This is a genomic window from Streptomyces sp. NPDC014891, assembly GCF_043081085.1.
GTDB lineage: Bacteria > Actinomycetota > Actinomycetes > Streptomycetales > Streptomycetaceae > Streptomyces.
In genome coordinates this window covers 978931-1034885 of the sequence record NZ_JBIBWF010000001.1, presented here as the reverse complement: position 1 = coordinate 1034885, position 55955 = coordinate 978931, and the positions used below count along the sequence as shown (strand labels likewise).

Sequence of the window (55955 nt, the reverse complement as noted above, 5' to 3'; positions counted from 1 at the left end):
GGCCTCGCCGGCGGTCCGGCCGCCGCCGAGGGGAGTACGGGAAGGGGCTGCCGGGTGCCGGGCGCCGCACGCTCCGGCTCCCGCGGGGCGGGTCCGGGCCGGGTCGCCGACGGGCGGGGCGGGGGCGCCTCCTTCCGCCGCGCCTCGGGCGAGGGCGCCGGGCGTGGTGCGGCCGACGGCGGGGGAGCGGGTAACGCCGCTTCGAGGGCCTCCAGGGCCGGTCCCTGGAGGATTTGCGGGGCCGCGTCGCGACCCTGCCCCGAGGTCTCCGCGGCGGGCGCGGGGGCGGGTGGCGGCGGCGGGGCGGCGTCCACCGAGACGCAGCCCGCGAGGGCGGCCACGGCCGCCCCGACCAGGATCTTCACTGTGGTTCGGGTTCCATGCACCGCGCCACTCTGCTGTCCCGGTGGGGATCTTCGCGCCCCTACCGACGGGGAATGCCCCGCACGGGTGAGCCGGCGCGGGACCGGCCTTGACCTGCCGGCCGGGGCGCCGTGGCGCCGGGCGTGGTGCTCGCGCGTCAGAGGGATGCCGGGCGCGGTCGCTCCCCGGCAGAGGCCGCTCAGTCGCCGGTGGCCCCGTCGATCCGCTCCCGGATCAGGTCCGCGTGGCCGTTGTGGCGGGCGTACTCCTCGATCATGTGCAGATAGATCCAGCGCAGGTTGTAGCGCTTGCCCGAGTGGTGCCCGCCCTCGGCCACGTGGTCGAGGTCGTGGGCGGCGGCCAGGGTGCGCGCGTGCGCGATCTGCTCCTGCCAGGTCGCGAGGGCCTCCTCGAAGGTGTCCTCCTCGCCCGGGTGGAAGTCCCGGTCGGGGTCCTCCTCGGTCGAGTAGACCGAGCCCGCCTTCCCGGCGCCCAGGACGCGGCGGAACCAGCCGTTCTCGACCTCCGCCATGTGACGGACGAGGCCCAGGAGGCTGAGCTCCGACGGCGGGGCGGACGGGGTGCGCAGCTGGGCGTCGTCGAGCCCCTCGCACTTCTGCGCCAGGGTCGCGCGGTGGAAGTCGAGCCACTGCTCCAGGGCCTCGCGTTCGCCCGAGGTGGTGGACGGGTCGACGCGGGGGGAGGTCTCTGTGCGTTCGATGGTCATGCGCGGCATCGTCCCCCACGGCCATCGGCCGCGCCACCGCTTTCCGGCTGCCCGGGACCGGGCCCGGGGCTCAGCATCCCCCGCAGCAACTCCTCGAAACCGGTGCGCAGTTCCGCCCGGCTCGGTACGGAGGCGTGGAAGGAGCCGGCCGCGCAGGAGAACATCAGCCCCTCGCACCAGGCGATGAGCGAGAGCGCGTGACGCTCGGGATCCGTCGAGCCGGCCGCCGCCGTCATCGCGACCAGGGGGCCGTGGAAGACGGAGCCCGCGGTGTCGAAGAAGGCGCGCAGCTCGGGGCGGCGGGTGGCCTCCAGGGCCAGTTCGTAGCGGGAGACGAGCAGGGCGCGGTGGTCGGTGAGGTACCGGTGCAGGGCCAGCGAGAGCGCGTCCACGAGGGCGTCGGCATCGAAGGGCGTCCCCGCCCCCGGGCGGGCCGCCGCGGCCGCCGCGTGCGCCGTTCCGGTCCCCGCGTCCGGTCCGCCGGCCGTCCCGGTCCCCGCGTCCGGTCCGTCCGTCGGCCCCGGGCCCGCGGCGCCCGGCAGCTCCTCCGGTGTCAGGACCCGTGACTCCAGCTGCACCTGGCGCCGGACGGCCGTCTCCAGGAGGGCCTGACGGGTGCGCGCGTGATTGGAGGTCGAGCCCTGCGGCAGCCCCGCCCGCTCGTCCACGGCCCGGTGGGTCAGACCCCGCATGCCGCGCTCCACGAGGAGGTCGAGGGCGGCGTCGCCGATCCGGTCCGCGCGGGTGGCGGGGGCGTCGGCGGCCCCCTGGGAGCCCCGCGGGTCGAGGGGGGCGGCGGAGGGTGTCGCAGAGGTCATGGGGACAACCTACAGCGGCCCGCTTCCCGCCTCACTACACCTGTAGTACGGTCGGATCAGCGAGCGCACTACACCTGTAGTCACCTGATCCGGGGAGCAGCCATGGAACAGCACCGTGCCGTGATCGTCGGAGCCGGCATCGGCGGCCTCACCGCCGCCGTCGCCCTCCACCGCAACGGCTGGCAGGTCACCGTCCTGGAGCGGGCCCCCGACATCGCCCCCGTCGGCGCCGGCATCGGACTCGCCCCCAACGCCCAGCGCGCCCTCGACGTCATCGGCCTCGGCGACCGCGTCCGCGACCTCGCCGCCTGGCAGGGCGACGGCGGCATGCGCGCCCCCGGCGGCCGCTGGCTCGCCCGGACGAACGCCGCGGCGGCCGCCGCCCGCTTCGGCGGGCCGCTGGTCCTCCTCCACCGGGCCACCCTCGTCGACCTCCTCACCTCGGCCCTGCCCGACGGCACCGTCCGCACCGGCGCGGCAGCCGCCCTCATCGACCCCGGCGACGACCGGCGCCCCGCCCGGCTCGCCACCCCCGACGGCGAGATCGAGGCGCCGCTCGTGGTCGCCGCCGACGGCATCCGCTCCACCGTCCGGCACTCCCTCTTCCCCGCGCACCCCGGCCCGCGGTACGCCGGCTGCACCACCTGGCGCGTCGTCGTCCCGGCCCCCGAGCGGCCGTTCGCCCCGCACGAGACCTGGGGCGCCGGACGCCTGTGGGGGACCCAGCCGCTCAAGGACGGCCGGATCTACGCGTACGCGATGGCCGCCGCCCCGGCCGGCGGGCGGGCGCCCGACGACGAGAAGGCCGAACTCCTGCGTCTCTTCGGCGACTGGCACCACCCCGTCCCCGAGATCCTCGCCGCGGTCGATCCCGGCCAGGTCCTCCGCCACGACGTCCACCACCTGCCCGACCCGCTGCCGGCCTTCCACCGGGGCCGCGTCGCCCTCCTCGGCGACGCCGCGCACGCGATGATGCCGAGCCTCGGCCAGGGCGGGAACCAGGCGATCGAGGACGCCGTCGTCCTCGCCCACCACCTCGGCCCCGCCGACGCCGACGGCACCGGCTCCGCCCCGGACCGCGCCCTGGCCGCGTACACCGCCGACCGGCTTCCCCGTACCACCGCCATCGTGCGCAAGGCCGCCCGCACCGGGGCCGTCACCCTGCTCGCGGCCCGGCCCGCCGTCGCGCTCCGGTCCACGCTCGTCGGCGCGGTCTCCCGCTTCGGCCCCGGGCTCGTCCTGCGCGGGTTCGACGGGATCGCCGACTGGCGGCCGCCAGTGGCGCCCGGCCGGTCCGCGTAAGCTGACCGGCGCGAACGCCCCTCCCCGTGCCGGGGCGTGTGGACAAGGGAGAACCCGTGAAGGTCGGCTGCATCGGACTCGGCGACATCGCTCAGAAGGCCTACCTTCCGGTCCTCTCCACCCTCCCCGGGGTCGAGCTCCACCTCCAGACCCGCACCCCGACGACGCTCGAACGGGTCGCCGACACCCTCCACCTGCCCGCCGGGCAGCGCCACGGCGACCTCGACTCGCTGCTCGCCGCGGGACTCGACGCCGCCTTCGTCCACGCGCCGACCGCCTCGCACGCCGAGATCGTCGGCCGGCTCCTCGACGCCGGTGTCCCCACGTACGTCGACAAGCCCCTCGCCTACGAGTACGCCGCGTCCGAGGGCCTCGTGGACCTGGCCGAGAAGCGCTCGGTCGGCCTCGCCGTCGGCTTCAACCGCCGCCTCGCCCCCTCGTACGCCCAGTGCGTCGAGCACCCGCGCGAGCTGATCCTCCTGCAGAAGAACCGCGTCGGCCTCCCCGAGGACCCCCGCACCTTCGTCCTCGACGACTTCATCCACGTCGTCGACACCCTGCGGTTCCTGCTCCCCGGCGAGATCGAGCACGTCGACGTGCGCGCCCGCGTCCGCGAGGGGCTCATGCACCACGTCGTGCTCCAGCTCTCCGGCGACGGTTTCACCGCCATCGGCATGATGAACCGGTTGAACGGCTCCACGGAGGAGATCCTGGAGGTCTCCGGGCAGGACACCAAGCGCCAGGTCGTCAACCTCGCGGACGTCGTCGACCACAAGGGCCAGCCGACCCTGCGGCGGCGCGGCGACTGGGTGCCGGTCTCCCGCCAGCGCGGCATCGAGCAGGCCGTCCTGGCCTTCCTCGACGCCGTCCGCGACGGGCGGGTGCTCAGTGCCCGGGACGCCCTGCTGACCCACGAACTGTGCGAGCGCGTCGTGCGCGAGGCGCTGACCCAGGCCTCCTGAACGCGCCCGCGCCCTCGGCGGCGCACACCGCGCCCACCACGGCCAGCGCCCCGTACAGGGGCCAGTCGCCCCAGCGGACGTAGCCCGTCGTCGCGTCCGAGAGCGGAAGCTCGCGCACGGCGGCGGCACTGGCGTCCGTCCCGAGCACCGGACCGATCCTGCGCCCGTCCGGCCCGTACGCCGCGCTGACCCCGGTGAGCGTCGCGTGGGCGACCGGCCGGCCCGTCTCCGCGGCCCGCAGCGCCGCCAGGGAGGCGTGCTGGGCGGGCGCCCAGCTGTCCTGGAAGGTGCTCGTCGCCGACTGGACGACGAGCAGCCCGGCACCGTCCCGGACCAGACGGCGGCTCATGTCGGGGAAGGCGGACTCGAAGCAGACGAGCGGGCCGACCAGCGGCGGCGGGGTGCCGTCGCCTCCGGCCGGCGGGGGCAGGGTCATCACGACCGGCTCGGTGCCCCGCCGGCGGTCCTCGGTGGCGGCCTCGCCGAACGACGTCACCCAGCCCAGGACCCCGCGCGCCGGGATGTACTCGCCGAACGGCACGAGCCGCATCTTGTCGTAGCGCTGCCCCGTCGGCCCCGCCGGGCCGACCAGGACCGCGCTCTTGTAGATGCCCGGACGGTCGCTGCGGCGCGCGTCCACGTTGACCAGCAGCGGCGCGCCGACCTCCCGGGAGAGGGCGGTGAGCCGGGCGGCGAGATCGGGCCGTCCGGCCGGGTCGGCGCCGACCCCGCTCTCGCCCCACACCACCAGGTCGAGGCGCTGCCCGGCGAGCGAACGGGTGAGCTCCTCGGCGCGGTCGAACCGCCGCTCCGCTCCGTCGGCCCCGCCGAACACTCCCGGCTGTACGAGGGCCACCCGCACCGTCCCGGTCACGCGCGGAGCCCCCACCCCCCAGGCGGCCGTACCGGCCACGAGCGCGCAGCCCGCGATCCCCGCGACGCCGATGGCGCGGAGCCCCGGCGCGGCCACGAGCAGGGCCACGGCCGTGTCGGCGGCCACCACGAGCAGGGTCACCAGCCAGACCCCGCCCACCGAGGCGAGCCGCAGCGCCGCCGGCACCTGCCACTGGCTGGCCCCGAGCAGCCCCCAGGGACCTCCGAGCCCCTCCCAGGACCGCACCAGCTCGATCAGCAGCCAGCCCGACGGCACGGCGACCAGCGCGACGGCGGCCCGCAGCGCCGACGGCGTCCCCCCGAGGAGGGACCGCACGAGCCAGGCCCAGGGCAGCCACAGCAGGCCGAGAAACGCGGAGACCGGGAGGAGGAAGACGTGGAGGCTGGGCAGCAGCCAGTGGTGGACGGCGAGGACGAACCCGATTCCGCCGAGCCAGCCGTCCAGGGCGGCCCGGCGCGCTCCCGGAGCCGTCCGGATCAGCAGCAGCCAGGGGACGAGCGCCAGGTACGCCCACCACCAGAGGCCGGGGGCGGGGAAGGCGAGCGCGGGCAGCGCGCCGAAGCCGACCGCGAGCAGGGACCGGACGAGGGCGCGCCGACGGGCGGGGCGCCGCTCCGGGGCACCGGGCCGGTCCCGGTCGGCGCCGGGCTCGCGGCCGGGGTCCCGGTCCTCGCCGCCGTCCTCGGCCGGGCCGCGGTCCCGCGCCTGTCCCCGTCGTACGAACGGATTTCGCATGGCATGGCCTCCGCCCTTGCCTTCAGTGTCGGGCGTGACCCGGTTCGGCGCGGCCCGGGCGGTCCGTCGCGGTGACCCCGCGCCCGACGGCTCCCGGACCGGCGTCCGAGGGGCGGCGCCGGACGGACCGGCGCCCGGTGGTCCGGCCCGCGGCGGTCAGCCGTGCCGGCGCCACCGCTCCTCGACGACGACCGAGGTGAGGCGCCAGCCGTCGGCGGTCCGCACCGCCCCGAAGGCGTAGCGGCCCCCGCAGACGAAGTCCTCGCCGGAGGTGAAGCGCATCGGGTTGACGTAGTCGGCCCGGATCTCGGCGGTGTCCCCGCTCTCCGGATATCCGGCGGGCCCGCGGAGGAGGACGCGGCGGTTCACGATGAGGTGCTGGCGCACGGGGAAGAGCGTGAGGGTCTCGGCGAGCCAGTCGGCGACCTCGGTCGCCGGCCCCTCGATGCCGCCCGAGCCCCGGTAGTCGGCCCTGCCGTCCGGGGAGAACAGAGCACGGTAAGCGGTCCAGTCGGCGTCGTCCACGGCCGCCGCGTACCCGGTGACCAGGTCGTCGACGGCGAGTCGGTCCATCACGGTCGCGAGGTCCACGCGCTGCGTCATCGGATCAGTGTCGGGCAGGCGCGGCCAGGGGAGAAGGGGTGTGCGCGGGGGGGAGTCCCGGGGCCCGGCGCGCATGGCCGGAACGCACCGTGCCGGACCCCGCGAGCGGGGCCCGGCACGCCGGTGGTGCCGCCCGCGCGGGGCGGCCGGGTCACTGCCCCGACTCGCCCGCGTGCGGGCTCAGGACGTCCGTCCCGACCAGCACGAACAGCAGGATGCCGAGCAGGATCCGGTAGATCACGAAGGGCATGAAGCTCTTGGTGGTGATGAACTTCATGAACCACGCGATCACCGCGTAGCCGACGGCGAAGGCGATGATCGTGGCGAAGATCGTCGGGCCCCAGGAGACGTGCCCCTCGCCCGCGTCCTTGAGTTCGTAGGCGCCGGAGGCGAGCACCGCGGGGATCGCGAGGAGGAACGAGTACCGCGCGGCCGCCTCGCGGGTGTAGCCCATGAGCAGACCGCCGGAGATCGTCGCGCCGGAGCGGGAGACACCCGGGATCAGGGCCATCGCCTGGCAGAGGCCGAAGATCAGGCCGTCCTTGACGCCCAGTTCCTTGAGCGTCTTGCGCTCACGGACGACGCGGTGGCGGCCGCCGATCTCGTCGCGGGCCGCGAGCCGGTCCGCGATGCCGAGGACGACGCCCATGACGATCAGGGTGGTGGCGATCAGCCGCAGGTCGCGGAAGGGGCCCTCGATCTGGTCCTTGAGCGTGATGCCGAGGACGCCGATCGGGATCGAGCCGACGATCACCAGCCAGCCCATCTGGGCGTCGTGGTCGGAGCGCATCGACCGGTCGGTGAGGGAGCGGAACCAGGCCGAGACGATCCGGGCGATGTCCTTGCGGAAGTAGATCAGCACGGCGGTCTCCGTGCCGATCTGGGTGATGGCGGTGAAGGCCGCACCCGGGTCTTCCCAGCCCGCGAACGCCGCGGTGAGACGGAGGTGCGCGCTGGAGGAGATGGGAAGGAACTCCGTCAGCCCCTGGACGAGTCCGAGGATGAACGATTCGAACCAACTCATGGGGCTAAAGCCGTCCCGTTATGTACGTGTGCGGTCAGAAGGTCGTGCGCAGCGTACCGCCCCAAGATGACGGGACCGTGCTCAGGCCTCGCGGGGGGTCGTCGGGCCCGCGGCGGTCCAGCCGGGGGCTCGTACGTGGGCGGTGAGGCTGTCGCGGTCGGCCTCGTCCCCGCAGTGCGCGCAGACGATCCGGGGGGCGAGGACCTCGCCGCACCGGTGCTCCAGGACGACCGGGCGGTCATCGGCGTTGAGGTGGCGGTCGCCCCAGGCCATCAGGGTCATCAAGACCGGTCCGAGCTCCTCGCCGGACGCCGTGGCCCGGTACTCGAAGCGCTGGGGACGCTCGCTGTACTGCACCTTCTCCAGGACTCCGGCCTCGACGAGCCGCTTGAGGCGGATGGTGAGGATGTCGCGGGGCGCGCCGGTGTTGCGGGCGATCCGGTCGAAGCGGCGCACGCCGAGGGATACCTCGCGGAGCACCAGCAGCGAGTACTTCTCGCCGACGAGCGCCAGGGTGTCGGCGATCGAGCAGGGGCGGGGGGCGGCCTTCATGGATCAAGAGTAGGGCAGCGCCCGCCCGGTGAGTTCGGGAATCCAACTCACCGACCTCGATGGGTTCGGCCATCCAACTCAGCGGTCTGTGCGCCCTCGCTAGCGGGGGGCTCCCACCACCGCGGGCTCCGGCTCCGGCTCCGCGGCCACGGCCGGCGCCCGCAGGTGGTGCCGCTTGCGCCAGGCGACCACGGCCGCCGCCGCCATGGACAGCGCGATGAAGCCCGCCGACACGAGGAACGCCGGGGAACCGGGCTCACCCGCCTGCGCCCCCGCCACGACGTAGGCCGCGGTGTTGGGCACCGAGCCGAGCGCCGTCGCCACCAGGAACGGCACGTACCCCATGCGGGAGACGGCGGCGCAGTAGTTGGCCGCCGCGAACGGCACCCCCGGGAACAGCCGGATCGCCAGCATCGAGCGGAACCCGTGCCGGCTGAGCTGCCCGTCCGCCGCCGTCAGCCAGCGGCCCCGCAGCATCGGCCGCAGCGCGTCCTGCCCCAGGAAGCGCCCGAGGGTGAAGGAGATCCCGGCGCCGAGCACCGTCCCCGCGATCGCCGCGGTCAGCCCGAAAGCCGAGCCGAACAGCGCGCCCGCCGCCAGGTTGAGCACCGGCCGCGGGACGAACGCCGCCGTGCACACGCCGTACGCCAGACCGAAGAGCATCACCGCGCCCGTGCCCTCCGACTGCCGCGGCCAGCCCGAGGACAGCAGCCGCTGGGGTTCGTACAGCACGACGAGGGCCGCCGCGGTGAGCAGCAGCAGGGCGAGCAGCGAGAGCCGGGCGCGGGGCGCGAGCAGGGCCCGGGAGCAGCGGACGGCGAGGGAGCCCGGCGGCCGGGGCACGGGAGCGAGCATTCGGGGAGAGTAACGGACGCGTCCGTATGATCGCCGTAATGTGCGTCATGTCCGCCCGGGGGGACGGTTCTCCGCTTCCGCCGGAGCGGCGGCGCGCACTCGGCCGGCCCGTCACCCTCCGCGGTGCGGCCGGCTCCGGACGCACCCACCCCGGGAGGGCCCCCATGACCGAGACCGCGCCGGCGGACGTCCCCGACAGCGTCCTCGCCGACACCGTCCTCCAGCGGCTCACCACGGTCTACCCCGCCGCGGGAAACCCCTTCCGTGCCCAGGAGATGGTCGCCTACATGAAGGGCGTCGCGCCGTTCCTCGGGATCCGCACCCCGGAGCGCCGCGCCCTGTCGCGGACCGTCCTCGACGGCACACCCCGCCCCGACGAGCACGACTGCGCCGCCGTGGCCCTGCGCTGCTTCGCCCTGCCCGAGCGCGAGTACCACTACTTCGCCGTCGACTACCTGCGCCGCCACGTGAAGCGCTGCTCGTCGGACTTCCTGCCCCTCGCCCGCCGCCTGGTCACCACCGTCTCGTGGTGGGACACCGTCGACCACCTGGCCGCCCACGTCGTCGGCGGCCTCGTCGCCGCCGATCCGGCCCTCGGCGCGCGCATGGACGAGTGGATCGAGGACGAGGACCTGTGGGTGGCCCGGACGGCCATCCTCCACCAGCTGCGCTTCAAGGGGGCCACCGACGCGGACCGGCTCTTCGCGCACTGCCTGCGCCGCGCCGGCGACACCGACTTCTTCCTGCGCAAGGCCATCGGCTGGAGCCTGCGCGAGTACGGCAAGACGGCCCCGGCCGAGGTCCGCTCCTTCGTCGCCGCGCACACCGGCCGGCTCTCGCCCCTCTCGGTGCGCGAGGCCCTCAAGCACCTCTGACGGCCCGCCCGGACCGCCCCGGCACAATGAGGGCGTGACAGAGCAGATTCCCGTCGTCCGCGAGGTCGACCAGGGCACCGCGCGCCTCCTGCCCGACGTGGACCGGGAGCGGGCCTGGCTCCTGACGGTCGACGGCGCACCGCAGTCGTACGTCGACCTCGACGACCCGGCGTACCTGGAGTTCGAGTACGCGCGCCGGCTCGCCCACGTCGTCGACGGCGCCGCCGGGGACGGCGCGCCGCTGGACGTCCTGCACCTCGGCGGCGGCGCGCTCTCCCTGCCCCGCTACGTGGCCGCCACCCGGCCCGGCTCGCGCCAGGAGGTGGTCGAGGCCGACCGGGGACTGCTCGCGCTCGTCACCGCACACCTCCCGCTGCCCGAGGGGTCGGGGATCACCGTGCACGGCGCGGACGCCCGTACCTGGCTTGAGGCCGCGCCGGCCGACTCGGCGGACCTGGTCGTCGGCGACGTCTTCGGCGGCTCCCGCGTGCCCGCCCACCTCACCTCCGTGGAGTACGCGCGCGAGGTCCGGCGTGTGCTGCGGCCCGGCGGCCTCTACGCCGCCAACCTGGCCGACGGGGCGCCCTTCGCGTTCCTCCGGTCCCAGCTCGCCACGTTCGCCGCCGTCTTCCCCGAGCTCGCGCTGGTCGCGGAACCCGGTGTGCTGCGAGGCCGCCGGTTCGGGAACGCGGTCCTGGTGGCCTCCGGCCGCGAGATCGACACCGCCCGCCTCGCGCGCCGGGCGGCGGCGGACGCGTTCCCCGCGCGGGTGGAGCACGGGGACTCCCTGAGGCGGTTCACCGGCGCCGCGCGACCGGTCCCCGACGCCGGGGCCGTGCCCTCACCCGTCCCGCCGGACGGCGCCTTCGGCATCGGCTGACGGGGGCGCCGGCAGGAAGGCGGCCGTCGGAGGGTTCGCGGACGCCGAGCCGGCCGCCGCGGCGGCGGGCGCCGCCCCGGCCACCGGCTTCGCGTGCGGACGCCGGGTCATGTTCCGGACGTCCGGGACCAGCAGGACGAGCGCGGTGACCAGCACCATCAGCCCCGCCGCGCCCCACAGCGCCGTGCTCCGGCCGAAGGCGCCCTCGGCCGGTCCCGCGAGGGCGGTCGTCAGCGGCAGCAGGGCCGTCGAGCCGAACCAGTCGTACGCCGACACCCGGGAGAGCTTCTCCTCCGGGATCTCCTGGTGCATGGTCGTCATCCACGAGACGCCGAAGACCTCGATGGCCACGCCGCTGACGAACATCGCGGCCGTGAGCCCCACCGCGTCGAGGGGCACCGCGAGCGCCGCGGACGGCAGCGCGATCGGGAAGACGCAGAGCGTCCCGACGAACAGCATCCGGCGGGGCTTCCAGCGGGCCATCAGGACGGCTCCCGCGAGCGTTCCCACGCCGTAGGCGGCGAGCGCGACGCCCCAGGGGCGGGCGCCGCCCAGCTCGGCCTTGGCGACCAGCGGTCCGTACACCGCCTCGACCGCTCCGATGAGGCCCACCACCACGGAGAACTGGGCGACGATCGACCACAGCCAGGGCCGGCCGACGAACTCGTGCCAGCCCTCGCGGAGGTCGGCGAAGAGGCCGCCGCCCGGACCGCGGTCGGGGATGCCGCCGACGTCCAGGAACGCGCGGAGCCCGCCCGCGACCGCGAAGGCCACGGCGTCGACCAGCAGGACCCAGCCCGGTCCGACGAACGCGACGAGCGCGCCGCCGAGGGCCGCGCCGCCGATCGAGGCGCCGTGCATGGCCATGCGGTAGACGGCGAACGCCCGGCTCGCCTGCTCCCCGGTGACGCTGGCCATCAGCATGCCCTCGGCGGCCGGGTTGAAGAAGGCCTGGCCGGTGCCGCAGAGCGCGGTGAGCACCATCATCTGCCAGATCTGCGCCGTGCCCGTGAGCACGAGCGCGGCGAAGACGGCCTGGGAGACGCAGTTGAGGACGTTCGCCGCGACCATCACGCGGTGCCGGGGCACCCGGTCGGCGACCGCACCGCCGATCAGCAGGAAGAGGACGAGCGGCAGGAACCGCGCCATCGCCACGAGTCCCACGTCGCCCGCGTCGCCCCCGGACTCGAAGACCGCCCAGGTGGTGGCGATCAGCGCGCCGTGCGTGCCGAGGTTCGTCACGATCGTGGCGGCGGTCAGGAGGACGTAGTTGCGCCCGGCCCATTCGGGACGGCGGGAGGCCCGTCGGGGCGCGGTGGTGGGACTGTTCACCCCGGGACTATCCCTGTCGGGCCGCCCGGATGCCAACCCGATATCCGGACGGGGCGCTCTGGGGGCCGGACGCGGCCCGGCAGGGCGGCGGACCGGCCCGGGAGCGGCGCAGGCCGGCCCCGGCCGCGAGCGGACCCCGACGCGGAGCGGCCCCACGCGGACGGCCCCGACGCGGACCGCCCCCACGCGGACCGGCCCCGGCGCGTGGACGGGCCACGGGCCGGGGCCGGGGCGTCGGCCGCCGTCCGGTCAGGAGGCCGGCGCGAGCCGGACCGTCGACAGGATCTGCTTGATGGTGTCGTCCGGCAGCTCGTCCGCGACGCCGTCGGCCCCGTAGAGCACCCACGTCGCGAAGTCGCCCTTGGCGTTCTTGAAGGTGAAGGCGATCGACTTGCCGTCCGTCTCGCACTTGTTGCGCTTCTTGACGCCCGGGGCCGTCGCGGTCGCCATGTGGCCGGTGAGACCCGACTTCGTGGTGTACGGCACCGGCTTGGAGATCTTGATGGTGCTCTGCGGCATGTGCTGGGCGTAGCCGCCCCACACCCACGTGCCGGCCTCGCTGCGCGAGGCGTCCGAGGTGTTCTTGGCGCCCTGGCCGCCCTTGGTGCCGGCGGTGCTCAGCCCCCAGGTCTCCTTGGTGCCGTTCTTGTCGGTGTCGTAGGTGCACCACTCGCTCTTGAGGCGGGTCGGCGAGGACATGGTGACGAGCGGGCTGCCGTCGTTCTTCTTCTCGTCCTCGAAGAAGGTGATCATGCCGGGCTTGAGCACCTCCCACTCCGGCGGGACGTCGAAGAGGGTGCCGTACTTAGGGTTGTAGACGACCTTCCAGCCGGGGATCGTCGGCTGCTGGGCGGCGCCGTCCCGGGGGTTGTCGATCCCGGACGGGCTGTCGCTCGGGATCGTCGACGGGTCGGTCGTCGGGTCGGCGGGCGCGGACGACGCCGGCGGCTTCGGGTCGGCCGACGTCTTCTTGTCGTCGTCCTTGCCGAGGACGAGGAAGCCGGTGACACCGGCCGCGACGACGACGGCGGTCGCGGCGACGATCGCCACGAGCGTCGTCTTCTTCTTGCCGCCGCCGGGGCCGCCGGGCGGCACGGGGCCCGGCGCCGCGTACTGCTGCGCCACGGTGGGCTGCTGGTACGGGTTCGGCTGGCCGTAACCCTGCGGCTGGCCGTACCCCTGCTGGGGATAGCCGGGCTGGGTCGGCGGCTGCTGCGGGTAGCCGGGCTGCGTCGGCGGCTGCGGGTACCCGGGCTGGGCAGGCGGCTGCTGATACGGGTTCGGCTGCTGGTACCCCGACTGCTGGTAGGGGTTCTGACTCTGGTCCTGCGGGTTCTGCTCGCCCCCGGGCGGCTGCTGTCCTGGCCACATGGCCAGTAACCATAGAGGTGCGGAGCCTCCTCGACCACGCCCGCCCCCGCACAGCGTGCGCGTGAGGGATGGCCAAGGCTGCTACTGGTGGGTAACATCACGGGCATGAGCGCAGACCAGATGACCGTCGGCGAGATGCTCGCCGCCACGGTGCCCATGGCCGGAACCCTGAACCTGGAGTTCCTGGAGACCACCGCCGAGCGCGCCGTCGTGCGCCTGCCGGACCAGCCCGCCTACCACAACCACGTCGGCGGCCCGCACGCCGGAGCGATGTTCACGCTCGCCGAGTCCGCCAGCGGCGCCATCGTGCTCGCCGCGTTCGGCGACCAGCTGAGCCGCGCCGTCCCGCTCGCCGTCAGCGCCGAGATCGGCTACAAGAAGCTCGCGATGGGCGTCGTCACGGCCACCGCCACCCTGGGACGCCCCGCCGCCGAGGTCGTCGCCGAGCTCGACGCGGGCGAGCGCCCGGAGTTCCCCGTGCGCATCGAGATCACCCGCGCGGACGGCGCCGTGACCGGCGAGATGACCGTCGTGTGGACGCTCCGCCCGAACGCCTGACCGGCTGCGCCCGGGACCGCCCCCGCACCCCGCTCCCGGGGTGCGGGGGCGGTCCCGTTCCGGGCGGCCGGCGGGCCGGGCGCGCCGGCCCGACCCGGTAGGCTGCCCCGGCGTGCCCGCCGCCGGGCACGCCGGCGCCGCGGGCCCTCGACCAGGACCGGGCGCGGCAGGGCAGTCGAAACGGGAGGAAGCCGCGTTGCACGTCCAGGAGTGGCTGGAGACGATCCCCGCGGTCGCGGTCTACGTCCTCGTCGGAGTGGTGATCGGGCTGGAGAGCCTCGGCATCCCGCTGCCCGGCGAGATCGTGCTCGTGAGTTCGGCGCTGCTCGCCTCGCAGCACGGCGACATCAACCCGTACGTGCTCGGCGCGTGCGCCACCGCCGGCGCGATCATCGGCGACTCGATCGGCTACGCGATCGGCCGCAGGGGCGGCCGGCCACTGCTCGCCTGGCTGGGGAAGAAGTTCCCCAAGCACTTCAGCGAGGCCAACATCGGCCTCGCCGAGCGCTCCTTCCAGAAGTGGGGCATGTGGGCGGTCTTCTTCGGCCGGTTCATCGCCCTGCTCCGCATCTTCGCCGGGCCGCTCGCGGGCGTCCTGCACATGCCGTACTGGAAGTTCCTGATCGCCAACGTCTTCGGCGGCATCCTGTGGGCGGGCGGCACCACGGCCGTCATCTACTCGGTCGGCATCGTCGCCGAGGCCTGGCTCAAGCGCTTCTCGTGGCTCGGGCTCGTCCTCGCGGTGCTGATCGGCGTCGCCTCGATGCTGATCATCAAGAACCGCGCCAAGAAGGCGGCCGCGGAGCGGGCGGAGACCCCCGAGCCGGCGCCGGTCGCGGTCGCGGACTGAGGCCGGGGCAGCGCACACGCAAGAGGGAGGCACCCGCCGGCGGGTGCCTCCCTCCTCGCGTACCGGACGCCGTGCGGCTCAGTCCCGGAAGGCCTCCGCGTGGCCCTTGGCGAGGTGCAGGTACATCTCGGCGTTGAGCCGGATCCCGGCCTGCTCCTCCTCGGTCAGCGGGCGGCGGACCTTCGCGGGCACGCCCGCGACGAGCGAACCCGGCGGGACCTCCATCCCCTGGGGGACGAGGGCCTGCGCGGCGATCAGGGAACCGGCGCCGATCCGCGCGCCGTTGAGGACGGTCGCGCCCATGCCCACCAGCACGTCGTCCTCGATGACGCAGCCGTGCACCGTCGCGTTGTGGCCCACGGTCACGCGGTCGCCGATCGAGACCGGGAAGCCGGGGTCGACGTGGACCGTGCAGTTGTCCTGGACGTTGGAGTCCTCGCCGATCACGATGGGGCCGCAGTCCGCGCGCAGCACCGCGTGGTACCAGATGCCGGTGCGGGCGCCGAGCGTCACCTCGCCGAGCACCACGGAGGTCGGGGCGGTGAAGGCGGTCGGGTCGATCCGCGGCTCCTTGCCGCCCACTCCCTTGATCAACGCCTCTGTCATGGTTCGCTCCTGATCGTCTGCCGTCGTGTCACGCCCGGGGGTGCCCCCGGCCGCAGCCTATGCCGTGCTCATGACGGACATCACAGCGCACCGCGGTGATCAGGTACGACGGTGCCGACTACGGTGTCCGGGTGCCCAGGAACAGAAACACGTTCTCGTCCCTCGCCGCCTGGCGGCGCCGGATGCTCAACCGCGCCGTGCAGGGCGGCTGGCGCTGGGTGCAGGAGACCGGGTCCGTCACGGCCGAGCATCCCGGGCGGCTGAGGTTCCGCAGGCTCGGCGCGGGCACCCGGCTGGCCTTCCCGCAGGGCACCGTCTTCGGCGAGCGCTGGATCGAGATCGGCGAGTGCTGCATCGTCGCCGAACAGGTCACGCTGACCGCGGGGATGCTGCCGGGCCTCGACCTGGGGGCGGACACGGTCCTGACGCTCGGCGACGGAGTCGTCCTCGGCCGGGGCAGCCATGTGATCGCCGACGCGAAGGTGACCATCGGCTCGGACACGTACTGCGGTCCCTACGTCTACATCACCTCGACCAACCACAGTTACGACGACCCGGACGAGCCGGTCGGCCGCCAGTGGCCCCGCTCGGAGCCGGTCGTCATCGGCCCCGGCTGCTGGCTGGGCACGGGCTCCGTCATCCTGCCCGGCGCGCGCCTCGGACGGAACGTGGTCGTCGCGGCGGGCGCGGTGGTGCGCGGCGAGGTCCCCGACCACTCGGTGGTCGCGGGCGCCCCGGCCCGGGTGGTGCGCAGCTGGGACGCGGAGAAGGGCTGGCAGCCCCCGCTCAGGACCCCGGCGCCCGTCCCGATCCCGGACCACGTCACCGCCGAACAGCTCGCGGCGCTCGCGGCGTGGGAGGTCGAGCAGGCGCGCTAGGGAGTGTCTTGTCGAGCGGGCCAGACCGACCGGCGAGGCGCCCCCTTGTCCCGGAGCCGGCGGCTGAGCTCCCGGCGGGGGCGGCGGATCGGTCCGCCTGCCGGGAATCGGATCGCCGCCGGCGGGGTTGCAGTGCGGGACGACACGACAGGGGAGGGTCATGCGGGCGATTCGGATGGACGAAGTGGGCGGTCCCGAGGTGCTGCGGGAGGCCGAGGTGGACCAGCCGCGGCCGGGTCCGGGCGAGGCGGTCGTGGAGGTCGCCGCGTCGGGGGTCAACTTCCTCGACGTCTACCACCGCGAAGGCCGGTACGGCGTCCCGCTGCCCTTCACCCCGGGCAGTGAGGGCGCCGGCACGGTCGTCGAGGTAGGACCCGGTGTCGCCGACGTCGCGGTCGGGGACCGGGTCGGCTGGGTGGAGGTTCCCGGCTCCTACGCCGAGCGGGCCGTCGTGGACGCCTCCCGGCTGGTGCCGCTGCCCGACGACGTCGACTTCGAGACGGCCGCCGCCGTGCTCCTCCAGGGCATGACCGCGCACTATCTCGTCAAGGACGCCTACCCCGTCCAGGAGGGCGACACGGTGCTCCTGCACGCGGCCGCCGGTGGCATGGGGCTGCTGCTGACCCAGCTCGTCACCCATCTCGGCGGAAGGGTGATCGGCACGACCTCGACCGAGGCGAAGGCCGAGCTGGCGAGGCGTGCCGGGGCCGCCGAGGTGATCCTCCCCTCCGCGGTCGACGACCTCGCGGCCGAGGTGAGGCGGCTCAACGGCGGTCAGGGTGTGCCGGTCGTCTTCGACGGCGTCGGCGCGCACACCTTCGACGCGAGCCTCGCCGCCCTGCGGGCCCGAGGCCGTCTCGTGCTGTTCGGCGCGGCGAGCGGCGCCGTGCCGCCGTTCGATCCGATGCGGCTCGCCCACGGCGGTTCGCTGACCCTGATCCGGCCCAGCCTCGGGGACTTCATCGCCGATCGGTCCGAACTGCTCCGGCGGGCCGCCGATGTGTTCGCGTGGGTGCGCTCCAAGGCGCTCGAGGTCGCCGTGACGGGCCGCTACCCGTTGTCCGAGGCCGCCCGGGCCCACAGCGATCTGGAGGCGCGGCGCACCACCGGCAAGCTGCTCCTCGTCCCCGGCGCGGCCGCCGTCGGGCGCGAAGGGGAGCCGCGGAGCTGATCGCGGGTGCCGAGGTCGTGGATCGCCTAGCCGGGACCCGGGGGTGTCCTGCCGCTCAGGTGGTCGGGCCGGACACCCCCTAGCCGGTCGCCAGCAGCACCGTGCCGACCAGGGCGAGGCCCGCGCCCGCGGCCTGGACGGCTCGGAGGCGTTCCTTGAGGACGGCGTAGGCCGCCAGGGCTGTGACCACCGGGTAGAGGCTGGCCAGGACGGCGGCGACGGTGACCGGGCCCTGCTGGGCCGCGACGGCGTACGTGCCGTTCGCGGCGACGTCGGCGAGGCCGACGAAGGCCAGGGCGGGGAGGGCCGCGCGGACCACCCCGGCCCCGCCCTCGGGCAGGGCCCGGCCTCCGCGCCTCACCGAGGCGTTCAGGGCTCCGCCGCCCACCAGGACGTTGGTGACCCGCTGGACGAAGAGTGCCAGGAACAGGCCGGTGACCGTCGTGGAGGCCTCGGCGATGAGCGCCATCACCGAGCCGAAGCCGAAGGCGGCCACGAGGGTGAGCAGGACCGCCTGGCGCTGGACGGGCGCCCCGCGCAGTTCCGGTCCGCCGGCGAGGACCACACCGAGGACCGCCACGCCGATCCCGGCGAACTGGACGAGGCCCGGGCGGTCGCCGACGAGCAGGCCGACCGAGACGGGGACGACGACGCCGAGCGAGCCGAGCGGGGAGACCACGCCCATCGGGCCCAGGGCGAGCGCCTTGTAGAAGGCGAGCATGGCCGCCGGGCCGACGACGCCCGCCCCCACCGCGTACCAGAGCTGCGGTCCCGCCTCGGTCCAGGCGCCGGTCGCGAGGACGACGGTGCCGAGGACGGCGACGGCGAGGAGCTGGGAGACCACGACGACCGTGAGGGCGGGGATCCGGCGGGTCAGCAGCCCGCCGCCGAAGTCGGCGAGGCCCCAGAGCAGGCTGGTGGCCAGGGCGAACAGGGCGGTCATGGGTCCTCGCAGTCACGGACGGCAGTACAGTGCAGTGAACCATCGGGTGCACCTCACCGTAGTTCAGCATGATGAACTCTGTCATCCAAAATATTGGACGGGAATGTGTCGGACCTCGACCAGCTCACGCAGTCGCTCGCCCGGAACCTGAAGCGCTGGCGCAAGGAGCGGGCCCTCACCCTCGACGCGCTCGCCGCCCGTTCCGGCGTCAGCCGCGGCATGATCATCCAGATCGAGCAGGCCCGGACCAACCCCAGCGTCGGCACGACCGTCAAGCTCGCCGACGCGCTCGGCGTCTCCATCACGACCCTCCTCGACTACGAGCAGGGCCCCCAGGTCCGGATCGTCCCCCCGGACCAGGCCGTCCGCATGTGGTCCACCTCCACCGGCAGCCACACCACCCTGCTGGTCGGCACCGAGGCCCGCGGCCCCCTCGAACTGTGGTCCTGGACCCTCATGCCGGGCGACGGCAGCGCCTCCGACCCGCACCCCGACGGGACGGTCGAACTCCTCAGCGTCACCGCGGGCGTCCTCACCCTGGTCGTCGACGGCGCGGAGCACCGCCTGCCCGCCGGCACCTCCGCCGTCTTCGAGGCCAACACGGGCCACGAGTACCGCAACGACGGCGACGCGCCCGCCGAGATGACGATGGCCGTCTCCATCCCGCCCGTCCGCTGACGGCCCGCACCCCGCCCGCCCGCGGGCCGGACGGCCCGTACGGTGAGACGAAGGCCCGGGCCCGGGCCGGTCGTTGTTAGCGTCGGCGCATGCGCGCACCCATCGGAGACTTCGCCGAGGCCCGTCCCGCCCCCGACTGCCTGGACCTGCTCACCGCCCCCGTCGCCGCCGCGGTCCGGGCCTGGACCGGCCCGGTCCCCGCCGATCGTCTGCTGTACGTGGACACCGACCCGGCCATCGCCGACACCGCCGTCTTCGTCGAGCACCACGGGTCCGACCTCCTGGACGCGTCCGCGAACTGCGTCGTCGTCGCGGGCCGGCGCGGCGAGACGACGACCCTCGCCGCGTGCGTCGTGAAGTCGGCGACACGGGTCGACGTCAACGGCGTCGTGCGCAAGCACCTCGGCGCGCGCAAGGCCTCGTTCGCCCCCATGGACACCGCGACGGGGGAGACCGGCATGGAGTACGGCGGGATCACCCCGATCGGCCTCCCGGCCGACTGGCCCCTCCTCGTGGACGCCGCCGTCCTGGACACCGCATGGGTCCTGGTCGGCAGCGGACGCCGGCGCGGCAAGCTCATCCTGCCGGGCAAGGCCTTCGCCCAGCTCCCGGGCGCGGTCGTGCTGGACGGACTCGGCCTCCCCGTCGCCTGAGAGGCCCCCGCCGCGACCTCAGCCCAGGCGCGGGATCTCGATCGCGGGGCAGCGGTCCATGACCATGTCGAGGCCCGCCGCACGCGTACGGGCGAAGGCGGACTCGTCGACGACGCCCAGCTGGAACCAGACGGCCCGCGCGCCGATCTCCACCGCCTCGTCGGCGATCCCGCCCGCCTGCTCGCTGTTCACGAACACGTCCACCACGTCGACGGGGAACGGGATGTCGGAGAGCGAGGCGTACCCCCGCTCCCCGTGCACGGTCTCCGCCCGGGGGTGCACCGGCACGATCCGCTTCCCGAAGCGCTGCAGGACGGCCGCCACCCCGTAAGCGGCCCGCCGCGTGTTCGTGGAGAGGCCGACCACCGCCCAGGTGTCGCCGGTGGACGTGAGGATCCGCCGTACCGTCTCCTCCTCGGATCGACCGGTCGGACCCGCGGTCTTCGTCTCGACGCCCATCGTGCTCGCTGCCTCTCCTCGGTGTGGCCCTTCCCCCACGTCAACCGGACGTCACCTGCCGTGATTCCCGCCGGCGGACCCGGTCCTCCCAGGCGCGCCGCTCCGCCTCGCGCGGGGCCTCCACCACGGAGGGGAGGCCCGGGCCGAAGGTCATCACCGGACGGCTCCGGTCCCACCGGCGCCAGCCCGGGTCGCCCGTCGCCGCGAAGGACACCCAGGCCGCGTGCATCGCCGCCGCCAGCTCCCGGGGCGCGTCCGGCCCGGTCAGGGCGCGGGTCTCCGGCAGGTCGAGGGTGTCGAAGACGAAGCCGAGTTCCAGCGCGTGACAGGCCCCCAGGTCCAGCACGGGGGAGCGCCAGCCGAACTCGTAGAGGTACGTCCCCGCGTCCGCCCCCGCGCGCAGCCGGGCGTCGGCCAGGGCGTTCAGCGGGACCCGCAGCAGCTTGTCCGTGGCGAGGGCGCCCAGGACCTCGCCCGGCTTCTCCCGCGGACGTCCCGCGCGGTAGACCCGGGCCGTCCGGGACGGCACCTTCGCCTTGCGCAGCAGCAGCCGCTGGACCAGCGGGCCCACCCGGTCCGTGACGCCGCTCGGCACGAACCACAGCCGGTACTCCTCGGTCGTCGTGCCCATCAGCAGGTCCACCGCGGCCGAGGCCCCGTCCGCGAGCGCCTCCGCCGGGTCGCGCGGCACCACGTCGCCGTCCACGGCGATCTGGAACGCGTGCCCGCCGGTCAGCGGCGACCCCTTGCCGGTCACCTCGGTCTGCGCCGCGAGCAGCCGGTCCCGGTCCACCCCTGCGAAGGCCTCCGCCGTGGCCGGCACCCCCAGCCGGGCCGCGATCGCCCGGGTCGTCCGGCGCGCCCGGGCGAGCGGCAGGGCGACGGGCGCCCCGCTCTGCACCACCGCCCGGTGGAACAGCCCCTCCGCGAGCGGGGAGGTGAGCAGGGCCGCCGTGGAGACCGCCCCCGCCGACTCGCCGAAGACCGTCACCCGCCCCGGGTCGCCGCCGAAGGCCGCCACGCAGTCCCGCACCCAGGTCAGCGCGGCGATCTGGTCCCGCAGCCCGAGGTTGGCCGGGGCGTCGGGGAAGACGCCGAACCCCTCGATCCCCAACCGGTAGTTGACCGAGACGAGGACGACCCCGTCCCGGGCGAAGGCGGTGCCGTCGTAGACGGGGACCGCCGAGGAGCCGTGGACGAGCGAGCCGCCGTGGATCCAGACCATCACCGGGAGCCCGGCGCCCGGACCGCCGCCGTCCCAGGGCGCCCACACGTTCAGGTTGAGGCAGCCGTCGCCCGCGACCTCGGGGTCCGGGAGCAGGGCGTCGAGCGGCGGGGCGTACGCGCGCTTGGGCGCGGTCGGCCCGAAGGCCGTGGCCTCCCGTACCCCCTCCCAGGGCTCCACCGGCTCCGGCGGCCGGAACCGCAGCGCGCCGACCGGGGGCCGCGCGTACGGCACGCCCAGGAAGGCGGCCACCCCGTCCGCCGCCGCGCCGCGCAGGGCTCCGTACCGCGTCAGGACCTCGGGTCCGCGATCCGCCGTCACTGCCGCCCTCCCTCGGGTCGTCGGAGCATCAGGCCCGCGGCCCGGCCTGAGCCACCAGCGCGCGCTTCAGGACCTTGCCCGTCGGACCGAGCGGCAGCTCCTCCACGAAGCGGACGATCCGCGGGTACTTGTGCCGGCCGAGTCGCTCGCGCGACCAGTCGACCAGCTCGTCCTCGGAGAGCGCGGCCGCGCCACCGCGGCGCACCACCACCGCGCAGACCTCCTCGCCCTTCGCGTCGTCGGGGACGCCGATCACCGCGACCTCCGAGACCGCGGGGTGCCGCACGAGCACCTCCTCGACCTCGCGCGGGTAGATGTTGAAGCCGCCCCGGATGACCAGGTCCTTCTTCCGGTCCACGATCCGCAGGAAGCCGTCCTCGTCCCGTACGCCCAGGTCACCGGTGCGGAACCAGCCGTCCACCACCGCCGCCGCGGTCGCCTCCGGGTCGTCGAGGTAGCCGGCGAAGACGTTGTGGCCGCGCACCACGACCTCCCCGACCCCGCCGTCCGCGAGCAGCCGGACCGCGTCGTCCACGGCCGCGTCGGCGATGCCGACCTCCACACCCCAGACGGGGTGGCCCACCGTGCCGGGGCGGCGGCCGAGGTGCGGCTGGTTGAAGGTCGCCACCGGCGAGGTCTCCGTCAGGCCGTACCCCTCCAGGACCTGCGTGCGGAACGTCTCCTCGAAGCGCTCCAGGACGGCGACGGGCAGCGCGGCGCCGCCCGACACGGCGGCCCGCAGGCCCTCCGGCCGTACGGCGGAGCCCGCGGCCGCCTCCACCAGCGCGTGGTACATCGTCGGCACGCCCATGAAGACGGTCACGCCCTCGTCGGCCAGCACCCGCAGGGCGGCCGGGCCGCTGAACCGCGGCATCAGCACCAGCGTCGCCCCCTGCCGGAGCGTCCCGTTCATGGCGCAGGTCTGGCCGTAGCTGTGGAACAGCGGCAGACAGCCGAGGACCACGTCCCCCGCGCCCAGCCCGAGCAGGTCCTGCGAGGTCACCGCAGCGTTCATGACGATGTTGAGATGGGTGAGCAGCGCCCCCTTCGGGCGGCCCGTCGTCCCGCTCGTGTAGAGGATCACCGCGGTGTCCGAGGGGTCCGCCGGCTCGGCCGCGAGAGCCGGGCGCGAAGCCGTGGGCGCCCCCTGGAAGGCCCGCACCCCGGCCGCGCGGGCCGCCTCGTCGGCGACGGCCCACAGCGGCCCGCCGCTGACGATGCCCACCGCGCCGCTGTGCTCAAGGACGTACCGCACCTCGTCGGCGACGAGCAGCGCGTGCACCGGGACGACCGTCGCACCGGCGGCGAGCGCCCCGTAGTACACACGCAGGAACTCGATCGTGTTCGGGAGCAGGACGGCCAGCCGGTCGCCCGGCTTCACCCCGGCCTCGCGGAGCCCGGCGGCGCAGCGCAGCGCCTCCGTCCACAGCTCGTCGTAGGTCAGCCGGGTCGCACCCTCCACGACCGCGATCCGGTCGGGGAAGTGACGGGCGGACTCGCCGAGGATGCCGGCGACGCTCAGTGACATGGCACGCTCCAGATACGCGGCGTCGACCACTCCGTCGGCGCTCGGTGACACGGCACAGAATCCGCCGCGACCATGCCCCGGCGCCATGTGCAGACGCACACCATGCGGCGCGTCGAGCTGGGCAGCGGCCCCGCCGTCCCGCCCGGCCCGTGGCATTCGCCAAATCCCGGCGCTACGGTGCGAGCCATGACGCACAGCTCGGACGCCCCCGGAGGGCCCCCGGGGGCGCACTCCGGCTCGGACCGCACCTCCCCGGTGCGCGCGAACGGCGCGGGCGCGCTCCGCCGCTCGCTGGCCACGGCGATGCTCGCCGACCTCGACCGGCTCACCGACCGCGCCGTCGACGACATCCGCGCCCACTCCGGCACGTACGCCTCCGGCGCCCCCGTCACCCGGGAGGACCTCTGGGAGATCTGCCGCGACAACCTGCTGCGGGCCCTGGAGGACTTCGGCGGGCTCGCCGCGACCGGCGGCGACTTCGAGTGGGCGGCCCGCGAGACCGGCCGCCGCCGCGCCGAACAGGGCGTGCCGCTCGACACCGTGCTCCGGGCCTACCGGCGCGGCGGCCGGGTGCTGTGGCAGGTGATGGCCGAGTACCTGAGGGTCCGGGCCGGGCGGGACTCCGACAGCCGGGACGTCGAACTCGACATGGCGAGCGGCGTCTGGGAGACCATCGACCGCTACTCGGTCGCGATGGCCGACGCCTACCGGATCGCCCAGCTGGAACTCCAGAGCCGCCAGGACACCCGGCGCGTCGCCCTCTTCGAGGCGCTGCTCGACGGCCGCGCCGACGACCCCGCCGTCGCGGCCGCCGCCGCGGCCGCGCTCGGCGTCCCCCCGGTCGACCGCTACGTCGTCGTGGTCGCCGCCCAGGACCCGGCCGCCCCGCCGCACCCCACGCCGGCCCTGGAGGCCCGGGGAATGTGGTCGTACTGGCGCCCCCGCTCCGGCCGCTACGCCGGGATCGTCCGGCTGCCGCCGCGCGAGGCGCCCGCCGGCCGGGCCCCGGCGGCCACCCCGCCCGGCGGAGCCGACCCGGCCGTCCGCGCCCTCCTCGCGGCCCTGCGGGAGCGGACCGGGGCGACCGCCGGGGTCTCGCCGGAGTTCGACCGGCTCTCCCGGGCCGGGCGGGCCCTGCGCCTGGCCGAGCAGACCCTGCGCACGCTGCCCGCCGGCAGCGGCGAGGCCGGCGTCTTCGACGACCGGCTCGCCCAGGTGCTCCTCAGCGGGCGCACCGACATCGCCGAACGGATCGTCGCCGTCCACCTCGGTCCGGTGCTCGCCACCGGCGGGGAGCGCGCCGCGCTCCTCACCACCCTGCGCGCCTGGCTCGACCACGGCTGCTCGGCCTCGCGGGCCGCCGACCAGCTCTACTGCCACCGCAACACCGTCCTCAACCGCATCGGCCGCATCGCGGAGCTCACCGGCCGCTCCAGCGAATCCGGCGAGGCCCGGCTGGGCTGGGCCCTCGCCCTGCGCGCCCTGCCCTACGCGGGCCTCGCGACCCCGCCCGAACCGGCCGCCGGGGAGCGCGAGCAGGAGGCCGGCTAGCGGGCCGCCCCGACCGCCGGAGCGGGGCGGCCGGGGCGGAACGTAGGCTGGCCGGATGCAGGAGCAGTACCGCACCCCCGCCCGCGAGGGTGTGCACGAGACCGAGATCAACCGCTCGCGCTTCCTCTGCGCGCTCGCGCCCGTCGCCGACGAGCGGGAGGCGCAGGAGTTCGTCGCGCGCGTCCGCAGGGAGCACCCGGCCGCGAGCCACAACTGCTTCGCGTACGTCCTCGGCGCCGACGCCTCCGTCCAGAGGGCCAGCGACGACGGAGAGCCCGGTGGCACGGCCGGCACCCCGATGCTGCAGATGCTCCTGCGCCGGGAGATGCGGTACGTCGTCGCCGTCGTCACCCGCTACTACGGCGGGGTGAAGCTCGGCGCGGGCGGCCTCATCCGCGCCTACGGCGGTGTGGTCGGCGAGGCCCTCGACGCGCTCGGCACGGTGACCCGGCAGCGCTTCCGGATCGTCACGGTCACCGTCGACCACCAGCGGGCGGGAAAGCTGGAGAACGACCTGCGGGCCACCGGCAGGGCCGTCCGTGACGTGCGCTACAGCGACGCCGTCACGATCGAGATCGGCCTCCCCGACGCGGACGTCCCCGGCTTCCGCGCCTGGCTCGCCGACGCCACCGCGGGCACGGCCTCGTTCGCACTCGGCGGCGAGGCGTACGGCGACGCCTGACCACCGGCCCCCCGCCCGCGGCCTCCCGGCGCCCCGGCCGTACGGCCCCGACCACACCCCCCGGCGGGATAGCGTGGAGGGCGCACAGGTACGGAACAGCGGTGAGGAGCGGGGCACATGCGGGGTGGGACGGCATCGTGAGGCTCCTGCACACCTCGGACTGGCACCTCGGCCGCTCCTTCCACCGCGTCGGCCTCCTCGACGCCCAGGCCGCCTTCCTCGACCACCTCGTCGCGACCGTCCACGCGCACGAGGTCGACGCCGTCCTCGTCGCCGGCGACGTCTACGACCGTGCCGTGCCCCCGCTGTCGGCCGTCGAGCTCTTCGACACCGCGCTGCACCGCCTCGCCGAGGCGGGGGTGCCCACCGTGATGATCTCCGGCAACCACGACTCCGCCCGCCGCCTCGGCGTCGGCGCCGGACTCATGGAGCGCGCCGGCATCCACCTCCGCACCGATCCGGCCGGCGTCGGCACCCCCGTCGTCCTCACCGACGCCCACGGCGACGTCGCGCTCTACGGCCTGCCCTACCTCGAACCGGCCCTCGTCCGCGAACGGCTCGGCGCCGAGCGGGCCGGGCACGAGGCGGTGCTCGCCGCCGCCATGGACCGGGTCCGCGCCGACCTCGCCGCACGGCCCGCCGGCACCCGCTCCGTCGTCCTCGCCCACGCCTTCGTCGCGGGCGGCGCGCCCAGCGACAGCGAGCGGGACATCACCGTCGGCGGCGTCGCGGCCGTCCCCACCGGGGTCTTCGACGGCGTCGACTACGTCGCCCTCGGCCACCTCCACGGCAGCCAGACCGTCACCCCGCGCGTCCGGTACTCCGGATCCCCCCTCGCGTACTCCTTCTCCGAGGCGGACCACCGCAAGACCATGTGGCTCGTCGACCTCGGCCCCACCGGCCCCGACGGCGCGATCACCGCCGCCGAGCGGCTCGACTGCCCCGTCCCGCGCCCCCTCGCCCGGATCCGCGGGCGGCTCGACGACCTCCTCGCCGACCCCGCGCTCGCCCGCCACGAGCAGTCCTGGATCGAGGCCACGCTCACCGACCCGGCACGCCCCGCCGAGCCGATGAGCCGGCTCGCCGCGCGCTTCCCGCACACCCTGAACCTCGTCTTCGACCCCGAGCGGACCGCCGAGGACCCCGACGTCTCCTACGGCCGGCGGCTCCGCGACCGCACCGACCAGCAGATCGCGGAGGACTTCGTGGCCCACGTCCGCGGCGGCACCGCCCTCGACGGCCCCGAGCGGGCCGTCCTCCACGGCGCCTTCGACGACGTCCGGGTCGACACGGCCGAGCGCGAGGGGGGCCGATGAGGCTGCACCGCCTGGAGATCACCGCGTTCGGCCCCTTCGGCAGCACCCAGACCGTCGACTTCGACGCCCTCTCGGCCGCCGGGCTCTTCCTCCTCCACGGGCCCACCGGAGCCGGCAAGACCTCCGTCCTCGACGCGGTCTGCTTCGCCCTCTACGGAAGCGTGCCGGGCGTCCGGCAGACCCCGGGCGCCTCCCTGCGCAGCGACCACGCACCCGTCGGCACCCCCACCGAGGTCGTCCTCGAACTGACCGTGGGGGAGCGGCGCCTGGAGATCACCCGCCGCCCGGCACAGCAGCGCCCCAAGAAGCGCGGCGACGGCTTCACCACCGAGAAGGCCCAGACCTGGCTGCGCGAGTACGACCCCGCCACCCGCGCGTGGAACGGCCTGAGCCGCTCCCACCAGGAGACCGGGGAGGAGATCACCCAGCTCGTCGGCATGAGCCGCGAGCAGTTCTGCCAGGTCGTCCTCCTCCCGCAGGGCGACTTCGCCCGCTTCCTGCGCGCCGACGCCGAGGCCCGCGGCCGGCTCCTGGGCCGCCTCTTCGACACCCGCCGCTTCGCCGCCGTGGAGGAACGGCTCGCCGACCTCCGGCGCGCCGCGCAGCAGCAGGTCGAGGAGGGCGACGAGCGGCTCCTCGCCCTCGCCCACCGGATGGGCCAGGCCGCCGGCGGCCTCGCCGTCGCCCGCACCTCCGTCGACGGACGGCCCGGCGACCCCGGAATCGCCGACGCCGTCCTCACCTGGGCCGCCGTCGCCCGCACGGAGGCACGCGAGACGGTCGACATCGCGCGGGTACGGCTCGACGCGGCCGAGACCCGGCGCGGGACGGCCCGCGCCGCACTCGACGCCGAGAACGACCTGGCCGCCCGGCAGGCCCGGCACGCCGACGCCCTCCGCCGCCACGAGCGGCTCACCGCCCACGCCCCCGAGCGCGACCGGCTCCAGGCCGCCCTCGACCGCAGCCTCAAGGCGGACCGGGTGGCCCCCGCGCTCGGACTGCGGCAGGACGCCGAGCGCGAGCACTCCGCCGCCCACACGGCCCGCGCGCGCTCCCGCGCCCAGCTGCCCCCGGACCTCGCCGACGCCGGAGCCGAGCACCTCGCCGCCCGCGAGCACCGGCTGCGCGCGGAACTCGGCGGACTGGAGGCCGCCCGCCGCGCCGAGCGCCGGGCCGCCGCGGTCGCCGACGAGCGCGCCGCGCTGACCCGCGAGGCCCGCGCCGACGACGACGTCCTCCGCGACGCGGCGGACTGGCTCACCGGCTGGGAACCACGCCGCGCCGCACTCGCCGAGCGCGTCGAGGCCGCCCGCGACGCCGCCGCCCGAGCCGAGCACCTCGCCGGCCGCCTCGAACCCGCCCGCCGCCGTCGCGACGCCGCCCGCCGCCGCGACGCACTCGCCGAGGACACCCGGGCCGCCGAGACGCGCCTCGCCGACGCCCGCGAGCGCCGGAACGCCGCTCACGAGAGCTGGCTCGACGTCAAGTCCCGCCGCCTCGAAGGGATCGCCGCCGAACTCGCGGTCGCCCTCACCCCCGGCGACCCCTGCCAGGTCTGCGGCTCCACCGCCCACCCGGCCCCCGCGCGGACCACCGCCGACCACGTCGACCGCGCCACCGAGGAGGCCGCCTACGCCGCCTACACCGGCGCCGAGGAGACCCGAACGGCCGCCGAGCGCGCGCTCGCCGTCACCCGCGAGTCCTGGTCCACGGCCCGCGCCGAGGCCCAGGCCGGCGCCCCGGACGGCGCGCCCGAGCCCACTGCCGGAGAACTGGCCGACGAGGTCGCCGAGCTGACGGCGCTCCACAACGAGGCGCACGCGCTCGCCGGACAGACCCACAGCGCCCGGGAGACCCTGGCGCGGGCCGATCGCGAGCACGAGGAGCGGGTCGCGGCACAGCGGGAGGCCGAGCGGCGGGTCGCCGCGCGGACCTCGCGGCGCGAGGCCCTGGACCGCGAGCGGCTCGCGCTCGACGAGGAACTCGCCCGGGGCCGCGGCGCGTTCGCCACCGTCGCCGAACACGCTACCCGGCTGGAACGGCGGATCTCCCTCCTCGTCGACGCCACCGGCGCCGTCCGGGCCGCCGAACTCGCCGCCCAGCGCCTCAAGGAGGCCGACGACCGGCTGGCCGACGCCGCCTACCGGGCCGGCTTCGCCACCCCGGCCGAGGCCGCCGCCGCACTCCTGGGCGAGGGCGAGCGCCGCGACCACCAGCAGCGCGTCGACGCCTGGCAGGCCGAGGCCGCCGCCGTCGCGGACCGGCTCGCCGAGCCCGGCACCGCGGCCGCCGCCGCGCTGCCGCCGGCCGACCCGGCAGCGGCCGCCGCCGCCCACACCGCCGCCGAACGCGCCCTGCGCGAGGCGGACGCCGCCCTGGCCGCGGCCCGTGAGCGGGCCGGCGGACTGGCCGGACTCGCCCGGCAGGCCGCGGCCGAGGTCCGCCGCCTCGGCCCGCTCCGCGAGGAGTACGACCGGGTGGCCCGCCTCGCCGCCCTCACCGCCGGAACCTCGGCCGAGAACGAGCGGCGGATGCGCCTGGAGTCGTACGTCCTGGCCGCCCGCCTCGAACAGGTCGCCGCCGCCGCGACCGCCCGGCTCCAGCGGATGTCCGCGGGCCGCTACACCCTCGTCCACTCCGACGCGCGCGCCGGGGGCAAGCGGGCCGGACTCGGCCTGCACGTCGTCGACGCCTGGACCGGGAACGAGCGCGACACGGCCACCCTCTCGGGCGGCGAGACCTTCTTCGCCTCGCTGGCGCTCGCCCTGGGACTCGCCGACGTCGTCACGGACGAGGCGGGCGGCGTACGGCTCGACACCCTCTTCATCGACGAGGGCTTCGGCAGCCTCGACGAGCAGACGCTCGACGAGGTCCTCGACGTCCTGGACTCGCTGCGCGAGCGGGACCGCAGCGTCGGCATCGTCAGCCACGTCGGCGACCTGCGCCGCCGGATCCCGGCCCAGCTGGAGGTGGTCAAGGCGCGGCAGGGCTCGGCCGTGCGGCTGCGCACGGGCGGGGACGGGCTCAGCGGCTGATCGAACGCCGCGGCAGCGGCGAGGAGTAGACCACGCTGGTGGTGACCGAGCCGAGCGTGGAGATCTTCCCGGTGATCTCCTCCAGGTGCCGCATGGACCGCGCGGCGACCTTGAGGACGAAGCAGTCGTCGCCCGTGACGTGGTGCGCCTCCAGGATCTCCGGAGTCGCGTCGAGCAGGTCGTGGAACGGCTTGTAGTTGCCGTGCGGATAGCGCAGCCGTACGAAGGCCAGGATCGGCAGCCCGAGCCGGTCCTGGTCGACGATCGCCGTGTACCCGGAGATCACCCCGGCCTCCTCCAGGCGCCGTACCCGCTCGGTCACCGCGGACGGCGACATCGCCACCGTCCGGGCGAGCTCGGCGAAGCTGGCGCGGCCCTCGGACTGGAGGGCTTCGAGGATGCGCCAGTCGGTGGCGTCCGGGCTGTATGCGGAGGTCATGCCCGAGGCATAGCAGGGGATTCCCCGGCTGATCAAGAGATCGGCCGGGGAATCCCACGGCGTGGTCCTCAGAGGCGCGACAGTTCCTCGACGAGGTCGTCGAGGCCCAGGGGGCCCTGCGAGAGGGCCGCCATGTGCCAGGCCTTCGCGTCGAACGCCTCGCCGTGCGCCGCCCGCGCGTTGGCCCGGCCCAGCAGCCAGGCCCGCTCGCCCAGCTTGTAGCCGATGGCCTGGCCGGGCATCGACAGGTACCGGGTCAGCTCGCTCTCCACGAAGGACGGCGGACGGCTGCTGTGCCGCTGGAAGAACTCCTGGGCGAGCTCCGGCGTCCACCGCTCGCCCGGGTGGAAGGGGGAGTCGGCCGGGATCTCCAGCCCCAGGTGCATGCCGATGTCCACGATCACCCGGCAGGCGCGCATCATCTGCCCGTCGAGGTAGCCGAGGCGCCGCTCCGCGTCGGGCAGGAAGCCGAGCTCGTCCATGAGCCGCTCCGCGTAGAGGGCCCAGCCCTCGCAGTTGGCGCTGACCTTGCCGATGGTCGCCTGGTAGCGGGAGAGGCGGTCGGCGACGTGCACCCACTGGGCCAGCTGGAGGTGGTGGCCGGGCACGCCCTCGTGGTACCAGGTGGACACCAGGTCGTAGACCGGGAAGCGGGTCACGCCGTCGACCGGGAGCCAGGTGCGGCCGGGCCGGGAGAAGTCCTCGGACGGGCCGGTGTAGTACGGGGCGGCCGCGCCGCCCGCCGGGGCGATGCGGGACTCCACGCGGCGCACCCGGTCGGCGAGCTCGAAGTGCGTGCCGTCGAGGGCCTCGACGGCCTCGTCCATCAGCCGCTGGAGCCAGACCCGCACCTCGTCGACCCCCTCGACGTGGGTGCCGTGCTCGTCGAGGTGGGCGAGCGCCTCCCACGGGTCGGCGCCCGGGAGGATCCGCTCGGCCTCGGTCCGCATCTCGCCGAGCAGCCGGTGGTACTCGGTCCAGCCGTACGCGTAGGCCTGGTCGAGGTCCAGGTCCGTGCCGTTGAAGTACCGGGTCCAGCGCTGGTAGCGCTCGCGGCCCACCGTGTCGGGGGCGTCCGCCACGGCCGGGGCGTACACGTCGCGCATCCAGTCCCGCAGCGCCGCCACGGCCTCCGTGGCGACCCGGCCCGCCGCCGCCAGTTCGGCGCGCAGGGTCACGGGGAGGTCGGCCGGGGCCGCGCCGGCGAACTCCTCGAACCAGCCCGGCCGTCCGTCGTCCCCGCCCGCCCACTCGGTGAGCTGGCCGACGAAGGTGGCGGTGGGGCGGGGACCGCCGAAGCGCTTGTGCTCCAGGCCGAGGGCGAGCGCGGACCGGTAGCCGTACAGCGCGGCCGGGACGGCGCGGAGCCGGGTGGCGACCGCGGCCCAGTCCTCCTCGGTCTCCGTCGGCATCACCGTGAAGACGATCCGGACGCTGTGCGCGGGCGACCGCATGTTGCTGACCGTACAGAGGCCCTCCTCGGCCTCGAACATGGCGAGCTCCGCCGTCAGGCGCTCCCGGAGCAGCCGGGCGCACCGCCGCTCGGCCTCGCTGTCCGCCCCCGGCACGCGCTCCGCCGCGTCGAGCCGGTCGAGCGTCCGGCGGGCGAGCTCGGCCACCGCCCGCTGGCCGGCCGGCGAGAAGTCGGGCAGCAGTCCGGCGCTCTCCTTGACTCCCAGGTACGTACCGGTGATCGGGTCGAGGGCGATGAGTGCGTCGACGTGTTCGTCGGCGACCTGGCGGGGCAGCGGGCTGCTGGAAGTCTCTGGCATGGGGGCCATCCTGGCGTCTTCGGCACCTCGCGTCACCCTCGTCGAGGCTCAGTCGGCTGACATGGAGGGGCTCGGAGAGGGCGGCAGGAGCGGGCCGCACTCCCACTCCTGGAAGATCAGCCGCGTCTCGACGCGGGCCACCTCCCGGCGCGAGGTGAACTCGTCGAGGACGAGTCGTTGCAGGTCGGCGGGGTCCGCCACGGCCACGTGCACCAGGTAGTCGTCGGGTCCGGTCAGATGGAACAGGGCCCGGGACTCCGGCAGGCCCCGGATCCGGTCCACGAACGGACCGATCAGTTCCCGCCGGTGCGGCCGGACCTGGACGAGAAGGAGCGCTTCAAGCCCTCGGCCGAGTTTGGCCGGATCCAGTCGTAGTTGGTGTCCGAGGATCACGCCCGTGCGGCGCAGCCGCGCCACCCGGTCGAGGCAGGTGGACGGTGCCACTCCGACCTCGGCGGCGAGTTCGCGGTAGGTGGTCCGGGCGTCGTTCTGCAGGAGGCGAAGAATGTGCAGATCGACCGCGTCCAGTACGACAGAATCGGCCATCTGGCGAACGTAGCACGGCGAATTCCCGCTACTTCCCGGTATCCGTTCACAGTGCCGCCATGGACGCCATGGACTGCGGCACCTCGGCCACCCCGAGGGCGCTCGCCACCGAAGCCGTGCACGCCGGCCGCGAAGACCTCGCCTCGCTCGGTCTGCACGCCCCGCCGATCGACCTGTCCACCACCTACCCCTCGTACGACGCCCGGGCCGAGGCCGCCCGGATCGACGAGTTCGCCACCACCGGGGCCCGGCTGGACGGACCACCGGTCTACGCCCGGCTCGACAACCCGACGGTCGCCCGCTTCGAGGAGGCCCTCGCCCGACTGGAGGGCGCCGAGGCCGCCGTCGCGTTCGCCAGCGGCATGGCGGCCCTCACCGCCGTCCTCCTCGCCCGGGCGAGCCATGGGCTGCGCCATGTCGTCGCGGTCCGTCCGCTGTACGGCTGCAGCGACCACCTGCTCGACGCGGGACTGCTCGGCACCGAGGTGACCTGGACCGACCCCGCGGGGGTGGCGGACGCGATCCGGCCCGACACCGGTCTCGTCATGGTGGAGTCGCCCGCCAACCCGACCCTGGCCGAGGCCGACATCCGCGCCCTCGCCCACTCCTGCGGCTCCGTGCCGCTCCTGGTCGACAACACCTTCGCGACGCCCGTGCTCCAGCGCCCGGTCGAGCAGGGCGCCCGGATCGTCCTGCACAGCGCGACCAAGTACCTGGGCGGGCACGGCGACGTGATGGGCGGAGTCGTCGCCTGCGACGAGGAGTTCGCCCGTACCCTCCGCCAGGTCCGTTTCGCCACCGGCGGGGTGCTCCACCCGCTGGCCGGCTACCTGCTGCTGCGGGGCCTCTCCACCCTGCCGGTACGGGTCCGGGCCGCGTCCGGCACCGCGGCGGAGCTCGTCCGGCGACTCGCCACCGACCCCCGCATCGCTCAGGTCCACTACCCGCGGATCGGCGGTGCCATGATCGCCTTCGAGGTGTACGGCGACCCGCACGACGTCATCGCCGGCGTCCGGCTCATCACCCCCGCCGTCAGCCTCGGCAGCGTCGACACCCTCATCCAGCACCCGGCCTCCATCAGCCACCGCATCGTGGCCGAGGGCGACCGGCGCTCGGCGGGCGTCAGCGACCGCCTGCTGCGGATGTCGGTCGGCCTGGAGGACGTCGAGGACCTCTGGCGGGACCTGACCTGGGCGCTCAGCGCTCCGCCGGCCGCGCCCCTTCGCGCGGCTGCTCCTGCGCCGTCTCCCGGTGCCGCGGCCGGTCGGCCGGTCGCGGTGCCGAGGCCAGCCGGGCTGTGATCACCAGGGTGCCCTCCTCGATCTGGTAGTCCAGGGGCAGGTTGAGCGCCCGCATGGCGGCCACCATCCCGGTGTTGGACGACTGCGTCACGGCGTACACGCTCGCGCATCCGGCCTCCTCGGCCATCGCCACCAGCCTGCCGAGGAGCTCGGAGCCGATGCCCCGCCGCTGCCAGTCGTCCTCCACCATCAGCGCCACCTCGGTCTCGTCGCCGTCCCAGAGCAGGTGCCCGAGGGCGACGAGCCGGCCCGAGGCGGTCTGGACGGCGAGGGTGCGGCCGAAGCGGGGGCTGAGCAGGTGGTCGAGGTAGCGGTCGGCGTCGCCGACCGGGCCGTGGTAGCGCAGTCCGAGCGTGCGGGCCGAGCAGCGGTCGTGCATGGCGCGCGCGGCGGCCAGGTCGCGCCGGTCGGCCCGGCGGACGGTGATCTCGTTGCCCTCGGGGAGGGTCAGCACGTCCCGGCTGCGCGGCACGCGGGGGCCGAGCCGGGCGTCGAGCTCGACGAGGGCGCGGGCCCGGGCGAACTCCGTCGGGGTGAAGGGGAGGTAGGCGCGCTCCACGACGAGCGTGCCGCCGTGGGGGTCCCGCAGCCGCATCACGGTCTCCTCCAGCACGCCCTCGACCGGGGCGTGCTCGCCGGTGGGCCGGCCGGTGAGCGAGACGGCGGGCACGGAGTGCAGGGTGCAGCGGCCCAGGAGCTGGCGCAGCGCGAGCGGCAGCTCGGCCGCGTCGAGGGCCGTACGGGTGGCCAGGCCGAGGACCCGGGTGGGGGTGTCCACCAGGTCGTGGGCGTCGGCCCGCTCGGTCCAGGTGTCGCGGCCGCCGGCCGCGGCGGTCTCCCGGGTGAGGGCGTGGGCGGACAGGTCGGCCGGGGCCCGGAGCAGGAACTCGTCCACCGTGCCGTCGGCGAGCGGATGGGTCTGGAGGGTCAGGATGTCGACGCCCAGGCGGGCGAGGACCGTGCACAGGGCGGCGAGGCTGCCCGGGGCGTCCGCGACGGTGGTCCGCATCCGCCACAGCGTGGTCTCGACGGGCACCGCGGGCGCGGCCTCGCCGCCGGCCTCCGGCTGCTCCCCGGTGCCCGCGGGGCCGGCCGCGGCGGGGTGCCCGCCGGTGTCCCCGGCGGGCGGGGCGGGACTCGCATGGCTGCGCCTCCGCGCCCACCATGTGTGGAAGGCGGCGGTGGCGACCAGTGCGATCGCCGAGAACACCAGCAGGGAGGGGCCGTCGGGCCCCTTGGCGATGGTCTTGGCGATCGTGTCGGCCACCACCACCGCGGTGAACAGCGCGGCCAGTTCGATCAGGTCGTGCCGCCAGTGGTGCGGACGGCGGGTGCTCTTCGAGGACGTCACATCGGTCATGACCTCACTGTGACCCAACGGTGTTGCGTGATCACGAACGCTTTGTGACTGACGGGTTAAGCGCCCATCTGGCGGCTTAAAGAACGATTCAGACCGTTTCTGTCACAGGCTGATCGGCCTCCCGACGGAGTGCGCCCGACAGCCGCTTCGCCTGGACGACGAACTGCGCGGAACTCCGCGTCGACGCCAGCGCGTCCAGCCCGGCCACCTCGCCCACGGCCCGGCACCGCTCCACGCAGTCCGCCGCGACCGCGAGCACCTCGCCCAGACCCCGTACCGGCTTCTCCGCACCGAGCAGTTCCGGGAGCAGCGGCTCCAGGACCGCCCAGACCGTGCCGTACGCGCCCGTGGCCGCCGTCGTCCGCAGCGCGTCCGCCAGCCGGTTCGGCTTCACCGAACCCTCCAGCACCAGCCACGCCAGCTCCGTACCGAGCAGACGGGCGTCCAGGTCGCCCCGCGACGCGAGGACGAGCAGCGCGTCCACCGCGCGCAGCCGGTCGTCCGCGTCCGCGCAGCCCAGACCGAGCGCCAGCGCCAGATGGACGGAACGGCCCACCGGGCCCCCTGCCTCGGCGAGCGCCGTGAGCGGCTCGGTCAGGCCCCGCTGGTCGCCGTCCGTCCCCGAGGCGACCGACGACAGGACGCACGCCGCCACGAACTCACGGTCCACCGGCAGCGCCGCGGACCAGTGCGCCCGTGTGTCCAGCCAGTGGTAGCAGCGCCGCGGCGTCGCCCGCAGCTCACCGCCCAGCCAGCGGAACGCGGCCGGGAACTCCTCGCGCACCACGGCCCGCTCGTCGATCTCGACGACGATCCGTTCCGCCAGCCACCACCTCTCCGAGGCCTGGTCCTTCCCCCGGGGCAGGAACCGCACCCGCGTCCCCAGCGGCTCCTTCGTTCGCAGCCACACGGCGAGCCGCCGGCCCGCCGCCGTGCCCAGTGCCTCGGCGCGCTCGGCCGCCTCCGCCGCCGCGGCCGCCTCGCGGCCGACCCGCAGAAGCGCCTGGGCGAAGTCCGCCGGAGCCGGCTCCACCCCCGCGTCCCCGTAGGCGCGCAGCCGCTCCACCAGCACCTCCGGGGCGATCTCCCCGGTGTGCAGCGTCGGCGCGGCGAGCAGGAACGGCAGCGCGTCCGAGCCGATCAGAGCGGCCATCTCCCACAGGCGCGCCTCAAGGAGCCCCGAAAGCGCCTCGTGGTGACAGGCCGTCCGGTCGTTCCCCTTCGTGCGCCCGGAGTCCACACGCCGCCCCGGCAGCAGTCCCAGCAGCCCCGCGAGCACCACCTCCGCGTCGTGCGTGTAGTGGCTGAAGTAGTGCTCGTGGGTCCAGTGCTCCGTCGGGAACGACTCGCGGACCGCCGCCTCCAGCCCCGCCCGGTCCCGCCGCGCGAGCCGCACCAGACCGTCCAGCGTCCGCTCGAACGCCGCCGGGTCGTCGGACTGGCCCCGCGTCACCAGCTCCTCCACCAGCTCCTCCACCGAGGCCACGGGCGGAGCCACCCGCTCGCGCTCCGGCACCGGCGGCAGGATCTCCTCGTACGGGACCCCGGCGTCCGCCTCCAGATCCGCCCCGAACAGCGCGACGGCCGCCGGACGGTGCACCGGACTCAGCAGCCCGGCCTGCTCGGCGAGCTCACGGCGCACGGAGGCGTCCACCCGCCCCGCATGACGCCCCACCAGCTTCAGCGCCCGTTCCTGGATCGTGGTGTCCTCGTGCCCGAAGGCCTCCGCCACCGCCGGCAGCAGCTTCGCCGCAGCACCCGGCTCCCGCGTCAGCACCTTCCCCACCAGCGTCAACTGGGCCCGCACCAGCTTCTTCTCGGTACGGAACAGCACCCCGCCCGTCATCTCGGCCAGCGTCCCCGCCGACAGCGCGCCCTCCGCCGCGAGCCCCGCGAGCACCTCCTGGGCGTACCCCGCGACCGGGGACGGCGCGTCGGCCGTCATCCCGATCCAGTCGGGCACCCGTTCCCGGCGCTCGGCGGCGTCCGGCTCGACGAGCCGCAGCACCTCCAGCGGGAACCGCAGGTCCCGGGCCCGGCCGCCGCGCAGCAGCCGGGAGACGCACAGATCCACCACCTGGGCCCGGTCGAGCACGCCCTCCGCGACGAGCGTCGCGAGCGCGGTCGGCCAGTGCGTCGGCGCCTCCGGCCCGACCGACCAGGTCAACCGGTCGGGCGTCTCGGACATGGCGAGCGCGTGCGGCACGAGCACCGGGGTGTGCGTGTCCTCCCGGAGCCGCGCGAGCAGCCGTCCGTCGGTGATCTCCCGCGTCCAGGCGAGGACGTAGCCGTCGGTCGCCGGAACCGCGCACCCCGAGCGCTCCACGAGTCCCCGGATCAGGCCGTAACTGCTCTCCGCCACGGCCGTCCGCGCCGCCAGCCGCTGCGCCACGTCCGCCGTCCACGCCGGGTCCCGGTCTGCGAGCACCGACAGGACCAGGACGCCGTCCTCGGAGCGCCAGCTCAGCAGGTCGCGCCCGCCGAGCCAGGTCGCCGTCGCCGCCGCGCCCGTCTGACAGCCCGCGCCCGCCACGTACAGCGCCCGCCGGACGGCGGTCGCCTCGGTCCACCGCTTCCAGTCCCAGCCGCGGACCTCGGAGCGCAGGGCCTTCAGCAGGGCCAGGGCGCTCTTCCGGGCCGCGGCGTCCAGCGGCTCCAGCAGGGCCGGCACCTTGTGGGCGCGCCCCGCGCGCACCGCCGCGAGCAACCGCTCGACCGGGGTGCCCTCCTCCGTACCGTCCGCGCCCTCCGTGCCCTTCCCCGCCCCGCGCACCACCGCACTCCTCACCTTCGTCATCATGCCGCCCACCACTCTGTTCACCAGGCCGTCCGCCACCTCGGCACCCCCACCGCCCGCCGTCATCGCACCGCTCCCGCGACCGCCGCGCCCCCGCCCGCGGCACCGGCAGGCCCGGGCACCGCGCCCCGCCGGACCATCCGGACCGCCAGCGCGTGCTTGCACGGACCCCGCCGGCCCCGGTAGTCGGCCCACCACTGGCAGGTGCAGCTCAGCACCCCGTCCGACTCCCGCACCCGGTAGCGCCGCTCGCCCGAGGCCACCGTCGCCAGTGCGCCCTCGACGGTCACCGCGCCCTCCGCGACCAGCCGGCGGGCGCTCAGCAGACGCGGGTTGTGCCGCTCGGCGCGGTCCGCGTCGTACGGCAGCTCCCGGTGGAAGTACGCCGCGTCCGCCACGTCGTAGCCCACCCGCCCGGCCGTGCCGAGCCGGGTCAGGGCCGCCCGCACCCGGTCGATCGTGAGCCCGGCCTGCGCCGCGAGGTCGGCCGGGTCGATCCGGGGCTCCCAGGCGAGGAGCACCGCGACCAGCTCGGCGTCCTGCGCGGCCTCCTCCGTCGCCAGCGCCTCCAGGACCCCGCCCTCCCCGGAGAAGCCCCGGGCCGAGTCGGGAGACAGCGTCAGTGTCAGCCGCATCCCCGGCAGGAGCACCTCCCAGGCGCTCGCCGTGGCCAGGGCGCCGTCCGGCACCGGCCCGTACACCCGCAGTCCCGTCGCGTGCCGCAGCACCCGCTCCAGGGCGACCAGCCGGTCGGGCCCCGGCAGGCACACCGCGCCCGCGCCCGGCCGGGTCGTCGGCCGCAGCGTCCGGCCGGACTGGACGACCCACACGGGACCGCGCCCGCGGGCCTGGTTGCGCGGCAGGGACCGGAGGAAGCGGACGGCCTCCGCCCCGCTCAGCTCGGCCCGCAGATCGAACCGGGCGGAGGCGACCTGCGCCTCGGCGAAGCCGCGCAGCCAGCGGTCCGGCAGCGGCACCTTCTTCTCGACGACGGCGCCCGCGAGCGTGGTCACCGCCATCTCCTCCGGTCCCACCCGGAGATGCAGCGGATCGTCTCCCGTCATCCGCGACAGCGCCTCGCGCAGCGGGTTGTTGACGTCGACGTTCGTGGTGCCGTGCCCGGTCTCCGTACCGCCGAGGCCCTCGTCGAGGACGTCCAGGCGGGCGTACACCCCGCCGCAGCCGGAGAAGGACTCGAACCGCAGCCGGTCGCCGTTCCCCGTCACCACCGGGTCGAGCGAACCCGGCCGTATCCGCTGGTGGTAGCGGGCCGCGGCCACGTCGGCGACCGCGAGCAGACCGCGGGCGGCGACCTGCGGAGAGGCCAGGAAGCCGGCGAAGAAGCGGGGGTGGGCCTCGGCCCCGCGGGGCGTGAGACCCCCCGCCGTCTCCAGACCGAGCAGCCGGCCGGAGCCCGTGGACTCCAGCGCGGAAGGGCGGACATAGGCGAGTGCCTGTACGGATCGCGTCATGGGAAGGACGTTAGGACCCGCCACTGACAATCACCGTGGAGCCGGCTCCACGCCGCCCCCCGCGGCCACCGGGAACCGGCTCCGTACCCCCTCCGGCCAGGCGTCACTGCCCGACGCGACCCGGCTGCAGCACCGTGCTGAACAGCACGGTCCCGCCCTCCGCCCGCAGACGGACCGTCAGTTCCCCGCTGTGGCCGTCGATGTCGACCTCCCCGAAGTACTGCGGGCTCTCCATCGGCGACAGGTTGCCCCGCTCGGGCGCCCGGACGAACACCCGCTCCGGACCGAACGTCGCGTCCAGCGCGCTGGCCGGGAACCCGCCCGCGGCCAGCGGGCCGGAGACGAACTCCCAGAACGGCGCGAAGTCCTGGAACGCCGCCCGCTCCGGCGCGTAGTGCTGCGCGGACGTGTGGTGCACGTCCGCCGTGAGCCACAGGGTGCCGGTGATCCGCCGGTGCTTGACGAACCGCAGCAGCTCCGCGATCTGCAGCTCGCGGCCCAGGGGCGCGCCCGGATCGCCCTGCGCCACCGCCTCGATGTTCGCGCCGTCCGGGACGACCAGGCCGAGCGGCATGTCGGCCGCGAGCACCTTCCACACCGCCGTGGACGCGGCCAGCTCGCGCTTGAGCCAGGCGAGCTGCCCGGCGCCCAGGATGCCGGTCGTGTCGTCGGCCTGCCGCCCGGGCGAGTTGGCGTTCCGGTACGAGCGCATGTCGAGCACGAACACGTCGAGCAGCGGCCCGTACCGCACCACGCGGTGCATCCGGGACGTCCGCGCCCCCGCGCGCGCGTGCAGCGTCGACACCGGCGTGTACTCGCCGAAGGCGCGCAGGGCCCGCGCGACGAGCACGTCCACGTCCTTCTCCGTGTAGCGCGCGTCGTCCAGGATCTGGCCCGGGTACCAGTTGTTCCGCACCTCGTGGTCGTCCCACTGCGTCACCGTCGGCACCTGCGCGTTGAACGCCCGGACGTTGTGGTCGAGGAGGTTGTAGCGGAAGTTCCCCCGGTACTCGTCGAGGGTCTCCGCGACCTTCGACTTCTCGGGCGTCGTGACGTTCCGCCAGATCCGTCCGTCGGGCAGCGTCACACGGGGCTGGAGCGGTCCGTCGGCGTAGATCGAGTCGCCGCTGCACAGGAAGAAGTCGGGGTCGAGACGGCGCATCTCCTCGTACGCGCGGAAGCCGCCGATGTCCGGGTTGATGCCCCAGCCCTGCCCGGCGACGTCCCCCGACCAGAGGAAGCGGACGCCGTCCCGGCGCCGTTCGGGGGCGGTGCGGAAGGTGCCGGTGATCCGCTCGCCCGTCCGCCGCGGGTCGTCCGGGTCGGCGAGCGTGACCCGGTAGTGGATCTGCTCGCCGGCCGGCAGCCCCCGCAGCGGGATGGTGCCGGTGAAGTCCGTGCCCGCGCCGAGCAACGGCCCGTGGTGGCGGCGCACACGGCGGAACGACTCGCTCGCCGAGGTCTCCACGAGCATGCGCGCCGGCCGGTCCGAGCGCACCCACACCAGCCCCGAGGACGACGTGACGTCGCCCGTCTGCACGCCCCACCCGGCGCGGGGCCGGCCCGACAGCGCGAACGCCGGGGCGGCGAGCCCGGAACCGCCGAGGGCGAGCGCCGCCGACGCGGCGAGCGAACCGCGCAGCACGCCGCGGCGGGCGGGGGAGGGGGAACGGCCGGGTGCGGACTGGGACATACGGGTCCTCCGAGGGGGTCCGGGCAGGGGCGGCGGTGCGTCGCCCCATGCCTAGCGGCCGGGTGCGGCGCCCACACGAACCCCGTGTGAACACTCGCCCGGCCGCGTCACCCCCGGCCCACCGCCGCCGCCACCGCGCGGATCCCGGCCGCCACGACGGACGGGGACAGGTGCGCGTAGCCGATCACCAGCCGCACGTCCCCGTCCCCCGGCCGCGCCGTGCCGTACTCCTCCAGGGGCCGCAGCACCACCCCGGCCGCGGCCGACCGGGCCAGGAAGCGCTCCGTCGGGCCGTACCGCCCCGGTACGCGCGCGATGACGTGCAGTCCGGCCGCGATGCCGCTCACCTCCGTTCCCGGCAGGTGGTCTGCGAGGGCCGCGAGCAGGGCGTCCCGCCGTTCCCGGTAGGTGCGTTGGCAGCGGCGCAGCTGCCGGTCGTACGCGCCCCGCGTCACGAACTCCGCGAGCACCGCCTGGTCGAGCACCGGGTTGCCCAGGTCCATCGTCCGCTTGCGCTCGACGACCTCGGCCAGCAGCTCCCCGGGGACGAGCATCCAGCCGAGCCGCAGACCGGGCGCGAGCGACTTGCTGACCGAGCCCGCGTAGACCACCCGCTCGGGGTCGAGGCCCTGGAGCGCGCCGACCGGGGCCCGGTCGTACCGGAAGTCGCCGTCGTAGTCGTCCTCCAGGACGTGGCCGTCCACCGCCCGCGCCCAGGCGAGCAGCGCCGCCCGCCGCTCCGCCGACCAGCTGATCCCGGACGGGAACTGGTGCGAGGGGGTCACCACCACCGCCCGGACCCCCGAGGCGGCAAGCGGCTCCGGCCGCAGCCCCTCCCCGTCGATCGGCAGCCAGAGCGTGTCCAGGCCGGTCGAGGAGAACAGCCGCCCGTGCTCCGGGCTGCCCGGATCCTCGACGCCGATCGCGCCGTGCCCCCGCGCCCGGAGCACGAAGCCGAGCAGGGTCGAGGCCTGCGCCACACCGGAGCACACCACGAGCCGCTCCGGATCGGCCACCACGCCCCGGCGCCGGGTCAGCAGGGACGCCAGCGCCTCCCGCAGCTCGGGCAGCCCGCGCGGGTCCGGGTACCCGAGCGAGGGGTGGGGGAGCCGGGCGAGGACGGCCCGCTGGGCCGCCGACCAGGCGGACCTGGGGAAGAGCGACAGATCGGGCGTCCCCGGGCGGAAGTCCACGCGCACGCGTGGTGCCCCCGCCCCCCGCGCGTGCGGCCCGGCGCCTCCCCGCGCGTGCGTCCGGTCGCCCGTGCCCCGGGCGTCGGCGCCCCGCGTGTGCGTGGCCGGGCCGGATCCGTTGGGCGTTCCCGCTCCCCGCGTGTGCGTGCCCGGGGCGGAGCCGTCGGGCGTCCCCGCGCCCCGACCCGGTGGCGGGGCTCCGGCGCTTCCCCGCGCGGGCGTGCCGCCCGGCCGGCCCCGCGCCGCCTCGCCCACCCAGGTGCCCGCCCCGCGGTCGCTGCGGAGATAGCCCTCGGCGGTGAGCTGCTCGTACGCCTCCGTGACCAGGCCCCGCGAGACGCCCAGGTCGGCCGCGAGCGCGCGGCTCGACGGGAGCCGGGTCCCGGGCGCGAGCCGGCCGGAGCGCACCGCGTCCCGCAGCGCCTCCTGGAGGGCGCGGCCGCGCCGCCGCGCGGGGGCGGCGGCGGCCGGAACGAGCAGCTCCCAGGCCGCGTGCCCGTGGCTCGTCATCTGTGTGTGGCCCCTCTCCCCGTCCCCGGCCCGGCACTCCAGGCCGCGGCCCATGATGCCGCGCCGCGGAAAGTGGTCCCCGATGGCGGTACGGAAGTGGACCCCGAACAGGACCGCGCCCCTTCCTAACGTCGGATCCATGAACGCCAACGCCCTGCGCGGGGTCCTCCTCGTGACCGTCGCCTACGCCCTCGTCGGAGCCTCCTTCACCGCCAACAGCCTGCTCGGCGACTACCCGTACGCCGGCGGCCAGGCCCTCCGCTACGCCGCCGCCTGCCTGCTCCTGCTGCCCCTGCTCGGCCGCGGCGGGACGGCCCCGCTGCGGATCCTGACCGCCCGTCACTGGCTGCGGCTCGCCGCCGTCGCCGGGGTCGGCATGGTCGGCTTCAACCTGGCCGTCCTCGCCGCCGAGCGCACCGCCGAACCCGCCGTGCCCGGCGTCCTCGTCGGCTGCGCCCCGGTCGTCGTCGCCGTCCTCGTCCCGTTGACCGAGGGCCGCAGGCCCGCCCCCGCCGTGCTGTACGGGGCGCTGCTCGTCGCCGCCGGCGCCTTCACGGTGCAGGGATGGGGGCGCACGGACCTGGCGGGGATCGGCTGGTCGGTGGCCGCGCTCGCGGGCGAGGTCGGCTTCACGGTGCTGGCCGTTCCCGTGCTCCGGCTGCTCGGGCCGAAGCCGCTCACGGCGGTCGTGTGCGGGATCGGCGCGGTCGAGGCGGCGCTGATCGGCCTGCTCGTGGACGGCGCCGGCGTCGTGCGGATGCCGACGGGTGTGGAGGCGGGCGCGCTGGTCTGGCAGGCCGCGCTCGCCACCGTCGTCGGGTTCGTCCTGTTCTACATGGGCGTGCAGCGCATCGGCATGGAGCGGGCCACGCTCTTCACGGGCGCGATCCCGATCGCCGCCGCCCTGAGCGCCGCCCTGGTCGCCGGCGCCTCGTTCGGTCTCCCGCAGGCGTTCGGCAGCCTGCTGGTGGGGGCCGGCGCCGCCGTGGGCACCGGCCTGTTCGTCCGGCGCGTCCCGGTGACGGCCTCAGGCGCGGCTGCCGTCCAGGAGGACGCGCGCGACGAGAGCCGGATCGTCGTTCATGGGCACGTGCCCGCAGCCGGGCAGCCGGACGAGCCGCGCGCCGGGGACGGTGTGCTTGGCGCGGACGCCCTGCCGGGGAAGGAGCAGCCGGTCGCGGGCGCCCCAGGCCACGGTGACCGGTAGGCCGGGGACGTCCTCGCGGAAGCGCACGCTTCCGCCGGCCGCCAGCGTCTGCCGGAACCCGGTGGCCCCGCGCAGCGCGAGCGTCTCGGCGTAGGCGGCCGCCGGTGAACGCCGCGCGGGGCGTGCGTAGATCGAGCTGGTGAGCACGGTGCGCCCCGCGGCCGTGCGGGAGAGGCGGTCGATCACCGGCACGGGCAGCGACAGCGCGGCGCCGCGCATCGCCCGGAGCGTCGCGAAGGCGTACCGCCGCTCGCCCTCCGACCAGAAGCCGGCGGGGGAGAGGGCGGTGACCGAGCGCACCAGCTTCTCCCGGCCCAGCTGCAGGGCGAGTAGCCCGCCGAGCGAGTTCCCCGCCACGTGCGGCCGCTCGACGCCGAGGGCCTCGCAGAACGCGCCGAGGACGCTCCCGACGGTGGACAGGTCGTACGGGCAGCCGTCGGGCAGCGGGTCGGAGGCGCCGAACCCGGGCAGGTCCACGGCGATCACGTCCCGCTCGGCGGCCAGGATGTCCAGCACCGGCTCCCAGGCCTGCCAGTGGTGCCCGATGCCGTGCAGGAGCAGCAGCGGATCCCCCGCTCCGCGGCGTTCGTACGTGAGGGACGCCGTGCGGGGACCGGCAGGGGTCCCGGTCGTGAACGTGATCCGTGCGGGCATGCGGACTCCCTGTCCTGAGGCTGTCAGACGTCCCGTCAACGAGAATTACCGATCGGTAGCCCGGAGTTCAAGCCTCCGTCCGAAACTGGACAGCGGCACCGCGGTGGGCTGGGATGGCCGGGTGGCCACCGACCTTCCGACCGACACCCCGACCGCGTGCTTCGAGGAGCACCGGGCCCTGCTGCTCGGCGTCGCCTACCGGATGCTCGGCCGCGCCGCCGACGCCGAGGACGTCGTCCAGGAGGCCTGGCTGCGCTGGACCGCCGAGGACCGGGCCGAGGTCCGCGAGCCCCGGGCCTTCCTCGTACGGATCACGACCCGGCTGGCCGTCGACCGGCTCCGGCGGGTCGCGGCGCGTCGGGAGGCCTACGTCGGCCCGTGGCTCCCCGAGCCCGTCGTCACCGACTTCGGACCGGCCGCGCCCGACACCGCCGAACGCGCCCTGCTCGCCGACTCCGTCTCGCTCGCCCTCCTCGTCGTCCTCGAATCCCTCTCCCCGCCGGAGCGGGCCGTCTTCGTGCTGCGCGAGGCCTTCGGCTTCCCGTACGCGGAGATCGCCACGGCCCTGGACCGCACCGAGTCGGCCGTGCGTCAGCTCGCCGCGCGGGCCCGGCGTCACGTCGACGAGCGGAAGCCGCGCTACGACGTCGATCCGGCGGCGCGCCGGGACCTCACCGAACGCTTCCTCACGGCCGCCGCGGGCGGCGACCTCGGCGGGCTGCTCGACCTCCTCGCCCCCGACGTACGGCTCGTCGGCGACAGCGGCGGCAAGTCCAGGGCCCCGCTGCGGATCATCGAGGGCGCCGACAAGGTCGGCCGCTTCCTCCACGCCACCGCCGGGAGCGCGGCCGGGGCCCTCGACGTCCGCCTGCTGGAGCTCAACGGCGCCCCCGCCGTGCTCGCCCTCGTCGACGGCAGGCCGGACTCCGTCCTCCAGATCGAGGTCCTCGGCGGACGCGTCCAGCGCGTCCACCTCATCCGCAACCCCGACAAACTGGAGTCGCTCGCCGGCCTCTGACCCGTCCCGCGGCCGACCCGCGCGAGGAACCGGCCCGATCGCGCCGATCGGCCGGAAATCCACCCCGTCTCCCACCCGGGAGACGGGGTGTTTTGCTGCGCCGGGCACACGGGGGCGCGAACGTCCTGTGAACGATCTAGGTCAGAGGGTCACATTCGGGGGCGTCCGACAGAGGATTGGTCTTGACCAAGGGGTGGGCTCGCCTTATGGTCGCAGAGTTAGTGCAGGAACCTTTAATAAACAAGGGCGCGGAAAAACGCCGCGGGACACGGCGAATTGCGGAGGATCAGGGTGGGGACCACGCAGCTGACATCGGTACCGGAACCGAAGTACCAGCACCTCAAGACAGTCATCGGCGAAGCACTCGACTCGGACTTCGCGGTCGGGGAGATCCTTCCCAACGAGCGCGACCTCGCGGCCCGCTTCGGCGTGGCCCGGGCCACGCTGCGCCAGGCGCTGGAGCAGCTGGAGCTCGAAGGCCGGCTGCAGCGCCGCCGCGGCGTCGGCACCACCGTCGCCCCGCCGCGCGTCGGCGTCGACGTCTCCACCACGCAGCACACCTGGCCGGGGGTCGGCGACGACGCCTGGCAGTCCCTGGACTCCGCCGCCGACGTGGCCCCGGCCGCCGTCGCCCGCGCCCTGGAGAGCGGCACCGAGGAGCGGGTGCACATCGTCCGACGGGTCCGCGCCAGCCAGGGCCAGACCGTCGCCGCCGAGCTGCTCTACGTGCCGGCCGCGTCCGTCCCGGGCCTCAGCGCCATCGACGCCCCCGCCGGACCCGCCCGCGCCCGCGCGGTGCTCCGCGAGCTCCAGCACCTCGCCCTCGACGGCCAGGACCGCTCCGTCGAGCTCGGATCCGCCCGTGCCGACGACGCCAAGGAACTCGACCGGCTGCCCGGCGCCCCGGTGCTCGTCGTCACGACCCGCTACCTGTCCGGCGGACGCACCGCCGCCGTCTCCGTGGCCACCTACCGCGCCGACACCTGCCGACTGACCTTCGGCGACTCGGTCGACCTGGTCATGGCCTCCTAGACACGGCCGCACCGCGCCCCACGGCCCGTCGCCGAGTACCCCTCAGCGGCGGGCCGTCACCGTGCCGTCGACCGCGAACAGCTGCTCCTCGACGTGGTCGAGCGCGAGCCGCAGCGCACCCGTCCCGACCGCGGCCTCGCCGAGCAGGGACAGCACCACCCGCGGCGGCCGCAGGCAGAACCGGGCCAGCTCCTCGCGGAGCGGCTGGAGCACGCCGTCCAGACCGGCCGCCCAGCCGCCGACGACCACCAGCTCGGGGTCGATCGCGAGGACCAGCGCGGCCACGTCGTGCACGAGCCGCTGGATGAACCGCTCGACCGCCGCCTCCGCGCGCGCGTCGCCCTTGCGGGCCAGCGCGAAGACCTCGGCGACCGCCTGCTCGTCCAGCGGGTGCAGCGGTTCGTCCGTCGTCGACAGCAGGTGCTCGGGGGTGACGCCCCGGCCGAGCAGGTGCAGGGCGCCGATCTCCCCGGCCGCGCCGCCGAAACCGCGGTGCAGCCGGCCGCCGATCAGCGAACCGGCGCCCGGGCTCAGCCCGGCGAGGACGAAGACGATGTCGTCGGAGTCGGTCGCGGCGCCCTTCCAGTGCTCGGCCACGGCCGCCGCGTTCGCGTCGTTCTCCACGATGACGGGGCACTTGAAGGAGCGGCGCAGCCGCTCGCCGAGCGCGAGCCCGGTCCAGCCCGGCAGCGCCGTGCCGAGGCGGACCGTGCCGTCGGCCTCCACGATGCCGGGGGTGCCGACGCCGACGGCCCGCAGGTTCGACCGGGCGACGCCGGCGCGGCGCAGCACGTCGGCCACGACCGTACGGACCCGGTCCAGCCGCTCGTCCTCGGGGGCCGTCTCCGACACCTCGCGCGAACCGGCCCCGATGATCCGCCCGTCCAGACCGGACAGCAGCGCGGCCACCCGGTGCGGGCCGATCTCGATGCCCAGCAGATGCCCGGCCTCGGCGCGGAAGCGGAACCTCCGCGCGGGGCGGCCCTGCCGCCGGGCCTCGCCCTCCTCGGCCGCCGCCTCGACGACGAGACCACCCTCCATGAGCCCCTCGACGACCCCTTCGACAGTGGGCCTCGACAGACCCGTGATACGGGTCAGATCGGTGAGCGTCGGCGCGTCGGCGCCGCGCAGCGCATGGAGTACCACCGCGGAGTTGATCCGCCGCAGCAGAGACGGATCCCCGCCGGTCAGCCGCCCCACAGTGTGTCCTCCCAGCTCGTGCACCTCTTCGGCGGATGGTACTCAATGGGTCCGGTCGCGGCGAGTGCCGCCCCCATGACGCTTTGGATTCGAATCGGCCCCGGTACGGGCTCCGCGTCCGCCCCCGAGCCGGTCCACCGGACCGTCCCGAACCTGACGCGGCGCCAACTGTCAGTGCGGGCCGCTTTACTGGAGCCATGACCACGGCAGACCTTCTGGCGGCGATCGACTTACTCCGGGCCCGGGGACACGACGAGGGCCCGGACCACCACCTCGCGGAGCTCGCGACCAGCGAGGACTTCTGGGAGGACGACGGCACCCGCCGGGAGATCGTCGAGGACCAGTACGAAGCGGAACGGGACGGGCTGGGCGTCCTGCTCGCCGCCCGCTGGGGCGAGCCCCGCACCGTCGACCTCTTCCCCGTCCTGGAGCGGAGCATGGAGGGCGAGCCGGTAGCGGAGCCCTGGGCCACCCTCAGCTGCCACACCCCGAACCTGCGCCTGTGGCGGGCCGACGGACAGTGGATCGGGCTCGGCGTCTCCCAGTGGGACAAGGAACTCCCGTTCCAGCTGCTCGCCGTGGTCACCACGGTCGACCCGCCGGCCTGACGTCCGGGGCGCCCCCGCCGGCCCCGGAAGCCGACCCGGCGACCGCCCGCGCGGCCGACAGCCCGCGTCGGCGGGCGACGCCCCTACCCGGGCGGTGCCTCGGCGGCCGCGCGGAGCCGCGCGTACTCCGCGGCCATCGTCTCCGCCGTCCAGTGCGCGTTGAGGCCGCTCGGATTCGGCAGCGCCCAGACCCGGGTCGACCCGATCACGCGCTCCTGCGGCCCGATCACGGCCTTCGGCTCGTCGAACGCCGTGCGGTACGCGGTGACGCCGACGACCGCGAGCCAGCGGGGCGCGAGCCGCTCCACCTTCGCGGCGAGGATCCGGCCCCCCTGCCGGTACTCCTCGCGGGTCAGCTCGTCGGCCCGGGCGGTCGCCCGCGCGACGACGTTGGTGATCCCGAGGCCGTACGCCAGGAGCTCCTCCTGCTCGTCCGGCCGCAGCCGCCGCGGAGTGAAGCCGGACAGCTGGAGCACCGGCCAGAACCGGTTGCCGGGACGGGCGAAGTGGTGGCCCGTCGCCGCCGTCATGAGACCCGGGTTGATCCCGCAGAACAAGACCGAGAGGCCGCCCGCCACCACGTCGGGGACGACGCGGTCACGAGCGGCCTCCAGCTGTTCCCTGGTGAACCGGGGGCTCCCGGTCAGAGGATCGCGCCGGGGGCGTAGGCGGCGGCCTCCGGGTGCTGCTTGAGGATCTCCTCGATCCGCGCCACCACGGACGCGACCTGGTCAGCGGCGGCGCCGGTGAAGGACAGCTTGTCCGCCATCAGCTCGTCGAGCTGCGCGCGGTCCAGCGGGATCCGCTCGTCCGCGGCGAGCTTGTCGAGCAGCTCGTTCTGCACCGTGCCCTGCTCGCGCATGGCGAGGGCGGAGGCCACCGCGTTCTCCTTGATGGCCTCGTGCGCGACCTCGCGGCCGACACCGGCGCGCACCGCGCCCATCAGGACCTTGGTGGTCGCCAGGAAGGGCAGGTAGCGGTCGAGCTCGCGGGCGACGACGGCCGGGAAGGCGCCGAACTCGTCGAGCACGGTCAGGAAGGTCTCCAGGAGACCGTCGAGCGCGAAGAACGCGTCGGGCAGCGCGACCCGGCGGACCACCGAGCAGGAGACGTCGCCCTCGTTCCACTGGTCGCCCGCCAGCTCGCCGGTCATCGAGGCGTAGCCGCGCAGGATGACCATGAGGCCGTTGACGCGCTCGCAGGAGCGGGTGTTCATCTTGTGCGGCATCGCCGAGGACCCGACCTGGCCGGGCTTGAAGCCCTCGGTGACCAGCTCGTGGCCGGCCATCAGGCGGATCGTCTTGGCGATCGACGAGGGCGCGGCGGCCAGCTGCACCAGCGAGGTGACCACGTCGTAGTCGAGCGAGCGCGGGTAGACCTGGCCGACCGAGGTGAAGGCGTGGGCGAAGCCGAGGTGACCGGCGATCCGCCGCTCCAGGTCGGCCAGCTTGTCGGCGTCGCCGCCGAGCAGGTCCAGCATGTCCTGCGCGGTGCCGACCGGGCCCTTGATACCGCGCAGCGGGTAGCGGCCGAGCAGCTCCTCCAGGCGCGCGTAGGCCACGAGCAGCTCGTCGGCCGCGGTCGCGAAGCGCTTGCCGAGGGTGGTGGCCTGGGCGGCGACGTTGTGCGAGCGGCCCGCCATGACCAGCTCCGCGTACTCGGCGGACAGCTTGCCGAGGCGGCCGAGGACGGCGACGGTACGGTCCCGCATCAGCTCCAGGGAGAGGCGGATCTGCAGCTGCTCGACGTTCTCGGTCAGGTCGCGCGAGGTCATGCCCTTGTGGACGTGCTCGTGGCCGGCGAGGGCGTTGAACTCCTCGATGCGGGCCTTCACATCGTGCCGGGTGACCTTCTCGCGCTCCGCGATGGAGCCGAGGTCGACCTGGTCGAGCACGCGCTCGTAGTCGGCGAGGGCGGCGTCCGGAACCTCGATCCCGAGGTCCTTCTGCGCACGCAGCACGGCGAGCCAGAGCCGGCGCTCCAGCTTGACCTTCTGCTCGGGGGACCAGAGGACGGCGAGCTCCGCGGAGGCGTAGCGGCCGGCCAGAACGTTGGGGATGCGGGGCTTCGCAGTCACAGCAGTCACGTGGACAGAGTTTACTGGCGATTTCTGCAGGCCAGCGCCACGGTCCGAGCTGGAGGTTGCTACGAGACGCAGCTCACGACGGCCGGCCGCGGACGCCCCGGCGCCGGAGGGCGCCGCTCCCCGGCCGGCGCGGTCCGGATCGACCGGGACCGGCCCCGGAACCGGCGGGCGCGGAGGGGATCCGAGCAGACCGGCACGGACGGCGCCGGTGCCCGGCCCCGACGCGAGCGGCCCCCGCTACGGCTCCCGCGTCGGCTCGTAGGGCAGCAGCTCCGGGCGCTTGGGCGCGCGGCCGTCGCCCGACGAGCGGCCGGTCAGGCGCCGTCCGATCCACGGGCCCAGGTGCTCCCTGGCGAAGCGGGCGTCCGCCGCCCGGCGGGTCGCCCAGCCCGGCTGCGGGGTCGGCGGCGGGGCCGTCCGCCAGTCCGTCTCCGGAGGCAGGCCGAGGGTCTGCCACACGGCCTCGGCGACCCGCCGGTGCCCCTCGCCGGTGAGGTGCAGCCGGTCCACGTCCCAGAGCCGCGGGTCGGCGAGCGAGGGGGCGCTGTACAGGTCGACGACCAGGGCCCCGTGCCGGGCGGCGAGCGCGTCGACGTGTGCGAACAGCTCCTCCATCCGGGGGCGGAAGCGCTCCAGGACCGGCCCGTTCCGGCCGGGGCTGCGCATCAGGACCAGCTGTCCGCAGGAGGGGGCGAGCCGTTCGACGGCCTCGGTGAGCAGTCCGCGCACCCTCCCCATGTCGACCTTGGGGCGCAGGGTGTCGTTGAGCCCGCCGACCAGGGTCACGACGTCGGCCTTCATGGCGACGGCCGTCTCGACCTGCTCGTCGACGATCTGGCCGATGAGCTTGCCGCGCACGGCGAGGTTGGCGTAGCGGAAGTCGGTGGTCCGGGCGGCCAGCCGGTCCGCGAGGACGTCGGCCCAGCCCCGGTAGGAGCCGTCGGGCTTCCGGTCCGACATCCCCTCGGTGAAGCTGTCGCCGAGGGCGACGAAACTGTTGTACGTGGCATTGATCTCCATGGCGGAGAAATCGTACCGCGCGGTATGCGCCGTCCGCCGCCGGAGCCCGGACGGGCACCCGGCCCCGCGGTGACCGGTGCGTGGCCGCCCCGGCCGGGCGCGGCGGAGGGGCCCCGGGAGCGCGTGCTCCCGGGGCCCCTCGCCCGCGTGCCGTGCCGCTACGGGGCCGCCGGGCGGCCCACCAGCTCCCGCAGCACGTCCTCCATCGCCACGAGGCCGGCCGGCTTGCCGTCCTCGTCGAGCACCGCCGCGAGGTGCGTCCGGCTGCGGCGCATCGCGGTCAGGACGTCGTCCAGCGGCGTGGCCGCGCGGACCCGGGCGACCGGCCGCAGCGCGGACACCGGGAACGGCTCGTCGCGCGGCAGGACGTCGAGCGCGTCCTTGACGTGCAGATAGCCCAGGATCCGGCGGTTCTCGTCGACCGTCGGGAAGCGCGAGTAGCCGGTCCGCGCGGACAGCGCCTCCAGCTCCTCCGGAGTCGTGCCCACCTGCGCGTACACGACCTTCTCCGGGGGCATCACGACGTCCCGCACGGGCCTGCGGCCCAGTTCGAGGGCGTCGTGCAGCCGCTCCGCCGCCCGGTCGTCGAGCAGGCCCGCGTCACCGGCGTCGGTGACCATCCGGGCCAGCTCGTCGTCTGAGAACGTCGCCGAGACCTCGTCCTTGGCCTCCACCCGCAGGAGCTTGAGCAGCACGTTCGCGAAGGCGTTGATCGCGAAGATCACCGGCCGCAGCGCCCGGGCCAGCGTCACCAGCGGCGGGCCGAGCAGCAGCGCCGTCCGCGTGGGCTCCGCCAGCGCGATGTTCTTCGGCACCATCTCGCCGAGCAGCATGTGCAGGTACGTGGCCACGCTCAGCGCGATCACGAACGAGATCGGGTGGACCAGCCCGTGCGGCACGCCCACCGCGTCGAAGACCGGTTCGAGCAGGTGCGCGATGGCCGGTTCGGCGACGATGCCGAGGACCAGGGTGCAGAGGGTGATGCCGAGCTGCGCCGCGGCGAGCAGCGCTGAGACGTGCTCGAGGCCCCAGATGACGCTGCGGGCCCGCCGGTTCCCCTCCTCGGCCAGCGGCTCGATCTGGCTGCGCCTGACCGAGATCAGGGCGAACTCGGCGCCGACGAAGAAGGCGTTGACGATGAGGGTCAGCAGACCGATCAACAACTGGATCACGGTCATCGGCCGGCCTCCCCGGTCTCGTCCCCGTGCTCCCGCGCCGCGGGGGCGTGCAGCTGCACGCGGGCGGCCCGCCGACCGGAGGCGTCCGCGACGTCGAGCCGCCAGCCGTCCAGGTCCACGGTGTCCCCGACAGCCGGGATGCGGCCCAGCTCGTGGGCGACGAAGCCCGCGAGCGTCTCGTACGGTCCGTCCGGCACCCGGAGGCCGATGATCTCCACCTGGTCCGTACGGGCGGCGCCGTCGGCGGACCAGAGCTCGCGCCCGTCCGCGTCCTCGCCCGCCCGCGCCAGGTCCGGCGTCTCGTGCGGGTCGTGCTCGTCGCGCACCTCGCCGACGACCTCCTCGACGATGTCCTCCAGGGTGGCGACCCCGGCGGTGCCGCCGTACTCGTCGATGACGACGGCCATGGTCTGGCGGCCGGACAGCCGGTCGAGCAGCCGGTCCACGGTCAGCGTCTCGGGGACGAGCAGCGGCTCGCGCAGCAGCTCGCCCACCCCGCGGTGGCGCCGTTCCTCGGCCGGTATGGCTAGGACGTCCTTGATGTGGGCGATGCCGACGACCGCGTCGAGGCTGCCCCGGTAGACGGGGAAGCGGGAGAGGCCGGTCGCCCGGGTCGCGTTCGCGACGTCCTCGGCGGTGGCCTGCACGTCGAGCGCGGTGACCTGCACGCGGGGCGTCATCACGTTCTCCGCGGTGAGCTCCGCCAGGTTGAGGGTGCGGACGAACAGCTCGGCCGTGTCGGCCTCCAGGGCGCCCTCCTTGGCGGAGTGCCGGGCCAGCGCCACGAGCTCCTGCGGGGAGCGCGCCGAGGCCAGCTCCTCGGTCGGCTCCATGCCGAGCCGGCGCAGGATCCGGTTCGCGGTGTTGTTGAGGTGGCTGATCAGGGGCTTGAAGGCGGCGGTGAACACCCGCTGCGGGGTGGCCACCACCTTCGCGACCGCGAGGGGCGAGGAGATCGCCCAGTTCTTGGGGACCAGCTCGCCGACCACCATCAGGACGACGGTCGACAGGGCGGTGCCCAGGACCAGCGCCACGGAGGAGGCGACCGAGGCGGAGAAACCGAGGTCCTCCAGGGGGCCGCGGATCAGCTTGGCGATCGAGGGCTCGGAGAGCATGCCGACGACCAGGTTCGTGACGGTGATGCCCAGCTGGGCGCCGGAGAGCTGGAAGGTCAGCGACCTGACGGCCTTGAGCGCTCCGGACGCGCCGCGCTCGCCGCGCTCCGCGGCGTCCTCCAGCTCGCGGCGCTCGACCGTGGTCAGCGAGAACTCGGCCGCGACGAACGCGCCGCACGCGACGGAGAGGAGGAGCGCCAGGAGGAGCAGAAGCACTTCGGTCATCGGTTCACCTCCGTCCCATGATCAGTCAGGGGGAGGAGGAACGCTCGATGTCGGCCGTCGGGGCCGGTGCTTTCGGGAGCAGTACCCGCGTCGGTACTACTGGGAGGCTCGCCCATGGGCGGACGCTCACACCTTTCGGTCGGGGGGACGGATGGGAGACCATGGTAAAGGATCGGCAAAACGGCACGTCGGCGGGGGAGCGGCCGGGATCCGCGGCTCAGTCGGCGAGCGGCTTCACCCAGCGGCGCCAGTGGTCCTGTCGCTCGTACCCGGCCGCCGCCCACAGATGCCGGCCGGTCTCGTTCTCCTCCAGGACCATGGCGTCGGCCCGCCGTCCGCCGAGGGCGGCGAAGCGCTCCTCGGCGGCCCGCAGGAGCGCCGTGGAGACGCCCCGGCGACGGTACGCGGGCAGGACCGCGAGCCGGTAGAGGGAGGCGCGCCAGCCGTCCCAGCCGGCGATGAGCGTCCCGACGAGGAGGCCGTCGGAGACCGCGAGCAGCAGCGCTCCGGGGTCGCGTGCGACGAGCCGGCTCACCCCGTCCAGGTCGTCGGAGACGGAGGTGCCCTCGGCGGACTCCTTCCAGAAGGCCAGGACCGCCTCGGCGTCCTCGGGGGTGGCGTGACGTATCTGCAGGTCGATCATGGCCGGATCCCATCACGCCGGGTCGGTCCGCTGCCAGGACTTCCGTTCCGCGAGACGGCACCCGCTACCGCCGGGCCGAGCCCAGGACACAGGGCGAGGAGGGGAGCCGCGGCCCCTGCTCCGGCACGTCGAAGGAGCGGTACGGGCCCAGGGAGAACCCGGCCGCCTCGATCGCCGCGAGCGGGTCGCGGGAGGTGTGGCAGCCGCCGAAGAGCAGCGGCCAGACCGTACGGTCGAGTCCCCGCTGCACCCGGGCGAGGCCGGGGGTGTCCGCCCGACCGTGCTCGAAGAAGCGCAGGTCCGCGCCGGGGCGCAGCACGCGGTGGAGTTCGGCGAGGGTCTGCGGGAGGTTCCGCACCGTGCAGAGGACGAGCGAGGCGACCGCCGCGTCGAAGGAGGCGTCCTCCAGCGGCAGCGCCTCGGCGGTGTCCGGGAGCAGGGTCACCGGCACCGGGGCGCGGAGCGCGGCCTCCCCGGCCAGCCGCCGGAGCCGGGACTCCGGTTCGAGCGCGACGACCTCGGTGACGGCGGGCGGGTAGTGCGCGAAGTTCAGACCGTTGCCCGCGCCGATCTCGATCACCCGGCCCGACAGCCCGGCGAGCAGCTCCGCCCGCAGTGCGCCGAGCCCGCCCTTGACGTCGGCGGACACGCTGAACCGGGCGTAGAAGCGGGCGAACAGCGGATGGTGGACGCCGGACGGCGCCGGGGGACCGGGCGGCGTCGAGGGGGTGCGCGGCGGTGTCATCGGCGTCTCCTCAGCCCGTCACGAAGCAGAACTCGTTGCCCTCCGGGTCCCGTACGACCTGGAAGGACCCCTGCGCGTCGGTCACCGGGCCGCCGACCAGGGACGCCCCCGCCGCCACCGCCTCGTCGGCGGCGCGGATCGGGTCCGCGACCTCCAGGTCGAGATGGACGCGGTTCTTCGCGGTCTTGCCCTCGGGCACCCGCTGGAAGGCGAGCCGGACGAAGTCCGGCGGGTCCACGTACGACCAGTCGCCGCTCCGGTCGACCGGGACGCCACCGAGGAGGCCCGCCCAGAACCGGACCAGGGCCGCCGGATCGGCGCAGTCGAAGACGATCTCCTGAACGTGAGCGCGCATGCCTCCACCCTACGGAGTGGAGGCGCGCGCGTCCCCTG

At 75.1% G+C, this 55955-nt stretch carries 51 protein-coding genes and 1 pseudogene (1 of these 52 running past the window's edge); 19 read left to right on the top strand and 33 right to left on the bottom strand.

What is annotated here, in order from left to right:
• The 3 genes from ACF09E_RS04335 to ACF09E_RS04325 all read right to left on the bottom strand — a co-directional run.
• A protein-coding gene (locus ACF09E_RS04335; RefSeq protein ID WP_392203772.1) for a hypothetical protein crosses the window boundary here: on the bottom strand, positions 1-386 show its 5' portion. The gene continues 103 nt to the left of window position 1, outside the view; 386 of the gene's 489 nt are visible here — the first part of the coding sequence; its start codon is at positions 384-386; its stop codon lies beyond the left edge, outside the window.
• 176 nt (positions 387-562) lie between these two features.
• On the bottom strand, positions 563-1099 hold the full coding sequence (locus ACF09E_RS04330) for a DinB family protein (protein ID WP_392203771.1): 537 nt from the start codon (positions 1097-1099) through the stop codon (positions 563-565).
• Positions 1087-1908 carry a TetR/AcrR family transcriptional regulator gene (locus ACF09E_RS04325; protein ID WP_392203770.1) on the bottom strand — a complete coding sequence of 274 codons (822 nt, stop codon included), beginning with the start codon at positions 1906-1908 and terminating at the stop codon, positions 1087-1089. Before ACF09E_RS04325 ends, ACF09E_RS04330 begins: the two co-directional genes overlap by 13 nt.
• A gap of 102 nt (positions 1909-2010) precedes the next feature.
• Here ACF09E_RS04325 and ACF09E_RS04320 point away from each other — a divergent pair, with 102 nt between their 5' ends.
• Together ACF09E_RS04320 and ACF09E_RS04315 are read left to right on the top strand one after the other, a co-directional pair.
• Positions 2011-3210, top strand: a complete 1200-nt coding sequence (locus ACF09E_RS04320) for an FAD-dependent monooxygenase (protein WP_392203769.1) — start codon at positions 2011-2013, stop codon at positions 3208-3210.
• A gap of 56 nt (positions 3211-3266) precedes the next feature.
• Positions 3267-4172 carry a Gfo/Idh/MocA family protein gene (locus ACF09E_RS04315; protein ID WP_392203768.1) on the top strand — a complete coding sequence of 302 codons (906 nt, stop codon included), beginning with the start codon at positions 3267-3269 and terminating at the stop codon, positions 4170-4172.
• Here the strand turns inward: ACF09E_RS04315 and lnt are convergent.
• The 5 genes from lnt to ACF09E_RS04290 all read right to left on the bottom strand — a co-directional run bounded on the left by lnt (position 4096) and on the right by ACF09E_RS04290 (position 8836).
• Positions 4096-5802, bottom strand: a complete 1707-nt coding sequence (gene lnt, locus ACF09E_RS04310; protein WP_392203767.1) for an apolipoprotein N-acyltransferase — start codon at positions 5800-5802, stop codon at positions 4096-4098. The two genes, ACF09E_RS04315 and lnt, sit on opposite strands and share 77 nt — an antisense overlap.
• Before the next feature lie 156 nt (positions 5803-5958).
• Positions 5959-6405, bottom strand: a complete 447-nt coding sequence (locus ACF09E_RS04305; protein ID WP_392203766.1) for a nuclear transport factor 2 family protein — start codon at positions 6403-6405, stop codon at positions 5959-5961.
• A gap of 151 nt (positions 6406-6556) precedes the next feature.
• On the bottom strand, positions 6557-7429 hold the full coding sequence (locus tag ACF09E_RS04300; RefSeq protein WP_388805282.1) for an undecaprenyl-diphosphate phosphatase: 873 nt from the start codon (positions 7427-7429) through the stop codon (positions 6557-6559).
• Positions 7430-7510: 81 nt separating this feature from the next.
• Entirely contained in the window at positions 7511-7981 is a 471-nt protein-coding gene (locus tag ACF09E_RS04295) for a winged helix-turn-helix transcriptional regulator (RefSeq protein ID WP_392203765.1), read from the bottom strand.
• Between the two features lie 99 nt (positions 7982-8080).
• Positions 8081-8836, bottom strand: a complete 756-nt coding sequence (locus ACF09E_RS04290; RefSeq protein WP_392203764.1) for a TVP38/TMEM64 family protein — start codon at positions 8834-8836, stop codon at positions 8081-8083.
• A gap of 164 nt (positions 8837-9000) precedes the next feature.
• On the opposite strand from ACF09E_RS04290, the gene ACF09E_RS04285 reads away from it, so the two are divergent.
• Both ACF09E_RS04285 and ACF09E_RS04280 read left to right on the top strand, forming a co-directional pair.
• Positions 9001-9711, top strand: a complete 711-nt coding sequence (locus ACF09E_RS04285) for a DNA alkylation repair protein (RefSeq protein ID WP_392203763.1) — start codon at positions 9001-9003, stop codon at positions 9709-9711.
• 34 nt (positions 9712-9745) lie between these two features.
• Positions 9746-10591: a spermidine synthase gene (locus tag ACF09E_RS04280; protein ID WP_392203762.1), complete on the top strand. Its 846-nt coding sequence runs from the start codon at positions 9746-9748 to the stop codon at positions 10589-10591.
• On the opposite strand, the gene ACF09E_RS04275 is transcribed toward ACF09E_RS04280, so the two are convergent.
• Both ACF09E_RS04275 and ACF09E_RS04270 read right to left on the bottom strand, forming a co-directional pair.
• Complete coding sequence (locus ACF09E_RS04275; protein ID WP_392203761.1) at positions 10553-11923, bottom strand: MFS transporter; 1371 nt, start codon at positions 11921-11923, stop codon at positions 10553-10555. The genes ACF09E_RS04280 and ACF09E_RS04275 overlap by 39 nt on opposite strands.
• A 249-nt stretch (positions 11924-12172) precedes the next feature.
• Positions 12173-13294, bottom strand: a complete 1122-nt coding sequence (locus ACF09E_RS04270; protein ID WP_392203760.1) for a hypothetical protein — start codon at positions 13292-13294, stop codon at positions 12173-12175.
• A gap of 120 nt (positions 13295-13414) precedes the next feature.
• Between ACF09E_RS04270 and ACF09E_RS04265 the strand changes: the two genes are divergently transcribed.
• Positions 13415-13852, top strand: coding sequence for a DUF4442 domain-containing protein (locus ACF09E_RS04265; protein ID WP_148005362.1), 438 nt, complete (start codon positions 13415-13417; stop codon positions 13850-13852).
• Between the two features lie 196 nt (positions 13853-14048).
• Entirely contained in the window at positions 14049-14702 is a 654-nt protein-coding gene (locus tag ACF09E_RS04260; protein WP_361862996.1) for a DedA family protein, read from the top strand.
• A 78-nt stretch (positions 14703-14780) separates the two neighbouring features.
• On the opposite strand, the gene ACF09E_RS04255 is transcribed toward ACF09E_RS04260, so the two are convergent.
• Positions 14781-15308, bottom strand: coding sequence for a gamma carbonic anhydrase family protein (locus tag ACF09E_RS04255; RefSeq protein WP_361862999.1), 528 nt, complete (start codon positions 15306-15308; stop codon positions 14781-14783).
• 131 nt (positions 15309-15439) lie between these two features.
• Here ACF09E_RS04255 and ACF09E_RS04250 point away from each other — a divergent pair, with 131 nt between their 5' ends.
• Positions 15440-16186 carry an acyltransferase gene (locus ACF09E_RS04250; RefSeq protein ID WP_392203759.1) on the top strand — a complete coding sequence of 249 codons (747 nt, stop codon included), beginning with the start codon at positions 15440-15442 and terminating at the stop codon, positions 16184-16186.
• A 160-nt stretch (positions 16187-16346) separates the two neighbouring features.
• On the top strand, positions 16347-17357 hold the full coding sequence (locus ACF09E_RS04245; RefSeq protein ID WP_392203758.1) for a quinone oxidoreductase family protein: 1011 nt from the start codon (positions 16347-16349) through the stop codon (positions 17355-17357).
• Between the two features lie 79 nt (positions 17358-17436).
• On the opposite strand, the gene ACF09E_RS04240 is transcribed toward ACF09E_RS04245, so the two are convergent.
• Positions 17437-18300 (bottom strand): EamA family transporter, encoded by an 864-nt coding sequence (locus ACF09E_RS04240; protein WP_392203757.1) that lies wholly within the window; start codon positions 18298-18300, stop codon positions 17437-17439.
• A gap of 105 nt (positions 18301-18405) precedes the next feature.
• Between ACF09E_RS04240 and ACF09E_RS04235 the strand changes: the two genes are divergently transcribed.
• On the top strand, positions 18406-18978 hold the full coding sequence (locus tag ACF09E_RS04235; RefSeq protein WP_392203756.1) for a helix-turn-helix domain-containing protein: 573 nt from the start codon (positions 18406-18408) through the stop codon (positions 18976-18978).
• A gap of 89 nt (positions 18979-19067) precedes the next feature.
• A complete protein-coding gene (locus ACF09E_RS04230) occupies positions 19068-19631 on the top strand; it encodes a YbaK/EbsC family protein (protein ID WP_392203755.1) in 564 nt (187 codons plus the stop codon).
• Positions 19632-19649: 18 nt separating this feature from the next.
• Here the strand turns inward: ACF09E_RS04230 and ACF09E_RS04225 are convergent, their stop codons facing one another.
• Genes ACF09E_RS04225 through ACF09E_RS04215 form a run of 3 tightly spaced genes read right to left on the bottom strand, consistent with a single transcriptional unit; the run spans position 19650 to position 23164 of the window.
• Positions 19650-20090 (bottom strand): CoA-binding protein, encoded by a 441-nt coding sequence (locus tag ACF09E_RS04225; protein WP_392203754.1) that lies wholly within the window; start codon positions 20088-20090, stop codon positions 19650-19652.
• 40 nt (positions 20091-20130) lie between these two features.
• Positions 20131-21636: a carboxylesterase/lipase family protein gene (locus tag ACF09E_RS04220; protein ID WP_392203753.1), complete on the bottom strand. Its 1506-nt coding sequence runs from the start codon at positions 21634-21636 to the stop codon at positions 20131-20133.
• A 28-nt stretch (positions 21637-21664) separates the two neighbouring features.
• Positions 21665-23164 (bottom strand): long-chain fatty acid--CoA ligase, encoded by a 1500-nt coding sequence (locus tag ACF09E_RS04215; protein ID WP_392203870.1) that lies wholly within the window; start codon positions 23162-23164, stop codon positions 21665-21667.
• A 186-nt stretch (positions 23165-23350) separates the two neighbouring features.
• On the opposite strand from ACF09E_RS04215, the gene ACF09E_RS04210 reads away from it, so the two are divergent.
• The 4 genes from ACF09E_RS04210 (at position 23351) to ACF09E_RS04195 (ending at position 29748) form a co-directional block, all read left to right on the top strand.
• The gene (locus ACF09E_RS04210) at positions 23351-24715 is read left to right on the top strand and encodes a PucR family transcriptional regulator (RefSeq protein ID WP_392203752.1); all 1365 of its coding nucleotides are present in this window, start codon (positions 23351-23353) and stop codon (positions 24713-24715) included.
• Between the two features lie 55 nt (positions 24716-24770).
• On the top strand, positions 24771-25397 hold the full coding sequence (locus ACF09E_RS04205) for a YigZ family protein (protein WP_392203751.1): 627 nt from the start codon (positions 24771-24773) through the stop codon (positions 25395-25397).
• Between the two features lie 137 nt (positions 25398-25534).
• The gene (locus tag ACF09E_RS04200) at positions 25535-26713 is read left to right on the top strand and encodes an exonuclease SbcCD subunit D (RefSeq protein ID WP_392203750.1); all 1179 of its coding nucleotides are present in this window, start codon (positions 25535-25537) and stop codon (positions 26711-26713) included.
• Entirely contained in the window at positions 26710-29748 is a 3039-nt protein-coding gene (locus ACF09E_RS04195) for an AAA family ATPase (protein WP_392203749.1), read from the top strand. Before ACF09E_RS04200 ends, ACF09E_RS04195 begins: the two co-directional genes overlap by 4 nt.
• Here the strand turns inward: ACF09E_RS04195 and ACF09E_RS04190 are convergent.
• The 3 genes from ACF09E_RS04190 to ACF09E_RS04180 all read right to left on the bottom strand — a co-directional run bounded on the left by ACF09E_RS04190 (position 29738) and on the right by ACF09E_RS04180 (position 32505).
• Positions 29738-30187 carry an Lrp/AsnC family transcriptional regulator gene (locus ACF09E_RS04190; RefSeq protein ID WP_392203748.1) on the bottom strand — a complete coding sequence of 150 codons (450 nt, stop codon included), beginning with the start codon at positions 30185-30187 and terminating at the stop codon, positions 29738-29740. The genes ACF09E_RS04195 and ACF09E_RS04190 overlap by 11 nt on opposite strands.
• 68 nt (positions 30188-30255) lie before the next feature.
• Positions 30256-31959: a DUF885 domain-containing protein gene (locus ACF09E_RS04185; protein WP_392203747.1), complete on the bottom strand. Its 1704-nt coding sequence runs from the start codon at positions 31957-31959 to the stop codon at positions 30256-30258.
• Positions 31960-32007: 48 nt separating this feature from the next.
• On the bottom strand, positions 32008-32505 hold the full coding sequence (locus tag ACF09E_RS04180; RefSeq protein ID WP_392203746.1) for an Lrp/AsnC family transcriptional regulator: 498 nt from the start codon (positions 32503-32505) through the stop codon (positions 32008-32010).
• Between the two features lie 59 nt (positions 32506-32564).
• Between ACF09E_RS04180 and ACF09E_RS04175 the strand changes: the two genes are divergently transcribed.
• A complete protein-coding gene (locus tag ACF09E_RS04175; RefSeq protein WP_392203745.1) occupies positions 32565-33806 on the top strand; it encodes a trans-sulfuration enzyme family protein in 1242 nt (413 codons plus the stop codon).
• On the opposite strand, the gene ACF09E_RS04170 is transcribed toward ACF09E_RS04175, so the two are convergent.
• The 5 genes from ACF09E_RS04170 to ACF09E_RS04150 all read right to left on the bottom strand — a co-directional run bounded on the left by ACF09E_RS04170 (position 33703) and on the right by ACF09E_RS04150 (position 42831).
• Positions 33703-35166, bottom strand: a complete 1464-nt coding sequence (locus tag ACF09E_RS04170; protein WP_392203744.1) for a GNAT family N-acetyltransferase — start codon at positions 35164-35166, stop codon at positions 33703-33705. The genes ACF09E_RS04175 and ACF09E_RS04170 overlap by 104 nt on opposite strands.
• 88 nt (positions 35167-35254) lie before the next feature.
• The gene (locus tag ACF09E_RS04165; protein WP_392203743.1) at positions 35255-37987 is read right to left on the bottom strand and encodes a DUF6493 family protein; all 2733 of its coding nucleotides are present in this window, start codon (positions 37985-37987) and stop codon (positions 35255-35257) included.
• Positions 37988-38025: 38 nt separating this feature from the next.
• Positions 38026-39435, bottom strand: coding sequence for an SWIM zinc finger family protein (locus ACF09E_RS04160; protein ID WP_392203742.1), 1410 nt, complete (start codon positions 39433-39435; stop codon positions 38026-38028).
• 103 nt (positions 39436-39538) lie between these two features.
• Positions 39539-41128: an alkaline phosphatase D family protein gene (locus ACF09E_RS04155; protein ID WP_392203741.1), complete on the bottom strand. Its 1590-nt coding sequence runs from the start codon at positions 41126-41128 to the stop codon at positions 39539-39541.
• Positions 41129-41235: 107 nt separating this feature from the next.
• Positions 41236-42831, bottom strand: a complete 1596-nt coding sequence (locus tag ACF09E_RS04150) for a PLP-dependent aminotransferase family protein (RefSeq protein ID WP_392203740.1) — start codon at positions 42829-42831, stop codon at positions 41236-41238.
• A 52-nt stretch (positions 42832-42883) separates the two neighbouring features.
• On the opposite strand from ACF09E_RS04150, the pseudogene ACF09E_RS04145 reads away from it, so the two are divergent.
• Positions 42884-43807 (top strand): annotated as a pseudogene (locus ACF09E_RS04145) (EamA family transporter); the annotation flags it as partial.
• A 51-nt stretch (positions 43808-43858) separates the two neighbouring features.
• On the opposite strand, the gene ACF09E_RS04140 reads toward ACF09E_RS04145, so the two are convergent.
• Positions 43859-44692 carry an alpha/beta fold hydrolase gene (locus tag ACF09E_RS04140; RefSeq protein ID WP_392203739.1) on the bottom strand — a complete coding sequence of 278 codons (834 nt, stop codon included), beginning with the start codon at positions 44690-44692 and terminating at the stop codon, positions 43859-43861.
• A gap of 121 nt (positions 44693-44813) precedes the next feature.
• Here ACF09E_RS04140 and ACF09E_RS04135 point away from each other — a divergent pair, with 121 nt between their 5' ends.
• Both ACF09E_RS04135 and ACF09E_RS04130 read left to right on the top strand, forming a co-directional pair.
• Positions 44814-45710 (top strand): RNA polymerase sigma-70 factor, encoded by an 897-nt coding sequence (locus ACF09E_RS04135; RefSeq protein ID WP_392203738.1) that lies wholly within the window; start codon positions 44814-44816, stop codon positions 45708-45710.
• 291 nt (positions 45711-46001) lie between these two features.
• Positions 46002-46742, top strand: a complete 741-nt coding sequence (locus tag ACF09E_RS04130; protein WP_392203737.1) for a GntR family transcriptional regulator — start codon at positions 46002-46004, stop codon at positions 46740-46742.
• A 42-nt stretch (positions 46743-46784) separates the two neighbouring features.
• Here ACF09E_RS04130 and ACF09E_RS04125 read toward each other — a convergent pair whose 3' ends face one another.
• Positions 46785-47942, bottom strand: coding sequence for an ROK family transcriptional regulator (locus tag ACF09E_RS04125; protein ID WP_392203736.1), 1158 nt, complete (start codon positions 47940-47942; stop codon positions 46785-46787).
• A gap of 197 nt (positions 47943-48139) precedes the next feature.
• Between ACF09E_RS04125 and ACF09E_RS04120 the strand changes: the two genes are divergently transcribed.
• The gene (locus ACF09E_RS04120) at positions 48140-48550 is read left to right on the top strand and encodes a hypothetical protein (RefSeq protein ID WP_392203735.1); all 411 of its coding nucleotides are present in this window, start codon (positions 48140-48142) and stop codon (positions 48548-48550) included.
• Positions 48551-48633: 83 nt separating this feature from the next.
• Here the strand turns inward: ACF09E_RS04120 and mug are convergent, their stop codons facing one another.
• The 8 genes from mug to ACF09E_RS04080 all read right to left on the bottom strand — a co-directional run bounded on the left by mug (position 48634) and on the right by ACF09E_RS04080 (position 55917).
• Positions 48634-49131: a G/U mismatch-specific DNA glycosylase gene (gene mug / locus ACF09E_RS04115; RefSeq protein ID WP_392203734.1), complete on the bottom strand. Its 498-nt coding sequence runs from the start codon at positions 49129-49131 to the stop codon at positions 48634-48636.
• Positions 49132-49193: 62 nt separating this feature from the next.
• Positions 49194-50636: an adenylosuccinate lyase gene (gene purB / locus ACF09E_RS04110; RefSeq protein ID WP_388805203.1), complete on the bottom strand. Its 1443-nt coding sequence runs from the start codon at positions 50634-50636 to the stop codon at positions 49194-49196.
• Positions 50637-50873: 237 nt separating this feature from the next.
• A complete protein-coding gene (locus tag ACF09E_RS04105; protein WP_392203733.1) occupies positions 50874-51656 on the bottom strand; it encodes an SGNH/GDSL hydrolase family protein in 783 nt (260 codons plus the stop codon).
• Between the two features lie 158 nt (positions 51657-51814).
• Positions 51815-52834, bottom strand: coding sequence for a hemolysin family protein (locus ACF09E_RS04100; protein WP_392203732.1), 1020 nt, complete (start codon positions 52832-52834; stop codon positions 51815-51817).
• Positions 52831-54174 carry a hemolysin family protein gene (locus ACF09E_RS04095; protein WP_361859963.1) on the bottom strand — a complete coding sequence of 448 codons (1344 nt, stop codon included), beginning with the start codon at positions 54172-54174 and terminating at the stop codon, positions 52831-52833. Before ACF09E_RS04095 ends, ACF09E_RS04100 begins: the two co-directional genes overlap by 4 nt.
• Positions 54175-54391: 217 nt before the next feature.
• Positions 54392-54817 (bottom strand): GNAT family N-acetyltransferase, encoded by a 426-nt coding sequence (locus tag ACF09E_RS04090; protein WP_392203731.1) that lies wholly within the window; start codon positions 54815-54817, stop codon positions 54392-54394.
• Positions 54818-54881: 64 nt separating this feature from the next.
• Entirely contained in the window at positions 54882-55562 is a 681-nt protein-coding gene (locus tag ACF09E_RS04085) for a class I SAM-dependent methyltransferase (RefSeq protein WP_392203730.1), read from the bottom strand.
• A gap of 10 nt (positions 55563-55572) precedes the next feature.
• Positions 55573-55917: a VOC family protein gene (locus ACF09E_RS04080; RefSeq protein WP_392203729.1), complete on the bottom strand. Its 345-nt coding sequence runs from the start codon at positions 55915-55917 to the stop codon at positions 55573-55575.
• Positions 55918-55955 lie beyond the last annotated feature (38 nt).

Coding starts and splice junctions, on each gene's coding strand:
- ACF09E_RS04095 (WP_361859963.1), bottom strand. CDS start 54,174: ATGACCGAAGTGCTTCTGCTCCTCCTGGCGCTCCTCCTCTCCGTCGCG.
- ACF09E_RS04170 (WP_392203744.1), bottom strand. CDS start 35,166: ATGACCGATGTGACGTCCTCGAAGAGCACCCGCCGTCCGCACCACTGG.
- ACF09E_RS04195 (WP_392203749.1), top strand. CDS start 26,710: ATGAGGCTGCACCGCCTGGAGATCACCGCGTTCGGCCCCTTCGGCAGC.
- ACF09E_RS04085 (WP_392203730.1), bottom strand. CDS start 55,562: ATGACACCGCCGCGCACCCCCTCGACGCCGCCCGGTCCCCCGGCGCCG.
- ACF09E_RS04105 (WP_392203733.1), bottom strand. CDS start 51,656: ATGGAGATCAATGCCACGTACAACAGTTTCGTCGCCCTCGGCGACAGC.
- ACF09E_RS04270 (WP_392203760.1), bottom strand. CDS start 13,294: ATGTGGCCAGGACAGCAGCCGCCCGGGGGCGAGCAGAACCCGCAGGAC.
- ACF09E_RS04295 (WP_392203765.1), bottom strand. CDS start 7,981: ATGAAGGCCGCCCCCCGCCCCTGCTCGATCGCCGACACCCTGGCGCTC.
- ACF09E_RS04240 (WP_392203757.1), bottom strand. CDS start 18,300: ATGACCGCCCTGTTCGCCCTGGCCACCAGCCTGCTCTGGGGCCTCGCC.
- ACF09E_RS04285 (WP_392203763.1), top strand. CDS start 9,001: ATGACCGAGACCGCGCCGGCGGACGTCCCCGACAGCGTCCTCGCCGAC.
- ACF09E_RS04120 (WP_392203735.1), top strand. CDS start 48,140: ATGACCACGGCAGACCTTCTGGCGGCGATCGACTTACTCCGGGCCCGG.
- ACF09E_RS04290 (WP_392203764.1), bottom strand. CDS start 8,836: ATGCTCGCTCCCGTGCCCCGGCCGCCGGGCTCCCTCGCCGTCCGCTGC.
- ACF09E_RS04180 (WP_392203746.1), bottom strand. CDS start 32,505: ATGGCCGATTCTGTCGTACTGGACGCGGTCGATCTGCACATTCTTCGC.
- ACF09E_RS04330 (WP_392203771.1), bottom strand. CDS start 1,099: ATGCCGCGCATGACCATCGAACGCACAGAGACCTCCCCCCGCGTCGAC.
- ACF09E_RS04320 (WP_392203769.1), top strand. CDS start 2,011: ATGGAACAGCACCGTGCCGTGATCGTCGGAGCCGGCATCGGCGGCCTC.
- ACF09E_RS04215 (WP_392203870.1), bottom strand. CDS start 23,164: ATGTCACTGAGCGTCGCCGGCATCCTCGGCGAGTCCGCCCGTCACTTC.
- ACF09E_RS04210 (WP_392203752.1), top strand. CDS start 23,351: ATGACGCACAGCTCGGACGCCCCCGGAGGGCCCCCGGGGGCGCACTCC.
- ACF09E_RS04100 (WP_392203732.1), bottom strand. CDS start 52,834: ATGACCGTGATCCAGTTGTTGATCGGTCTGCTGACCCTCATCGTCAAC.
- ACF09E_RS04305 (WP_392203766.1), bottom strand. CDS start 6,405: ATGACGCAGCGCGTGGACCTCGCGACCGTGATGGACCGACTCGCCGTC.
- ACF09E_RS04245 (WP_392203758.1), top strand. CDS start 16,347: ATGCGGGCGATTCGGATGGACGAAGTGGGCGGTCCCGAGGTGCTGCGG.
- ACF09E_RS04175 (WP_392203745.1), top strand. CDS start 32,565: ATGGACGCCATGGACTGCGGCACCTCGGCCACCCCGAGGGCGCTCGCC.
- ACF09E_RS04160 (WP_392203742.1), bottom strand. CDS start 39,435: ATGACGCGATCCGTACAGGCACTCGCCTATGTCCGCCCTTCCGCGCTG.
- ACF09E_RS04265 (WP_148005362.1), top strand. CDS start 13,415: ATGACCGTCGGCGAGATGCTCGCCGCCACGGTGCCCATGGCCGGAACC.
- ACF09E_RS04190 (WP_392203748.1), bottom strand. CDS start 30,187: ATGACCTCCGCATACAGCCCGGACGCCACCGACTGGCGCATCCTCGAA.
- ACF09E_RS04140 (WP_392203739.1), bottom strand. CDS start 44,692: ATGCCCGCACGGATCACGTTCACGACCGGGACCCCTGCCGGTCCCCGC.
- ACF09E_RS04255 (WP_361862999.1), bottom strand. CDS start 15,308: ATGACAGAGGCGTTGATCAAGGGAGTGGGCGGCAAGGAGCCGCGGATC.
- ACF09E_RS04325 (WP_392203770.1), bottom strand. CDS start 1,908: ATGACCTCTGCGACACCCTCCGCCGCCCCCCTCGACCCGCGGGGCTCC.
- ACF09E_RS04225 (WP_392203754.1), bottom strand. CDS start 20,090: ATGGGCGTCGAGACGAAGACCGCGGGTCCGACCGGTCGATCCGAGGAG.
- ACF09E_RS04090 (WP_392203731.1), bottom strand. CDS start 54,817: ATGATCGACCTGCAGATACGTCACGCCACCCCCGAGGACGCCGAGGCG.
- ACF09E_RS04080 (WP_392203729.1), bottom strand. CDS start 55,917: ATGCGCGCTCACGTTCAGGAGATCGTCTTCGACTGCGCCGATCCGGCG.
- ACF09E_RS04150 (WP_392203740.1), bottom strand. CDS start 42,831: ATGACGAGCCACGGGCACGCGGCCTGGGAGCTGCTCGTTCCGGCCGCC.
- ACF09E_RS04155 (WP_392203741.1), bottom strand. CDS start 41,128: ATGTCCCAGTCCGCACCCGGCCGTTCCCCCTCCCCCGCCCGCCGCGGC.
- ACF09E_RS04230 (WP_392203755.1), top strand. CDS start 19,068: ATGCGCGCACCCATCGGAGACTTCGCCGAGGCCCGTCCCGCCCCCGAC.
- ACF09E_RS04205 (WP_392203751.1), top strand. CDS start 24,771: ATGCAGGAGCAGTACCGCACCCCCGCCCGCGAGGGTGTGCACGAGACC.
- ACF09E_RS04300 (WP_388805282.1), bottom strand. CDS start 7,429: ATGAGTTGGTTCGAATCGTTCATCCTCGGACTCGTCCAGGGGCTGACG.
- ACF09E_RS04185 (WP_392203747.1), bottom strand. CDS start 31,959: ATGCCAGAGACTTCCAGCAGCCCGCTGCCCCGCCAGGTCGCCGACGAA.
- lnt (WP_392203767.1), bottom strand. CDS start 5,802: ATGCGAAATCCGTTCGTACGACGGGGACAGGCGCGGGACCGCGGCCCG.